The organism is Streptomyces sp. NPDC001507, assembly GCF_042894765.1.
Classification (GTDB): Bacteria; Actinomycetota; Actinomycetes; order Streptomycetales; family Streptomycetaceae; genus Streptomyces.
This window is the reverse complement of sequence record NZ_JBIAVV010000009.1, coordinates 334,542-392,212: the sequence shown is the minus strand read 5'-3', so window position 1 is coordinate 392,212 and position 57,671 is coordinate 334,542. Positions and strand designations below refer to the sequence as shown.

At 71.5% G+C, this 57,671-nt stretch carries 43 protein-coding genes and 2 pseudogenes (2 of these 45 cut by a window edge); 16 read left to right on the top strand and 29 right to left on the bottom strand.

Annotated elements, in window-relative coordinates; translation table 11 throughout:
- The 3 genes from ACFY0K_RS29295 to ACFY0K_RS29285 form a co-directional block, all read right to left on the bottom strand.
- Nucleotides 1-2,330: the 5' end (the start) of an RHS repeat-associated core domain-containing protein gene (locus tag ACFY0K_RS29295; RefSeq protein WP_390642321.1), read on the bottom strand. The gene continues 4,495 nt to the left of window position 1, outside the view; the window shows 2,330 of its 6,825 coding nt (coding positions 1-2,330); its start codon is at nucleotides 2,328-2,330; the stop codon falls past the left edge of the window.
- Between the two features lie 163 nt (nucleotides 2,331-2,493).
- Nucleotides 2,494-6,114 carry a LamG-like jellyroll fold domain-containing protein gene (locus tag ACFY0K_RS29290; protein ID WP_390642320.1) on the bottom strand — a complete coding sequence of 1,207 codons (3,621 nt, stop codon included), beginning with the start codon at nucleotides 6,112-6,114 and terminating at the stop codon, nucleotides 2,494-2,496.
- Nucleotides 6,115-6,146: 32 nt separating this feature from the next.
- Entirely contained in the window at nucleotides 6,147-7,664 is a 1,518-nt protein-coding gene (locus tag ACFY0K_RS29285) for a VCBS repeat-containing protein (RefSeq protein ID WP_390642319.1), read from the bottom strand.
- Between the two features lie 550 nt (nucleotides 7,665-8,214).
- On the opposite strand from ACFY0K_RS29285, the gene ACFY0K_RS29280 reads away from it, so the two are divergent.
- Nucleotides 8,215-10,110, top strand: a complete 1,896-nt coding sequence (locus ACFY0K_RS29280; protein ID WP_390642318.1) for a glycosyltransferase family 2 protein — start codon at nucleotides 8,215-8,217, stop codon at nucleotides 10,108-10,110.
- Between the two features lie 10 nt (nucleotides 10,111-10,120).
- Here the strand turns inward: ACFY0K_RS29280 and ACFY0K_RS29275 are convergent, their stop codons facing one another.
- From ACFY0K_RS29275 to ACFY0K_RS29260, 4 genes are all read right to left on the bottom strand, one after another.
- Nucleotides 10,121-11,737 carry a serine/threonine-protein kinase gene (locus ACFY0K_RS29275; protein WP_390642317.1) on the bottom strand — a complete coding sequence of 539 codons (1,617 nt, stop codon included), beginning with the start codon at nucleotides 11,735-11,737 and terminating at the stop codon, nucleotides 10,121-10,123.
- A 103-nt stretch (nucleotides 11,738-11,840) separates the two neighbouring features.
- The gene (locus ACFY0K_RS29270; RefSeq protein WP_390642418.1) at nucleotides 11,841-13,607 is read right to left on the bottom strand and encodes a serine/threonine-protein kinase; all 1,767 of its coding nucleotides are present in this window, start codon (nucleotides 13,605-13,607) and stop codon (nucleotides 11,841-11,843) included.
- Between the two features lie 222 nt (nucleotides 13,608-13,829).
- Nucleotides 13,830-16,655 (bottom strand): protein kinase, encoded by a 2,826-nt coding sequence (locus ACFY0K_RS29265; protein WP_390642316.1) that lies wholly within the window; start codon nucleotides 16,653-16,655, stop codon nucleotides 13,830-13,832.
- A gap of 137 nt (nucleotides 16,656-16,792) precedes the next feature.
- Entirely contained in the window at nucleotides 16,793-18,880 is a 2,088-nt protein-coding gene (locus ACFY0K_RS29260) for a serine/threonine-protein kinase (RefSeq protein WP_390642417.1), read from the bottom strand.
- A 169-nt stretch (nucleotides 18,881-19,049) separates the two neighbouring features.
- On the opposite strand from ACFY0K_RS29260, the gene ACFY0K_RS29255 reads away from it, so the two are divergent.
- Nucleotides 19,050-20,093, top strand: a complete 1,044-nt coding sequence (locus ACFY0K_RS29255) for a serine hydrolase domain-containing protein (RefSeq protein WP_390642315.1) — start codon at nucleotides 19,050-19,052, stop codon at nucleotides 20,091-20,093.
- Between the two features lie 287 nt (nucleotides 20,094-20,380).
- On the opposite strand, the gene ACFY0K_RS29250 is transcribed toward ACFY0K_RS29255, so the two are convergent.
- Entirely contained in the window at nucleotides 20,381-22,087 is a 1,707-nt protein-coding gene (locus ACFY0K_RS29250; protein ID WP_390642314.1) for a glycerol-3-phosphate dehydrogenase/oxidase, read from the bottom strand.
- Between the two features lie 654 nt (nucleotides 22,088-22,741).
- Here ACFY0K_RS29250 and ACFY0K_RS29245 point away from each other — a divergent pair.
- Entirely contained in the window at nucleotides 22,742-23,965 is a 1,224-nt protein-coding gene (locus ACFY0K_RS29245) for a nucleotide sugar dehydrogenase (protein ID WP_351957643.1), read from the top strand.
- Between the two features lie 332 nt (nucleotides 23,966-24,297).
- On the opposite strand, the gene ACFY0K_RS29240 is transcribed toward ACFY0K_RS29245, so the two are convergent.
- The 4 genes from ACFY0K_RS29240 to ACFY0K_RS29225 all read right to left on the bottom strand — a co-directional run bounded on the left by ACFY0K_RS29240 (nucleotide 24,298) and on the right by ACFY0K_RS29225 (nucleotide 28,696).
- Complete coding sequence (locus ACFY0K_RS29240; RefSeq protein ID WP_351714067.1) at nucleotides 24,298-25,422, bottom strand: GuaB3 family IMP dehydrogenase-related protein; 1,125 nt, start codon at nucleotides 25,420-25,422, stop codon at nucleotides 24,298-24,300.
- 116 nt (nucleotides 25,423-25,538) lie between these two features.
- Nucleotides 25,539-27,041: an IMP dehydrogenase gene (guaB, locus tag ACFY0K_RS29235; protein WP_390642313.1), complete on the bottom strand. Its 1,503-nt coding sequence runs from the start codon at nucleotides 27,039-27,041 to the stop codon at nucleotides 25,539-25,541.
- A gap of 178 nt (nucleotides 27,042-27,219) precedes the next feature.
- Nucleotides 27,220-27,807, bottom strand: a complete 588-nt coding sequence (locus ACFY0K_RS29230) for a sigma-70 family RNA polymerase sigma factor (RefSeq protein WP_089099378.1) — start codon at nucleotides 27,805-27,807, stop codon at nucleotides 27,220-27,222.
- A 277-nt stretch (nucleotides 27,808-28,084) separates the two neighbouring features.
- Nucleotides 28,085-28,696, bottom strand: a complete 612-nt coding sequence (locus ACFY0K_RS29225; RefSeq protein WP_003948568.1) for a response regulator transcription factor — start codon at nucleotides 28,694-28,696, stop codon at nucleotides 28,085-28,087.
- A 381-nt stretch (nucleotides 28,697-29,077) separates the two neighbouring features.
- Here ACFY0K_RS29225 and ACFY0K_RS29220 point away from each other — a divergent pair, with 381 nt between their 5' ends.
- Nucleotides 29,078-29,407 (top strand): WhiB family transcriptional regulator, encoded by a 330-nt coding sequence (locus tag ACFY0K_RS29220; RefSeq protein WP_123974752.1) that lies wholly within the window; start codon nucleotides 29,078-29,080, stop codon nucleotides 29,405-29,407.
- 81 nt (nucleotides 29,408-29,488) lie between these two features.
- On the opposite strand, the gene ACFY0K_RS29215 is transcribed toward ACFY0K_RS29220, so the two are convergent.
- The gene (locus ACFY0K_RS29215; protein WP_390642312.1) at nucleotides 29,489-30,388 is read right to left on the bottom strand and encodes a LysR family transcriptional regulator; all 900 of its coding nucleotides are present in this window, start codon (nucleotides 30,386-30,388) and stop codon (nucleotides 29,489-29,491) included.
- 79 nt (nucleotides 30,389-30,467) lie between these two features.
- Between ACFY0K_RS29215 and ACFY0K_RS29210 the strand changes: the two genes are divergently transcribed.
- The 3 genes from ACFY0K_RS29210 (at nucleotide 30,468) to ACFY0K_RS29200 (ending at nucleotide 32,810) form a co-directional block, all read left to right on the top strand.
- Complete coding sequence (locus ACFY0K_RS29210; protein WP_390642311.1) at nucleotides 30,468-31,136, top strand: MOSC domain-containing protein; 669 nt, start codon at nucleotides 30,468-30,470, stop codon at nucleotides 31,134-31,136.
- A gap of 97 nt (nucleotides 31,137-31,233) precedes the next feature.
- Nucleotides 31,234-32,007, top strand: coding sequence for an SDR family NAD(P)-dependent oxidoreductase (locus ACFY0K_RS29205; protein ID WP_390642310.1), 774 nt, complete (start codon nucleotides 31,234-31,236; stop codon nucleotides 32,005-32,007).
- A gap of 95 nt (nucleotides 32,008-32,102) precedes the next feature.
- Nucleotides 32,103-32,810, top strand: a complete 708-nt coding sequence (locus ACFY0K_RS29200; protein ID WP_351957638.1) for an ester cyclase — start codon at nucleotides 32,103-32,105, stop codon at nucleotides 32,808-32,810.
- A gap of 313 nt (nucleotides 32,811-33,123) precedes the next feature.
- Here the strand turns inward: ACFY0K_RS29200 and ACFY0K_RS29195 are convergent, their stop codons facing one another.
- A complete protein-coding gene (locus ACFY0K_RS29195; RefSeq protein WP_390642309.1) occupies nucleotides 33,124-34,146 on the bottom strand; it encodes a hypothetical protein in 1,023 nt (340 codons plus the stop codon).
- Nucleotides 34,147-34,486: 340 nt separating this feature from the next.
- On the opposite strand from ACFY0K_RS29195, the gene ACFY0K_RS29190 reads away from it, so the two are divergent.
- The 5 genes from ACFY0K_RS29190 to ACFY0K_RS29170 all read left to right on the top strand — a co-directional run bounded on the left by ACFY0K_RS29190 (nucleotide 34,487) and on the right by ACFY0K_RS29170 (nucleotide 40,206).
- Nucleotides 34,487-34,984 carry a DUF3293 domain-containing protein gene (locus ACFY0K_RS29190; RefSeq protein WP_390642308.1) on the top strand — a complete coding sequence of 166 codons (498 nt, stop codon included), beginning with the start codon at nucleotides 34,487-34,489 and terminating at the stop codon, nucleotides 34,982-34,984.
- A 1,258-nt stretch (nucleotides 34,985-36,242) separates the two neighbouring features.
- Nucleotides 36,243-36,692 (top strand): ATP-binding protein, encoded by a 450-nt coding sequence (locus tag ACFY0K_RS29185; protein ID WP_390642416.1) that lies wholly within the window; start codon nucleotides 36,243-36,245, stop codon nucleotides 36,690-36,692.
- 66 nt (nucleotides 36,693-36,758) lie between these two features.
- Nucleotides 36,759-37,169: a hypothetical protein gene (locus ACFY0K_RS29180; protein ID WP_390642307.1), complete on the top strand. Its 411-nt coding sequence runs from the start codon at nucleotides 36,759-36,761 to the stop codon at nucleotides 37,167-37,169.
- Between the two features lie 59 nt (nucleotides 37,170-37,228).
- Nucleotides 37,229-37,921, top strand: coding sequence for an ABC transporter ATP-binding protein (locus tag ACFY0K_RS29175; protein ID WP_382719022.1), 693 nt, complete (start codon nucleotides 37,229-37,231; stop codon nucleotides 37,919-37,921).
- Complete coding sequence (locus tag ACFY0K_RS29170) at nucleotides 37,918-40,206, top strand: ABC transporter permease (RefSeq protein WP_390642306.1); 2,289 nt, start codon at nucleotides 37,918-37,920, stop codon at nucleotides 40,204-40,206. Before ACFY0K_RS29175 ends, ACFY0K_RS29170 begins: the two co-directional genes overlap by 4 nt.
- Before the next feature lie 467 nt (nucleotides 40,207-40,673).
- Here ACFY0K_RS29170 and groL read toward each other — a convergent pair whose 3' ends face one another.
- From groL to ACFY0K_RS29150, 4 genes are all read right to left on the bottom strand, one after another.
- The gene (gene groL, locus ACFY0K_RS29165; RefSeq protein WP_352359572.1) at nucleotides 40,674-42,299 is read right to left on the bottom strand and encodes a chaperonin GroEL; all 1,626 of its coding nucleotides are present in this window, start codon (nucleotides 42,297-42,299) and stop codon (nucleotides 40,674-40,676) included.
- A 126-nt stretch (nucleotides 42,300-42,425) separates the two neighbouring features.
- Nucleotides 42,426-42,734: a co-chaperone GroES gene (gene groES / locus ACFY0K_RS29160; protein WP_004955293.1), complete on the bottom strand. Its 309-nt coding sequence runs from the start codon at nucleotides 42,732-42,734 to the stop codon at nucleotides 42,426-42,428.
- A gap of 331 nt (nucleotides 42,735-43,065) precedes the next feature.
- Nucleotides 43,066-43,869 carry a polysaccharide deacetylase family protein gene (locus tag ACFY0K_RS29155; RefSeq protein ID WP_390642305.1) on the bottom strand — a complete coding sequence of 268 codons (804 nt, stop codon included), beginning with the start codon at nucleotides 43,867-43,869 and terminating at the stop codon, nucleotides 43,066-43,068.
- Nucleotides 43,866-44,759 carry a polysaccharide deacetylase family protein gene (locus tag ACFY0K_RS29150; RefSeq protein WP_390642304.1) on the bottom strand — a complete coding sequence of 298 codons (894 nt, stop codon included), beginning with the start codon at nucleotides 44,757-44,759 and terminating at the stop codon, nucleotides 43,866-43,868. Before ACFY0K_RS29150 ends, ACFY0K_RS29155 begins: the two co-directional genes overlap by 4 nt.
- Nucleotides 44,760-44,849: 90 nt before the next feature.
- Between ACFY0K_RS29150 and ACFY0K_RS29145 the strand changes: the two genes are divergently transcribed.
- Entirely contained in the window at nucleotides 44,850-46,022 is a 1,173-nt protein-coding gene (locus ACFY0K_RS29145) for a methyltransferase domain-containing protein (protein ID WP_390642303.1), read from the top strand.
- Here the strand turns inward: ACFY0K_RS29145 and ACFY0K_RS29140 are convergent.
- From ACFY0K_RS29140 to ACFY0K_RS29120, 5 genes and pseudogenes are all read right to left on the bottom strand, one after another.
- Nucleotides 46,019-47,296 (bottom strand): RNA polymerase sigma factor, encoded by a 1,278-nt coding sequence (locus ACFY0K_RS29140; protein ID WP_390642302.1) that lies wholly within the window; start codon nucleotides 47,294-47,296, stop codon nucleotides 46,019-46,021. The genes ACFY0K_RS29145 and ACFY0K_RS29140 overlap by 4 nt on opposite strands.
- A 43-nt stretch (nucleotides 47,297-47,339) precedes the next feature.
- On the bottom strand, nucleotides 47,340-47,696 hold the full coding sequence (locus ACFY0K_RS29135) for a YciI family protein (protein WP_390642301.1): 357 nt from the start codon (nucleotides 47,694-47,696) through the stop codon (nucleotides 47,340-47,342).
- A gap of 141 nt (nucleotides 47,697-47,837) precedes the next feature.
- A complete protein-coding gene (locus ACFY0K_RS29130) occupies nucleotides 47,838-48,893 on the bottom strand; it encodes an LCP family protein (RefSeq protein WP_390642300.1) in 1,056 nt (351 codons plus the stop codon).
- A gap of 107 nt (nucleotides 48,894-49,000) precedes the next feature.
- Nucleotides 49,001-49,187: pseudogene (locus ACFY0K_RS29125) on the bottom strand (cellulose binding domain-containing protein); the annotation flags it as partial.
- A gap of 145 nt (nucleotides 49,188-49,332) precedes the next feature.
- A complete protein-coding gene (locus ACFY0K_RS29120) occupies nucleotides 49,333-50,364 on the bottom strand; it encodes a LacI family DNA-binding transcriptional regulator (RefSeq protein WP_390642299.1) in 1,032 nt (343 codons plus the stop codon).
- 140 nt (nucleotides 50,365-50,504) lie between these two features.
- Between ACFY0K_RS29120 and ACFY0K_RS29115 the strand changes: the two genes are divergently transcribed.
- Entirely contained in the window at nucleotides 50,505-52,808 is a 2,304-nt protein-coding gene (locus ACFY0K_RS29115; protein ID WP_390642298.1) for a glycoside hydrolase family 3 N-terminal domain-containing protein, read from the top strand.
- Between the two features lie 3 nt (nucleotides 52,809-52,811).
- Here ACFY0K_RS29115 and ACFY0K_RS29110 read toward each other — a convergent pair whose 3' ends face one another.
- Both ACFY0K_RS29110 and ACFY0K_RS29105 read right to left on the bottom strand, forming a co-directional pair.
- Nucleotides 52,812-53,063 carry a DUF397 domain-containing protein gene (locus tag ACFY0K_RS29110; protein ID WP_390642297.1) on the bottom strand — a complete coding sequence of 84 codons (252 nt, stop codon included), beginning with the start codon at nucleotides 53,061-53,063 and terminating at the stop codon, nucleotides 52,812-52,814.
- Nucleotides 53,060-53,624, bottom strand: a pseudogene (locus ACFY0K_RS29105) (Scr1 family TA system antitoxin-like transcriptional regulator). Before ACFY0K_RS29105 ends, ACFY0K_RS29110 begins: the two are co-directional and overlap by 4 nt.
- Before the next feature lie 174 nt (nucleotides 53,625-53,798).
- Between ACFY0K_RS29105 and ACFY0K_RS29100 the strand changes: the two are divergent.
- Nucleotides 53,799-54,485, top strand: coding sequence for a DUF998 domain-containing protein (locus ACFY0K_RS29100; protein WP_390642296.1), 687 nt, complete (start codon nucleotides 53,799-53,801; stop codon nucleotides 54,483-54,485).
- Nucleotides 54,482-55,153 (top strand): TetR/AcrR family transcriptional regulator, encoded by a 672-nt coding sequence (locus tag ACFY0K_RS29095; protein ID WP_390642295.1) that lies wholly within the window; start codon nucleotides 54,482-54,484, stop codon nucleotides 55,151-55,153. The genes ACFY0K_RS29100 and ACFY0K_RS29095 overlap by 4 nt, the downstream gene beginning before the upstream one ends.
- Before the next feature lie 104 nt (nucleotides 55,154-55,257).
- Here ACFY0K_RS29095 and ACFY0K_RS29090 read toward each other — a convergent pair whose 3' ends face one another.
- The 4 genes in view from ACFY0K_RS29090 to tsaB are tightly spaced (at most 17 nt apart) and all read right to left on the bottom strand, a layout consistent with a single transcriptional unit that may run on beyond the window.
- Nucleotides 55,258-55,518, bottom strand: a complete 261-nt coding sequence (locus ACFY0K_RS29090; RefSeq protein WP_388716516.1) for a hypothetical protein — start codon at nucleotides 55,516-55,518, stop codon at nucleotides 55,258-55,260.
- Nucleotides 55,515-56,609, bottom strand: coding sequence for a tRNA (adenosine(37)-N6)-threonylcarbamoyltransferase complex transferase subunit TsaD (tsaD, locus tag ACFY0K_RS29085; RefSeq protein ID WP_351957615.1), 1,095 nt, complete (start codon nucleotides 56,607-56,609; stop codon nucleotides 55,515-55,517). Before tsaD ends, ACFY0K_RS29090 begins: the two co-directional genes overlap by 4 nt.
- Entirely contained in the window at nucleotides 56,602-57,129 is a 528-nt protein-coding gene (rimI, locus tag ACFY0K_RS29080; protein ID WP_390642415.1) for a ribosomal protein S18-alanine N-acetyltransferase, read from the bottom strand. The genes tsaD and rimI overlap by 8 nt, the downstream gene beginning before the upstream one ends.
- Before the next feature lie 17 nt (nucleotides 57,130-57,146).
- Nucleotides 57,147-57,671, bottom strand: partial view of a tRNA (adenosine(37)-N6)-threonylcarbamoyltransferase complex dimerization subunit type 1 TsaB gene (gene tsaB / locus ACFY0K_RS29075; RefSeq protein ID WP_390642294.1) — the 3' portion only. Its footprint extends 132 nt past the window's final position; the window shows 525 of its 657 coding nt (coding positions 133-657); its start codon lies beyond the right edge, outside the window; it ends in the stop codon at nucleotides 57,147-57,149.

The window sequence follows — 57,671 nt, the reverse complement described above, 5'->3', positions numbered from 1 at the left end:
AAGAAGACGTGCTCGGTGCGTGTGTTGGCCGCGGAGTTGGTGCCGTCGGAGGTGACGACCCGGACCCTGCCGTAACCGCGCCAGTCGCTCCAGGTGCGGTCCTCGGTCTTGGTGATGCCGTCGGCCGGGGTCTTCCGCCAGCCCGCGTCACCGAGGTAGGTGTACGAGGTGACCTGGTCCGCGTTGCCGCCGGTGAGGTCGGTCTGCACGACGGAGGCGACCACGTACTTGTGGAACCAGTCCGTGATCGGGTCGGTGGCGCCCGGCGGACTCCACTTCACCGGGAAGCAGCGCTTGACGGAGGAGTCCTCCGCCGGGACGTTGCTCGTCGTGCACTGGTTGTCCGCGTAGTTGACGCTGAGCACGCCGCCCGACTCGTTCTGCACCCCGGAGAGGCGGAAGCGGTAGAAGGGCTGGATGTTGTCGCCGGTCTCGTCGACGCGGTTGGGCAGCTGGGTGCCGTACAGCTGGACGGACGGGACCGAGGCGTCGGAGCCGACCTTGCCGGTGTGGTCGATCTTGCTGAGCCACAGGGACCGCGAGCCGTCGCCGTTGTCGGTGAAGTCGTGGGTGAGGCTCCAGACGTCGACCGGGGTGTACGTCGAGTCACCGGTACGGATCTGAGTGGTGATCTTCGTGAGCTTCTTGCGGGTCCAGAAGGTCGGCGAGTTCTGGCCGGGGCATTTGCTGCCCGACGCGCAGTTCTGGTCCCAGGGGACGTCCGGCCAGTCGGCGGCCGTGGAGTCCTTGAGGGCGTCGGCGGAGCAGTCGGTCAGCGAGCCGACGCAGCGCTCCGCGGTGGTGAAGACGACCTGGGCGGCGGGCTTGCTGGAGTACGCCGAGCCGTCGCGCTGGCCGTAGTCGATGCGCTTGAGGTAGCCGCCGCGGATGTAGGCCTTGCCGTTCTCGGTGGTCTTCAGGCCCTGCGTGTAGTAGTTCGTCTCCGTGCCGTAGAAGTACGACATGGCGTTGCCGTGCGGGTCGACGACGTAGTCGAGGTTCCAGCGCCAGGCCTGCGTGCAGTAGGCGTCGGCGAACGTGGACTTGTAGCAGGGCTCGCCGGAGTCGTCGCCGTAGACCGGGACGGTCCAGGTGGAATTGGTCTCCTCGTTGCCGCTCGCGTAGCCGGTGAGGTGGTTCAGGCCGAAGTAGTACTGGGTGCCGTCGCCGGTCGTGATCTTCCAGTACTCGCCGTTGTCGTCGCCGTTGGTGGCGCCCGTCAGGTGCTCGACCTTGGAGTTGTCGTCGGAGCTGATCCGCCACGTGCCGGTCTTGTCGTCCTTGACCAGCCGGCCCGAGCTGCCGCCCGTCAGCGACAGGGTGGCGTTGTCGAACGCCCAGCACTCGTCGCCGTTGGTGTCGTCGTGGCCGTCGTCGGCGCAGGCCTTGTAGCTGCGCTCGATGTAACCGGGGTCGTAGGAGAAGCCCTGGCCGATCCACGAGCCCTGGTTGTTGGTGGCGGCCGTCTGGCCGTCGATGGACTGGGAGTTGTAGCTCAGTCCGACGGTCGGCTGCATGCCGCCGGGGACCGGCGGGACGCTCATCGGGTACGACCAGGTGAACGCGCCGGAGCTGGCGTCGACACCCCACTGCGAGGACTGCGAGAGGCTGGTGGCCTTGTAGTCGCCGCCGTCGCCGCCGCTGCTCGCGGTGGCCGCGACGACCGTGGCCGAGGACGCGGCGGAGTCCGCTTCGAGGAGCTGGCCGGAGGGTCCCGAGGTGTCGGCGGCCGCCTGCACGGTCGCGGTCAGGGTCTGCTTCGCCGGGTCGTTCGCCGTCTTCAGATAGGTCGGCGTCGAGCAGGACCTCTTCCCGGGCGTCGTCAGCACGCACGCGGGGTACGTGGCCAGCCGCAGCCGGGAGCCGTAGGAGCCGCCGAAGGCGTCGGCGAAGCCCGAGTAGTCCAGGGCGACCTGGGCCTCTCCCGCGGTCGCGGCGCCGTCGGAGCGGGCGACGGTGAACAGCACGCCGTCCACCCCGGCCGCCTCGGTGGCCCTGCGGTCGAGGACCCGGACGCGGACCGAGCCGGCGCCCCTGGCCCCGCCGGCCGCCTTCGCGGTCAGCGGCAGGCCGTCGGCCTTGACCGCCTTGCCGCCGAGGTCGACCTCGGCGCTGCCCGCCTTGGGCCAGTGGGCCTTGGAGGTCTTCCTGACCGCGGCCTTCTTGGCCTGGTCGGTCTTCTTGAAGGTCTTCGCGGTGGCGCTCCTGCCGCGCACCGGATGGTCGAGGTCGGTCTGCGTCTTGGGCCGGGTGACACCGCTGTCGGAGGCGGTGGCCGCCGGGGCGTACTGCGGGAGCAGCCCTATGGACAGCGCCAGTCCGAGGACCACGGCGGCCCTTCTGCGACCGCTTCGCCAGGCCGGTCGGGCCGACCGGAACCAGGGAGGCGAGGACATCAACTCTCCTTTGGAGTAGGGGATATACGGGAGCGGCAGACATGCCGAGAAGGGCGGGCGGCTCGCAGTCGAGCCGCCCGCCCACGCAAGGGGACGGTTATGCCGAGGTCTCCTCGATGCTGGAGCCGCCCGGCAGACCGGCGACCAGCGCCACCAGCGAGGCGTCCAGCGGACCCTGGTACATGCGCACCTCGTCCACGGCGCCGGAGAAGTACTCGCCCGCCGACGAACCGGTCAGCGCACGGCCGATCTGGAGGCTGGTCGTGCTGAAGTCCCAGGTGTTGTCCCAGGAGGCGTCGACCACGGCGACCCCGTTGACGTACAGGAGCACGTCACCGAAGACCGCGTTGTAGACGAGGGCGAGGTGGTCGCCGTCGCCCGCGGAGCTCGGGGCGTCGCCCTTGTCCAGTTCGGTGACGGTGACCGGCGAGGAGGTGTCCGCGTCGGTCACCACCAGCTGCCAGCGGGCGTCGGCCGCCGAGTACCTGACCTTGATCGCGGACCCGTTGGCGCCGGACAGCGACAGCACCGTCTCGTCCGTCGCCGGGCTCGCCGAGGCCAGCCGGGCCCGTGCCGTCAGGGTGAAGCTGTCCTGCGCGGTGAGCGGTCCGGCCGCCGCGCGGGTGGCGTAGCCGCGGACACCGTCGAGCGCCAGGTGCCCGTCGCCCCACAGCGGCGCGGCCGGCGCGGTGCAGTCCGGGTCGGCCTCGGGGTCGCAGGACTCGTCCGGCACGTAGATGGACGCGCCGCCGCCGAGGGTCAGGCCGGTGCCGCCGCCGTTCTCCGGGGAGACGCCGTTCGTTGCCTCGTCCAGCTGCCAGTAGGCCAGCTGGTGCGGCTGGACGCCGCCGAGCTCCTGGCCCTCGGTGGGCGGGATGACCCGGTCGTGCAGCTTGACGTCCGCGACACTGCCCTTGAGGTTGCTGGTGTATCCGTCCAGGTCGAGCCGGCGGCCGATCTGCACGGCGCCGGTCGCGGTCCACACGGTGTGCCGGGCCTGCACGTCGTCGGCGACGAGGACACCGTTGACGTACAGCATCAGCTTGCCGAGCTCGGCGTCGTACACGCCGATCAGGTGCGTCCAGCTGCCCGCGACCGCCGTGGCACCGGAGACCTTCCAGGTGCCCAGCGTCTCCATGTCGCTGACCGGGATGCGGAAGGTCCAGGAGGCGGTGTCCTTGTCGTAGCCCAGCTCGAAGCCGGCCTGGGCGGTGCCGTCCTGGCTGACGACGGTCATGTTCTGGGTGGGCAGCGTCGGCAGCATCACCCAGGCGCTCACCGAGAAGGACTTGCCGGTGTCGACGGAGGCGGTACCCGAGTCGAGGTAGGCGTTCTCGGTGCCGTCGAAGGAGGTGGCGGTGTCGGTGGAGCCGAGCGGGCCGGCCGCGCCGAAGGCCACTCCGGAACCGGGGGTCGCGGCGGGGGTGGTGCTGCTCCCGGCCGCCTTCGTGGAGCCCTTGGCGTCACCGAGGGTCCAGGCGGCGACCGGCGCGCGGCCGTCGCTGACCAGGAAGACGTGCACGGTCGGCGTCTTCTGTGCGTTGCCGGCGCCGTCGACCGCGGTCACGTGCAGGACGTAGGTGCCCTCGCTGGGCGGCATCCAGCGGATGGTCGCCGGTCCGCCGGTGGAGTCGGCGGCCACCGTCTTCTTCGTGCTGTCGGCCTGCGGGCCGGTGACGTAGTAGGTGTACTTGGTGACGTCGGTGGACGGCGAGTCCATGGTGAAGTCGCCGTAGTCGCCGACGCCCGTGTGCCAGGCCTCGTCGTCGGGGTACTGGGCCGAGGTGATCGCTGCCGACTTGGGCTTGCTGGTGTCGTAGATGAACTCGCAGCGGGTCTGGTCGCCGTCGGTCGACCAGGCGCCGTACGACTGCTGGTCGTAGCCGCGGACCGCCCAGGCGACCGTGGTGTTCGACGGGACGGTGAACCCGGCCTCGCCGTCGCCCGAGACATCGCTGCCGATGGTGTAGAAGAACGTGGCCACACCGGTCTGGTCGCTCCAGCTGGAGTCGACGGTGGTCTTCTTGGCCGTCGTGGCGTAGTGCGTGACCGTGTCCCCGCTGGAGTTGGTCCACCAGACCTTGAACTGGGCTTGGAGTGTCTCGGTGTTGGAGCCGATGTCACCGTGGTCGTAGTCGCGGATCACGGCGGAGACGCGTGGGGCCTCGGTCACGTAGTGCTCGGTGGCCGCGCCGTACTCGCAGGTGCCGCCCGGCTTCATCTGCAGGTCGTCCTGGACGGGCTCCAACGGCGGCCGGTTGTAGGTCACTTCGAGGTGCGCGTTGCCGCAGAAGCGCTTCCAGTACGAGGTGTCCGACTCGCTGGCCGCCTTGAGGCGGAACGTGGTGGTGTCCCAGCTCTTGTCGGCCGCGGTCTGGATGGTGCTCTTCACGTCGAAGCGGACGTTCTGGTTCTTCGAGGTGCACGTACCGGCGTTGGCCGTGGACGAGTCGGTGCCGAGGGTGGCCTTGGAGGCCGGCTGGTTGTCCCAGTCGGCCTTCGAGCTGATCGCGCTCGCGCCGGTGCTGTTGACCCGGGCGAGCTGCACCTGACGGGCGCTGGAGCTGTAGGTGAACACCTGCGTCACCGCGAACTCGGCGCTGACGATGTCCTTGCCCGCGAAGGTGCCCGTGGGGATCGCGAAGAACTGCCGCTTCACGTCCGTCGAGCTGCTGCACCGCACCGACACGTCGGAGGGGCACAGGCCGACGCCTTCGTCGTCGTCGAACTTCCAGAAGGAGGTGCCCGAGTAGTGCGAGGACACCATGGTCCAGCCCGTGTTGCCGGCGGTCTTGACGACCGGGTCGATGTAGACCGGGTAGACGGTGCCGGCGTCGGTGAGCAGGTCCGTGTCGGGGGTGAGCGTCATCGTGTCCGCGGAGACGTCGACGCCGACGTCGGCGACCCGGGCGCCCTCGGGGGGCGTCTGGGTGTTCTCGTCGGCGGCGGGCACGTCGTCCTTCGCCGCGTGGCTGGAGTCCCACATCACCGGCTGCGGCGCCTCGAAGACCGCGCCGCCCGAGCCGGTGTCGGTGGCGGTCAGCCCGCCGTCGCCGGTCTCCGTCAGCTTCACCGCGGAGGTGTCGAGCGGCAGGCGCAGCTTCGCCAGCTCCGGGTCGGCCGCCGCCTTCGCGTTCTTGACGACCAGCACGTGCGAGAAACCCTCGGCGCTGGCGGTGACCTTGAGGTCGACGCCGTCCAGGACGTTCGGGTACGTGGCGGTGGAGCCGTCGGTCTTCGGCTTCGGCAGCTTGTCGGGCCAGTCGAGGGAGAGCGAGCGGCCGTCCTTCTCGATGGTCGCGAAGGTGCTGTCCCCGCCGCCGGAGAAGGCCATGGCCGTCAGCGCCGCCTTCGGGGCGAGGGTGCCGTTCTTCCGCCTGACCAGCGTGGTGTCGATGTCCGTCCACTTGCCGTCGACGCGGGTGCGGACGGGCTGGACGTACTCGCTGACGGTGAACGTGCCGTCCGGGTTGGCGACGGTGGTGCTGCGTTCGTCGCGCAGGCTCTGGATCTCGACGGCCTTGCCGGACTTCCTCGCCCTGGTCTGGGCGGCGGCCGGGGAGAGCGACGTGCCGCTGTCGGCGGCGGTGTCCTTGGCGGCGGCCGACGTCTGCTCGGCGGCCGGGGCGGGGACGACGCTCAGACCGGTCGTCAGCAGGGCCGCCACGGCGGCGGCCGCGACGAGGGGGCGGCGTCCGGGTCTTCTGCGGATCTTCATGGTGCGGTGCTCTCTGCTCCCGTGCCGGCCGTTCACCCGATCACCCCGAACGTCGAGCCGGCGTCGGGCAGGCCGCCCGATCCGGGCACGTGGACGGTGGTCCCCGTGCTGGTGGTGCCGTCGATGTCGGACCACGGCAGGACGTACGCGACGCCCTTCGAGGTGGCCGGTTCCTTGCTGTAGGGCACGCCCACGTAGAGGTTGGTGCTGCCCGCTATGAGCCCGATGCCCGTGTAGTCACGGGCCGTCGCCGTGCCCGGCAGCCCCGAGCCCCGGGTGAGCTCCTTGTCGGCCGCGCCGATGGCCGGGTCGAGCGGCCTGAAGATGTGGACGGCTCCCGCGTCCTTGAGCGTCGCGGTGTCCTTGCCGGGCTCGCCGACGGCGAGGCGGACCGTGGCCGAGGTGGTCACCACGCTGGTGTCGGTGTTGGCGATCGCCACCCGCTGGCCCATGAAGTCACCGGCGACGGCATCGCCCTCGAGGTCCGCCGTACTGCCGTCCATCGCCGTGACCAGGGAGTAGGCACCGGACGGCTGGACACGTACGACCGCGACACCACCAGCGTCCGCCAGGGTTCCGACGTCCTCGCCCGGCATCCCGATGGCGAGCAGAACGTCGGAGTTGTACGTCTGGTCGCTCGGCCGGTAGCCGGTCATGGAAATCGAGGTGCCGAAGCGGTCGCCGGACTCCGCCACTCCGGGAATCCCGGTGCTGTCCTGGTCAAGGCCGAGGAGCGGTGTGGGCATCCCGTTCGCCAGCGTGTGGCTGAACACGGCGACGCCTCCCGCGAAGGCCTCGTCCCCGATGGCCTCGCCCGGAGAGCCCACGGCGAAGTAGCGGTTGGTCCCGGCCAGCGAGTAGCCGAAACGGTCCTCCTCCTCGGGAACTCCCGACACTCCCGGGGAGTCCTGACTGAGTGCGAGTCTGGTGCTGCCCTGGGCGTATTCGATGCAACCGGCGTGGGGGTATGTCGTACCGCTCACGGTGACCCCCTCACCCGGGACACCGATGACCAGGTACGGCGCGCCACTCGCCGTCGTGCCCGCCTTCAACGCGTAGCCGAACCAGTCGTAGGCCTCGGTCGCCGAGGTGGGGTTGAACCCTGCCTGCGAGTACCCCTCGATCCTGGAACCCGCCCCGACGCCGGTGGGCGTGCCGTGGATGATGTAGATCGCCCCGGCGTCCACAAGGTTCTTGCCGTCCTTGACGACGTCCTCGTACGGCGCGCCGACCACCAGGTCGCTGCAGCCGTCGCCGTCGGCGTCGTAGGCGGCGTAGGACGTGCCGAAGCCGTCGCCGGCCTCGGGCGTCGCGTCCATGCCGGTGATCGCCTGCGAGATCTCCGAGACGCCCTTGCCCCCGCCCAGGATCACCCGCACGAGACCGGCACGCTTGGCCCCGTTCACCGTGGCGCCCGGGTCTGCGATCACCGTGTCCTGCACCCCGTCGCCGTTGAAGTCGCTCGTCGTCCCCGCCGTGCATGTGGCGGCTGCCGCCTCCGGCGAGGTCAGCGTCACGCCCCCCGTCGCGGCCAGGAGAAGGCCGGCCAAAGCGACCAATTTCCCCGCCAGATGTGTACGCGTACGCACACTCCACCCCTCGTTGTCCCGTCGGGCGAGCCCAGGTAAGACCACCCTATGAATGACGTAAGAGGAGACTAAATACGAGTCGAATAAAGGCCGTCAAGACCATTCGAGAAACCGGGTGCACACAGCAACCACACAGAGTGTCACCATCTTTGCCTTTTACGCTGCAACGAACGAGAAGAGGACTTCGGGCGGTAAAACCGGACAAAAGATGCAGCATTCGCACACCAACTCACGGCAATCCCGTGGCACTTCACCGAATATTCACATGACGGCTCCGGAACAGTCGTGATACGTTCATGAGCAGAAGAGCCTTCATGTCCGCAAACGCCATGACCTCTTTTATCGCCATTCGGCGCCGTGATCCGACGGGGCAATTACACCCGTCGGTCTTCCCGATAATTCGGCAGAACAGCCGGTTCTCTCGTTTCGATTATCGAATCCCGCGCCCGCATCGGCCACCCGCTGTGCAAACGGTCCGTCAACGCCTGACCCGGCAGGTAAAATCCGGGGAATGTCGAGAATCAAGGTCAGCGTCATCGTTCCCGTCTACAACACCGGCAAGTACGTCGACGAGTGCGCACCGTCTTTGGTGGGGCAGAGCCTGCCGGCCGACGAGTACGAGGTGATCTACGTCGACGACGGGTCGACGGACGACACGCTGTCCCGGCTGGAGAAGATCGCCGCCGAGCACTCGAACGTCCAGGTGCACACCCGGCCCAACTCGGGCTGGCCCGGCGCTCCCCGCAACCTCGGCCTGCGGCACGCCAAGGGCGAATACGTCCAGTTCGTCGACCACGACGACAAGCTCGGGCCCGAAGCCCTGGAACGGCTCTACGAGCACGCGAAGCGGAACGACGCCGACGTGGTACTGGGCAAGATGTCCAGCACGATGGTGCGGCCCCGGCGCGTGTTCCGGCACACGGTGGACGCCTGCACCATCGAGAACGACGAGCTGATGCAGAGCATGTCTCCGCACAAGATGTTCCGGCGAGCCTTCGTCGAAGAACACGGTCTGCGGTTCCCAGAGGGTCCGTGGATCATGGAGGACCTGCTCTTCGTCAGCGCCGCCTACCTGAAAGCGGAACGCATCTCGATCCTCGCCGACTACCCCTGCTACTACTGGCTGAAGCGGGACGACGGCGGCAACAACACCCAGCACCGATTCAACCCCCGGCACGGGTTCTGGCCCAACGTGCGCACCATCGTCCGCCAGATCAAGGACGGCACCACGCCGTCCGACGACGTCGACGCCCTCCAGAACCGCCTGCTGCACCGCTACTACCACGTGGAGGTCCTCTCCCGCGCCCGCGAGCCCGAGATCCTGCGCGAGGATCCCGCCGAGCAGCGACCCCGCTTCGACGCTGCCCGGGAGGTGGCCCTGCAGGAGTTCCCGGCCGCCGTACGGGAGGGACTGCCCGCGGTGTCAGGCGTGCGGGCCGAACTCCTCGAACGCGGCGACTTCGACGGCGCGGTCGCGTTCGCCGAGCACGTCCGCGGGGTGCAGGCTCGCGGCGAACTCGGCCGACCCCGTTGGGAGGACGGCCGCCTGGTCGCCGACGTCGGGCTGAGCCTGGTACGAGGAGACGGCGAGCCCCTGGTCCTCGTCCAGCGGGACGGGAAGCACTGGCTCGACCCGGAGCTGCTGGGCGGGGTGCCGGGGACCGAGGACGGCTGGGAGGTCCGTGACCCGTTCCGGCTGGCCTACGCCGAACTGGTCGTCAAGGACCGCGACCGGGAGGACTGGTGGTACCCGGAAGGCGACCTGGACGTACGGCTGGAACCGCTCGGGGAAGGCCGGTCCCGGCTCGTCGCGTCCGGGCGGCTGACCCTGGATCCGGAGCGGCTGGCCGGCGGCCGGCCACTGGAGCGCGGGCCGCACGAGGTGTGGGCGTTCGTCCACCTGCTCGGCATCGACCGCATGGTCCGCATGACCGGCGCCGGCCCGGAGAACACCCCGGCCGCCGCCCCCGCGCTCACCGGCGGCCGGCTCGCCCTCCCTTACTGGACGGCGGGCCGGGCGCAGCTCACCCTCGACGTGGGCCCCCGCCTGCGCAAGCTCGGCCCCGACACCGCCGAGGCCGCCGCCGCGAACTCCGCGCACGGCAGGCACTCGCTCCCGTTGCCGTATGTTGCGGCGGCCGCGTCCACCACAGCCGCCCCCGTCAAGGTCACGGTGTCCACGCTGACGGTGAACGCCGAGTTGGCCCCCGACGCCGGTGGGGTGCATCTGCGCCTCCCGGCCCGTCTGCAACTGCCGTCCGGACGGCACCCGGTCACCCTCCCGAAGGCGCCGGCACCGGTCGCGTACGCGGTCGTCCGCAACGGCGCCCTGCTACGGCTGGAGGGCCCGGCCTACCGCCCCGGCACCGCCCGCCGTCTCGTGGACCTGGTCCGGCGCACCCGGTAGCGGCCCCTTCTCAGGTGGCCGTGAACGTGTCGACGGCGACGTCGAAGTACTCCCGCGCCTCCCGCACCTTCCCGACCGGCGCCGACACCCACACGTCGTACAGCAGGCCGTCCTCCTCCCAGCAGAGGTCGTACGTGTGCCGGGGGCCCTCCGTCGCGCTGAAGCCCTTCCAGGTGAACTCCCAGAAGGCGGCGGGGTGTCCGGAATGGGTGGTGTCGGTGACCCGGCCGTCGTGGTACCCGGGGTTCGTGCTCGGCCCGTCGGCCGCCGCGCGCCGCATCACCCCGCCCGGTCCGCCGGTCTGCGTCCCGGAGACCTTGATGCCGAGCCGGAAGGTCTGACCCGGCGACATGTAGAAGACACGCTCGCCCTGCGGGTCGCGGGTGAAGCCCTCCGGGACGGCGAGGGAGAAGCCGCCCGGGTCCCGTGCGAGCCGGTAGCCGGAGGGCGCGGTGCGGGAGTGGGTGGTGGGGGGCGGGGCGGTCGGGACGGTCGGGGGCGGGGACGGCGTGGTGGCCGTGGCCGAGCGGGGCGCCTGGTGCGAGGCGGAGACGGCCGTGGTGCCTCCGGGGCCCGGGGCGGTGCCGCCCCCGTCGCCGTGGAACAGCAGCGTGGCCGCCGACACGCCCGCCCCTGCCATCGCGGCGACCAGCAGCGCGGCGACCAGCACCCCGCGGGTGGAGGACCGGGGCGGCACGGCGGGTTCCGGAGGCGGCGGCCACGGAACGTCCCGCTGGGTCGGCGTGTACGACGCGGCGCCCGCGTTCCGCGGCGCGCCACCGGCGCCCGTCACAGTCCCCGTCTCCAGGAACCCGCGCAGCATCCGCTCGGCCTCCGCCGCACCCAGCCGGTGCTCGGGATCCCGCTCAAGGAGCCCCCGTACGACCGGCAGCAGCGGCTCGGCCTGGGCCGGTGGCCGGATCTCGTCGGAGACCACGGCGTGCAGGATCCCGCCGAGCGAGTCGCGCCGGAACGGCGACTCGCCGCTGAGTGCCGCGCACAGCAGCGCCCCCAGCGACCACAGGTCGGCCGCCGGTCCTGACCGGCCGCCCGACATCCGCTCGGGCGCGGTGTACTCGGGCGAGCCGACGAAGGAACCGGTCTCGGTGAGCGTGGTGGCGCCCGCGACCTGGGCGATGCCGAAGTCGGTGAGCACGACACGCCCGGTGGCGGCCTCCACGAGCACGTTCGCCGGCTTGATGTCCCGGTGCAGCACTCCGGCCCCGTGCGCCGTCCGCACCGCGCTCAGCAGCGCGATCCCGATCCGCGCGGCCTCGCCCACGTCCACCGGCCCGCTCCGCGAGATCCGGTCGGCGAGCGAACCGCCCTCGATCAACTCCATGACGATGTAGGGCCGTCCGCCGTCCTCGACGACGTCGTGCACGACGATGATGTGCGGGTGGTGCAACTGGGCGACGGCCTGCGCCTCGCGCAGCGTGCGTTCGCGGCGCAGCCGGGCGTCGTCGTCCGGGAGGGAGTCGTCGACGGTGAGCTCCTTGACGGCGACCTGCCGCCCCAGCAACTGGTCGGCCGCGCGCCACACGACACCCATCCCGCCCCGCCCGAGCCGCGCCTGCAGGCGATAACGCCCCGCGATCAGACGGACGGCGTCCCCGTCGGTCCCCATGGCCCCATGATGCCGCACCGGACCTGAACCTTCCGGACGGTGACAAGCCAAGCCACCTGACCGGAACGCGGCTTTCCGGGGCTTTCCGGGACGTGCGGCCCTGTCACCCGGCCGACCCGGGCTCCTGCCAGCTCTGCAGGATCCACTTGAACTGCTTGGCGGCCGTCGCCCAGTCCTTCGCCGGCGACGACACGTAGATCGCGTACTCGACACCCGCCCGTGAGTAGTACGTCTCCTCGATCGCCCGCCGCGGCCCGGCGGTGTTCGCCCCGTCCTTGGCCAGCGCCGTCCAGGTGTACTCCCACACCGACCCGTCCCGGTCCCGGTACAGGTTCTGCTTCATGGTCACGCGGTTGTAGTCGACCAGCTTGTGCAGCTGCTGCTCCAGGTCCTGCTGGTGCGCGAGTGCGCTGGAGAAGTCGGGCGAGCTGTCCATGGCGATGCGCACGAAGTGCTTGCCGCCGTCGGGCGTGTAGTCGACCTGCTTGAGGTCGGGGTCGACGTCGCCGCCGACGGCGTAGACCTTGCGCGTCCAGCCCTTGGGCAGGGAGAGGCTGAAGCCGAACGGGTCGTGCACGGCCTGCCAGTCGGCGGGCACCGCGCCGCCCGGAGCCGTGCTCGCGCCACCCGAGGAGGACGTGCCGGAGGTGGCCGGCGAGGCCACGCTGCCGCTGCCCTCGTCCTGCTGTCCGAAACCCCACTTCTGCAGGGCCACGGCCGCACCGCCGCCGAGCAGCGCGGCCAGGGCCACGACGAGCGCGAGGGTCCGCAGCCGGCGCCGTCCGGGCCGGGCGGCGCCGGGCGCGGAGGGCGGTCCGATGGTCGTCGGGGGGTTCGTGGCACCACCGGAGGGACGCTGCCCGTCGTAGGAGCCGCCGAGCGAACCGGCGTAGGAGTTCGGGTAGGAGTTGCTGCCGTACGAACCCTCGTACGGCGCGCCCTCCTGGAAGCTCTCGTGCCCTGCGCCGGAGTCCCGTCGGGTCGCCGCGCCGCTGCCGCCGCCGCTGCTGCGGATCTGCGACTGGGTCGGCACGTACGCCTGTGCCCCGCTCGGCCGCCGTCCCTCCGCCGCCTCGGCGAGCATCTGCTCGGCCTCCTCGGGGCTCGGCCGCTCGGCCGGTTCCTTGCGCAGCAGGGCCGTGATGACCGGCTCCAGCGCACCCGCGCCGTGCGGCCCGGCGGCCTCGTCCTCGACGACCGCCTGCATGGTGGTCAGCGGCGAGGTGCGGCGGAACGGCGAGCGCCCCTCCACCGCCGTGTACAGCGTCGCGCCCAGCGCCCACAGGTCGGAGGACGGCCCCGGATCGTGCCCGCGCACGCGCTCCGGCGCGAGGTAGTCGACGGATCCGACCACTTCCCCGGTACGGGTGATCGTCGTGTCGCCCTCGATCTGGGCGATGCCGAAGTCGGTGAGGAGGACCCGGCCGTCCCGTCCGATCAGGACGTTGCCCGGCTTGACGTCCCGGTGCAGCACCCCGGCGCTGTGCGCGGCGCGCAGCGCGCGCAGCACCCACAGCCCGATCCGGGCGGCCTCCCGCGGCTCGATGCGCCCCTGTTCCTTGACCGCGTCGGCCAGCGAGTGGCCCTCGACCAGCTCCATGACGATCCACGGGCGACCGTCGTGTTCGAGTACGTCGTGGACGGTGACGACGGCGGAGTGGTTGATGCGCGCCGCGGCCCGGGCCTCCGCCCTGGTGCGGGCCAGCAGGATGGCCTGGTCGCTCTCGGAGACGTAGAGCGCGGCCGTCAACTCCTTGATGGCGACAGCCCGGTGCAGCACTTCGTCATGGGCGCGCCACACCCGGCCCATGCCGCCGCTGCCGATGATGTCGGCCAGCCGGTAGCGGCCCGCGATGAGCAGGCCCTGCATCTGATTCACGTTGCCCCGCAATGCTCTTGTCAGGGTCAGACTAAGGACCGCTCCCCGGTCAGGGAACAAGAGGGGTCCCACGGAGACAGCACTGTGACGGTTCTCGCTTCCGCCGGCGGATGTGAACGAAATCCCCGCACCGGAACGGGAACCAACCGCCCCGGGGACACGTTGACTTCCGTCCGGCCCGCCCCCTGGTACGTCTGCGGCCGCCTCTGCGTCTCAGCCCGTGTACCTGTACGTCGCCGACGCCTGCTCGTACACCGTGGTGACCTCGTCCCGGTCGGCCTCCGGGCCGCGCACCTGCACGATGTGGTACCTCCCGTTGATCAGGAAGACCATGTTGCGCACGAACAGGTCGCCCTCCTGGCTGTCCGTCCAGGTGAACTGGCCCTCGGCCGACACCTGCTGACCGACCGTGATGGTCCGCAGCCCGCCCGCGGTGGCCCAGCTGGAGTTCCGGTAGGGCTGCAGCTCCGGCTCCTTGTCCCGCTGGTACGCCATCGGGTCGCTGCCGAAGGACGCCGCGCTGTCCCGGCCGGCCACGACGATCAGCTCGAACTTCCCGTGCGAGTAGATCACCTGGCCGCTGCCGTTCTTCGGGGAACGGCTCCAGCCCTTGGCGACGGCGATCCGGAAGCCGTTCGGGTCGTCGCGCAGGGTGAACCCGTCGGCGACCGTGGCGCCGCCGGTCGAACCGGCGGTGGTCTGCGTCTCGGTGGACGGGGTCGACGTGGGGGTCGGTGTCGGCGACGACGTTGGCGTCCGGTCGTGGCTCGGCGCGGGGCTCGCCTCGCCTGCCGTGCCCGTCCGGTCGCCGGCCGCCGGGCCGCCCTCGGCCCCCGTGTCCTTCTTCGGCAGGAACAGCATGGCGTACGCGACCGCCGCGGCCAGCAGGAGCAGGACCAGCAGAAGGAGGGTGCGGCCCAGTCGGCGCGGGGACCTGGCCTCGTCCCGGGCCCGCTTGTGCCGGCCGTGCGTCGCGGGGAGCCCTGCCTTGCGCCTGCGCACCAGTTCGCCGCGGCGCCGGACGATCGGCAGCCGCCGGGGGTCGGCGGGCGGGGCGGCGACGACATGGGCACCGGCGTCCGGCTCGGGCGCGGACCGCACCAGCGAGCGCAGCCAGCCGCGCAACTCCTCGAAGTCCAGCCGCTCGGTCGGGTCCTGACGCAGCAGCGACTCCACGACCGGCCTGAGCGGCCCGCACTCCTCCGCGAAGGCGGGCGGCTCCGAGCACACCAGCTGCACCAGCTCGGCCGTGGACTCCTCCGGGTACGGCGCGTGTCCCTGCACCGACCGGAACAGCAGCGCACCGAGCGCCCACAGGTCGGTGGCCGGGCCGATGGGGGCCGCCAGCTGCCAGTTCTCGTGCACGGGAACGGCCTGCTCCGGTGCCCAGCGCTCGGTCACCGGCCCCACGACGGTCATCCGCACCTGCCGCGCCCGCTCGGCGGCCAGCGCGGTGCCGGGGCCCCGTCGTCCGGGAACGGCGGCACCGGGCTCGCCCCAGCGGGCGGCGGCGGGTCCGGCACCCTGCGCGGGTACGACGGCGGGCGCCTGGCCCTGGCCGCCGGGAAGCCCGACACCGGTCAGGGGAGTGCCCGCGCCGGGTCCGGCCGTCGGGAGCGCGGTGCGTTCCTGGCCGGGGGCCACCGCCGGGGGCGTGCCGGGGCGGGGGCGGGGTGCGGCGCCGTGCCAGGGCGACGGCGCGCCGCGCACCCCGTACGGGTCCGCGATCCGGCCGGGTGGCATGGCACCGGCGGCCCGCTGCTCCCCGCCCGGCACCTGCGCCTGACCGTTCGCGTACGGCGGTTGCGCCACACCGTTGGCATACGGCTGCTGGGCCGCCCCGTTGGCGTGTCCCGGACCGTACGGCGGCTGCGGCGCGGGTGCCGCGGTGTCGCCCTCGGCCGGCGGCCGGGCACCGGGCAGCGCGGCCCGCCCGTTCTGCTGGGCCTCGTGGACCCGGGCGGCGGCCCTGGCTCCCGCCCGGTACGCGGCGATCGCCCCGGCCCGCGCCGCCCGGATGTCCGAGCCCGTCTCCAGTGCCCGCCGCTCCACGGCACCCGTACCGGCGCCGCCCGGACCGGTGCCGCCAGTGCCCTCGTCCGGACCGGCCCCCGGCAGCCCGCCGGCGGCCCGCGCCTGGATCGCGGCGCGCCGGGCGGCCTCGGGATCGGTCTCCGGCGCGCCGGGCGCCTGCTGCGCGCCGCCCGTACCACCGGACGCACCACCGATGCTCCCGATGCCCCCGACAGGGACGACACCCGAGCCGCCGGAACCGCCCGAAACGCCCGAACCGGGCGATCCGGGCGAGGCGTTCGGGCCTGACGGGCCGGACGGACCAGGCGGCCCGCCGGGCGTGGCGGAACCTTCCGCCACGCCGACCCACCGCCGCCCGTCGGCCGACGCGCCGCCCTCGCCCTCGGGCGCCGGCACCGGGTCGTACCCGCACAGCGCCTCCTCCGCCGCACCCGCCGCGAGGCCGGTCAGCATCACCCGGCCGTCGTCGCAGACGAGGACCGTGCGGGCGGTGATGTTGCGGTGCACCCAGCCGTGGGCGTGCAGTACCCGCAGCGCCATCAGCACGTCGGAGGCGACCTCGGCCGCCCGGTACGGGCTCAGCGGCTGCTCCGCCAGCACCGCCGCCAGCGACCGCGCGGCGACCGACTCGCTGACGATCCAGAGCGAACCGCCCTCGGCGAACACGTCGAATACCTGGTCGAGCCGGGGGTGGTCGGGGATCCGGGCGGCGGCCTGCGCGGCCTCGACGGCGCGCCGCACCACCGGGTCGCTGGGCCGGCGTGTCGCGGTGCGCGCCGTCGGCGGCCGCCGCGCGCCACGGTCACGCGCAGTGAAGCCCTCCGGCAACCCCTCGGCGTCCAGCACCTCCGCCTCGACGACCTCCGGCAACGGCACCTGGCGGACGAACACTTCCTGCCCGCTGTAGGTGTCGAAGGCCCGGGTCTCGGTGTGTTCGTACTCGTCGGAGGGGGGCAACGGCAGGCGGTAGCGGTCGGCGAGCACCCGACCCGCGTAGTCGTCCACGTTGCCTCCCCCGGCCGCCCGGCTGGTCAAATCCGTTCGTTTCGCGGCCCGTTCTGCATGCATACCTGGATGCGTACGGTCCGCAACCACTCACGATACGTGCCGGAGGCAAGTCTCATTGTGGGGATGCGAATTTGTCACCGGGGCTCGAAGGACGCCGTCAGCGTCTTCCAGGTGTCCTTGCGCAGCTCACTGCTCCAGTCGTCGGCCTTCGCGGTGTACATCAGCGCGTACCCCTGCTTGGAGCTGACGACGAACCCCCGGTCGACGGTGTGGTACTTGGTGCCGCCGTCGACGTAGGTGAACTCCCAGTCGGCCGTGTTCCAGCCCCGGTAGCTCACCTCGGCTATGCGGATCTTCTGGTACTGGGAGCGCACCATGTAACGCTCCTGGTTCTTCCAGTCCGCGACCGGGTCGTCCTTGGGCGTGCTCGTCCAGGCGATCAGCAGCTTCTGCCCGTCGGGCCCGGTGAACCGGTCCCCGGCGGAACTGCTGGTCTGGAACTTCCAGCCCTTGGGCAGCCCGATCGAGTACCCCTGGCCACCCTTGTACTTGGTCACCACCGGCGCGCTGCCACCGTCGCCGGCCGTGTCGCTGCCACTGGAGTTCGACGCCGAGGACGAGTCGTCGCCGGAGTCGTCCGAGCCGCCGCTCCCGGAGGCGCCGGTGGACGAGGCGTCCCCGTCCGTCCGGGTGCCGCCACTCGTGTCCTGCTTGGTGGAGTCGCCCCCGGAACCGGACTTCGCACCCGAACCGGAACCACTGCTCGCGCTCGCCCCCGCGGACGCCAACGCCTTGGAACCGCCGCTCTTGCCGCTGCCCTTGCTGTCCCCGTCGTCGCCGTTCAGCACGACGGCGAGCACGGTACCGAGCACCGCGAGCACCACCACCACGGCGATGATCACCAGGGTGCGCTTCGGCACCACGTCGGTGATCGGCGCCCTGGGCACGGGGCGGGGCGCCAGGTCCAGATCCGGCGGCGGCATGACGGGCCACCCCGAACTCGCCTTGCCGGCCTTCGGCTTGCTCCCCGCCGGGGCGGTGGCCGCGCCGGACCCGCCACCGGCGGCCGGACGCGCATCCCCGACCGGTCCCGAGGGCGAACCGGTCACGACCGGGGCCGCGGGTGCCGCGGGTGCCGCGGGTGCGCCCGCCTCGGCGCCCGCGCCGGCGTTCTTCGTCCGGGTGGCGGCAGCGGCGCTCGCCGCCCCCGCGGCCTTCCGCACCGACCGCAGCGCCCCGCGCAGCTTCTCCCCGGCCTCCTCGCCCCGCTTGGCCCCGGCGCCCTTCTCCTGCTGCGGCGCCTCGGGCTGCGGAGGCAGCGGTACGACCCGGGTGGCGTCCGCGGGCACCGCCTCCGGGGCGTTGATGACCGCGTTGAGCATCGCCCGCGCGCCCGCGTCGTCCAGGCGCTTGGCCGGATCCTTGGTGAGCAGCCCGTAGATGACGTCCTTCAGCGGTCCCGCGTTCTTGGGCTCCTCCAGCTGCTCGGTCATCACGGCCGTCAGGGTGGCGATCGCCGACCCCTTGTCGTACGGCGGTGCGCCCTCGACCGCCGCGTACAGCAGGCCGCCGAGCGACCACAGGTCGGCCGCCGGGCCGGGCTTGTGACCGCGGGCCCGCTCCGGGGAGATGTAGGAGGGGGCGCCGACGAGCATGCCGGTGGAGGTGATGGACGGGTCGCCCTCGACCTGGGCGATGCCGAAGTCGGTGAGCACGACCCGGCCGTCGCTCTCGGAGATCAGCACGTTGGACGGCTTCACGTCCCGGTGCAGGATGCCCTCGCGGTGTGCCGACCGCAGCACGTCCAGGATCGCCAGCCCGACCTCGGCCGCCCGCTTCGGCTCCAGCAGGCCGTCCTCCCGGATGACCTCGGCCAGCGACTTGCCCTCGACCAGCTCCATCACGATCCAGGGCCGGTCGTCCTCCTCGACCACGTCGAAGACCGTCACCGCGCTGTTGTTGCGGATGCGGGCGATCGCCTTGGCCTCGCGCAGGGTGCGCGTGATCAGGCGCCGCTTCTCCTCCTCGTCGATGTTCGACGGGAACCGCAGCTCCTTGACGGCCACCGTCCGGCCGAGGGTCTCGTCCTCGGCCCGCCACACCGTGCCCATGCCGCCGCGGCCGAGCACTCCTCCCAGCCGGTACCGCCCGGCGAGAAGACGCTCACTGTTGTCCTGACGAGTCTCCTGACGAGAAGTCCCCGCCCGCTCCGCCTCCGACATGCGTCCCCTCATGCAACCCGCCCTGACAGAGCCTCCATTGTCCCTCACCCGACAAGTGCCCAACGCCCAGGGGCCCCCTGATCGCGCATCGGGGCCGGCCGACCGGAACCCCCGGTGACGAGTGCGTCACACGGGCGGGATGATGGGCCGCGAGAAGGGAGGAACACGGATGCCGTCGCTTCGGACACTGATGGCCATACCGGTCTCCCTTGCCCTGCTGTTCGCCCCGCTGATGGCCGGTTCCGCCTCCTCCGCGGAGGCCACGGACCCCCTCCTGTCACAGTTCGTCATCAATGGCGGAGCACCGGCCGCCGCGCTCCTGGACCGCGACGGCGACGACGTCCGCTACGCGGGCGCCGGCCGGGGGATCGGGCGTGCCGACCACTTCCGCGCCGGCAGCATCACGAAGACGTTCATCGCCACCGTCGTCCTGCAACTGACCGCGGAACACCGGCTCTCCCTCTCCGACTCCGTGGAGCGGTATCTGCCAGGACTGCTGCGCGGACACGGCGTCGACGGACGGAGGATCACCCTCCGGGCCCTGCTCAGCCACACCGGCGGGCTCGCCGACTTCACCACGGTCACCCGGGGGGCCGTCCCCTTGGCCCCGCTTCAGGCCGTACGCGTCGCGCTCGCCCTCCCTTCGACCGGGCTGGGCCACTACGCGTACTCCAGCACCGACTACGTCGTCCTCGGCATGGTCATCCGTCAGGTCACCGGTCACTCCTACGCCTCCGAGGTCCGGCGGCGCATCATCACCCCCCTCCGTCTCACGGGCACGTCCTTCCCCGGTGCCCGCACCTCACTGCCCTCTCCGCACGGCCACGCCTACGCGACCGACGGCTCCGACGTCACCGAGCTCGACCCGCGCGTGGCCGGCGCGGCGGGTGAGCTGGTGACCACGCTCGACGACCTGGACCGCTTCTACGCGGCGCTGCTGGACGGCGAGCTGCTGCCCCCGCGCCGGCTGCGCGAGATGCTCGACACCCGTGCCGCACATGGCGCGTACGGCCTGGGGATCTTTCCTGTGAAGCTGCCGTGCGGGACCACGGTGTGGGGACACAACGGCCGGATCGCGGGCAGCTACGTGCGGAGCGCTGCCACGATCGGCGGCCGGCATGTCCTCACGTTCCGTGTGAACACGACGGCGATCGCAGACCCGGCCCTCGAACCCGCACTGCTCGCGGCCGAGTTCTGCCCTCGCAATGGGTAGAACGGCCGGGGTCCGAGGAGAGATCCCGACGCCGGGTCGCTCGATCGGGTGATGACGGACGGTCGCGTGGCACCGGTGGTCCGGCACCGCCGGAGACCGCCGTCGTGGCTCGGCGCCGACGCGGCGGAGGATTTCTCGGCGGTCGGCCGGCAAGAGACCGGGGACCGACCGCAGGGGAACAGCGGAAGCGAGCGGCAGGCATCGGACACCCGGGACAGCGCCACTCGCCCGGCACCACGCGGGCTGCCCCAGCACCACGCCCCGCGGGGAGTCACCCCGCCAAGAAACTACCGCGGCACGATTTCCGGTGCTCCCAGCCTTGCCGCGTCCGCTGTCTGGTCGTCCGGCTGGAGTTGGGACTCGCGTTCGGCCTCGACGCGCTTCTCGTAGTGCTCGACCTCGCGTTCGACCTGGTCCTTGTCCCAGCCGAGGACCGGGGCCATCAGTTCGGCGGCCTCGCGGGCGCTGCGGGTGCCGCGGTCGAAGGTCTCGATGGAGATGCGGGTGCGCCGGGTCAGGACGTCGTCGAGGTGGCGGGCGCCCTCGTGGGAGGCCGCGTAGACGACCTCGGCGCGCAGGTAGTCGTCGGCGGCCGACAGCGGCTCGGCCAGGCCGGGGTCGGCGGCGATGAGGTCGAGGACCTCCTCCGCCATCGAGCCGTAGCGGTTGAGGAGATGCTCGACGCGGGCCACGTGCAGGCCGGTGCGGGCGGCGATCCTGGCCCGGGCGTTCCACATCGCCCGGTAGCCCTCCGCACCGAGCAGCGGGATGTCCTCGGTGACGCACTCCGCGACCCGCATGTCGAGCCCGTGCACCGCCTCGTCGACGGCGTCCTTGGCCATCACCCGGTACGTCGTGTACTTGCCGCCCGCGACGACCACGAGCCCCGGCACCGGGTGCGCGACCGTGTGCTCGCGCGACAGCTTGCTGGTGGCGTCGGACTCGCCGGCCAGCAGCGGACGCAGACCGGCGTACACGCCCTGCACGTCGTCGCGCGACAGCGGCACCGCGAGCACCGAGTTGACGTGGTTGAGGAGGTAGTCGATGTCGGCGCTGGAAGCGGCCGGGTGGGCCTTGTCCAGGTCCCAGTCGGTGTCGGTCGTACCGATGATCCAGTGCCGGCCCCAGGGGATGACGAACAGGACCGACTTCTCGGTGCGCAGGATCAGGCCGGTCGTGGAGTGGATGCGGTCCTTGGGGACGACCAGGTGGATGCCCTTGGAGGCGCGGACGTGGAACTGGCCGCGCTCGCCGACCAATGCCTGTGTGTCGTCGGTCCACACCCCGGTCGCGTTGACGACCTGCTGGGCGCGGATCTCGTACTCCCCGCCGCTCTCCACGTCCTGCACCCGGGCCCCGACGACCCGCTCGCCCTCGCGCAGGAACCCGGTCACGCGCGCGCGGTTGGCCGCCTTCGCGCCGTACGACACCGCGGTGCGCACCAGGTTCGCCACATAGCGGGCGTCGTCCATCTGGGCGTCGTAGTACTGGATGGCACCGACCAGGGCGTCCTTGCGCAGCGCGGGCGCGACCCGCAGGGCGTGACGGCGGCTCAGGTGGCGGTGGGCCGGCAGGCCCCGGCCGTGACCGCGGGCCATCGACATCGCGTCGTAGAGCGCGACGCCCGAGCCGGCGTACAGGCGCTCCCAGCCCTGGTGCTGGAGCGGGTAGAGGAAAGGCACCGGCTTGACCAGGTGCGGAGCGAGGCGCTCCAGGAGCAGGCCGCGCTCCTTGAGGGCCTCGCGGACCAGGGCGAAGTCGAGCATCTCCAGGTAGCGCAGGCCGCCGTGGATCAGCTTGCTGGACCTGCTGGAGGTGCCGGAGGCCCAGTCGCGGGCCTCGACTATGCCGGTGTTCAGGCCCCGGGTGACCGCGTCCAGCGCGGTACCCGCGCCGACCACTCCGCCGCCCACCACGAGCACGTCCAGCTCGCGCTCGGCCATGGCCGCCAGGGACTCCGCTCGCTGCTCCGGCCCCAGTGTCGCTGTCCTCACCGCTGCCTCCCGCTCTGCCGCCATGCGGCCATCGCTCGCCATCGGTCCATCGCTCGCCGCCGGCCACCGCCGCCCGCGGGCCGCCGGCCACCGGCCGCCGGCCGCCATCAGCCACCGCCGCCAGCAGGCCGCCGGCCACCGGTCGCCATCGGCCGTCGATCACCGCGGGGGCATCGGGTGCCCGCGCCCATCGATCACCGTTGTCACCGGTACCCGTCTACCCGTCGGTCCTGGGTCGATGTCGGTCACTGATCGTCGTGTCGGTCACTGATCGTCGTGTCGGTCACTGGTCGTCGTGTCGGTCGCTGATCGTCGGTCACTGGTCGTCGACCGGGTCGTCGATGGGATCGTCGAATGGGTCGTGGACCGCGGCGTCCGCCGTCGGACGCGTCGTCGGTCATCGGTCGCGTCGGTCGCGTCGGCCGCGCCCCCGGCGGGCGTGGCCCCTGCCCAAATTCTGACCGGCCCGCCCGGCTTCAGCCACCACTCACCCCCAGCCTGTGGACAACGGTCACCGAACCCATGGAAGACACATGAACACAATCCCGCATAACGGTCATATTTACTCCTAGTCTGACCGTGCGCCTCGCTCATCCTGTCCACAGGGCTTGCGCACCTGTCCCGCTTCGGTTACTGGGAAGGACGGCCCACGCCATGCCCGCAGACCTCGCCGTCATCGGACTCGGTCCCTACGGCCTGCCCCTCGCCCAGGCCGCCGTGGCCTCCGGCGTCTCCACGATCGGCTACGCCACCGGCCCCGAGGCGGGTGGCCCCGACGCGGGCTCGCTGAGCCCCGCCGAGCTGCGCCGGATGCTCGCGAAGGGCTTCCGGGTGGCCGAGGACCCGGCACAGCTGGGACGGGTGCGCACCGCCGTGATCTGCGCGCCGACCCCGCGCGGCGCCGACGGCGGGCTCGACCTGGGTCAGCTGGAGGCCGCCGCCCGCACCCTGGCCGCGCGGCTGCGTCCGCACACGACGGTGATCCTGGAGTCCCCCGTCCATCCGGGGACGACGGAGGACTTCCTGCGGCCCCTGCTGGAGAAGGGCTCGGGCCTCCGCGCGGGCCGCGACTTCCACCTCGCCTATTCGCCCAGCCGGGTGAATCCCGGCAACCGGGACTTCACGCCGGCCAACACCCCGAAGGTCATCGGCGGCCTCACGCCCGCGTGCACGGAGTCGGCCGCCACGTTCTACGGCCGGCTCACCGACAAGGTGGTTCGCGCGCGTGGCCCGCGCGAGGCCGAGACCGTGCAGCTCCTGGAGACCAACTTCCGGCACGTCAACATCGCCCTCGTCAACGAGATGGCCGTCCTCTGCCACGACCTGGGCGTCGACCTGTGGGACGTCATCCGCTGCGCGGAGACCAAACCGTTCGGCTTCCAGGCCTTCCGCCCGGGCCCGGGGGTCGGCGGCCACGGCGTCGCCCAGGACCTGTCCGGCCGCGCGGGTCGCGGCCTGCGCATGGTGGAACTGGCCCAGCAGGTCAACAGCCGGATGCCGGGGTACGTCGTGCAGCGCGCCGCCGCCCTCCTCAACGAGCACGGCAAGTCGGCGCGCGGCGCGCGCGTGCTGCTGCTCGGGGTCACCTACAAGGCCGACCTCGCCGACCAGCAGAACAGTCCCGCCCAGGAGATCGCGATGCGCTTCATGGAGCTGGGCGCCTCGGTCAGCTACCACGACCCGCACATCGCGTCCTGGAGCGTCCTGGACCGCCCGGTGCCGCGCGCGGACTCCCTCTACGAGGCCGCCGCCGACGCCGACCTGACGATCCTGGTCCAGCAGCACCGCACGTACGACCTGCAGGGCCTGTCGGTGAAGGCCCAGTTGCTGCTGGACACGCGCGGGGCAACCCCGACGGGGGCGGCACACCGGCTCTGAGCGGGCCCGGCGCCCACGGCAGACGGCTCGCCGACCGGCGCGCGGGGGCGAAGGGCGGCGCATAGATGGACGCTCCGTCGGAAATCGGACGGAGGCCCGAGGGCCGGGCCCCGTGAGCCGGGCCCCGTCGGCCGGCCCCCGTCGGCCGGCCCCCGTCGGCGGGGCCCCCGTGGGCCGGGTCCGCAACGATCCCACCGCAACCGCACGCCCCTCCCCCTAACCGCACGCCCCTCCCCCTCGACACGCGCCGCCGCCGCGCACTCGGGCACGCGAAAGGGCCGGTTACCCGCCCGGGGTGACCGGCCCTCCGGCCGCCGTACGGCGGCAGGCGCCTACCGCTTGTGCTGCGAGTCCGCGACCGTGACCTCGACGCGCTGGAACTCCTTCAGCTCGCTGTAGCCGGTGGTGGCCATGGCGCGGCGCAGGGCGCCGAAGAGGTTCATCGAGCCGTCGGGGGTGTGGGACGGCCCGGTGAGGATCTCCTCCAGGGTGCCGACCGTGCCGAGGTCGACCTTCTTGCCGCGCGGGAGCTCCTCGTTGACGGCTTCCATGCCCCAGTGGTGGCCCTTGCCCGGACCGTCGGTCGCGCGGGCCAGCGGGGAGCCCATCATCACCGAGTCGGCGCCGCAGGCGATCGCCTTGGGGAGGTCGCCGGACCAGCCGACACCGCCGTCGGCGATGACGTGCACGTAGCGGCCGCCGGACTCGTCCATGTAGTCGCGGCGGGCGGCGGCCACGTCCGCGACCGCGGTGGCCATGGGGACCTGGATGCCGAGCACGTTGCGCGTGGTGTGGGCGGCGCCGCCGCCGAAGCCGACCAGGACACCGGCCGCGCCCGTGCGCATCAGGTGCAGGGCCGCCGTGTACGTGGCGCAGCCGCCGACGATCACGGGGACGTCCAGCTCGTAGATGAACTGCTTCAGGTTCAGCGGCTCGTGCGAGGACGAGACGTGCTCCGCGGAGACCGTCGTACCGCGGATGACGAAGATGTCGACGCCCGCGTCCACGACCGCCTTGGAGAACTGGGCGGTGCGCTGCGGGGAGAGCGCGGCCGCCGTGACCACGCCGGAGTCGCGCACCTCCTTGATGCGCGCGCCGATCAGCTCCTCCTTGATGGGGGCCGCGTAGATCTCCTGGAGGCGGCGGGTGGCGGTGTCGGCGTCCAGCCCGATGATCTCGTCGAGCAGCGGCTGCGGGTCCTCGTGCCGGGTCCAGAGACCTTCGAGGTTGAGCACGCCGAGGCCGCCGAGCTCGCCGATGCGGATCGCGGTGGCCGGCGAGACGACCGAGTCCATGGGGGCGGCCAGGAACGGCAGCTCGAAGCGGTAGGCGTCGATCTGCCAGGCGATCGAGACCTCCTTCGGGTCCCGCGTACGGCGGCTGGGGACGACGGCGATGTCGTCGAAGGCGTACGCCCGGCGGCCGCGCTTGCCGCGCCCGATCTCGATCTCAGTCACGTCTGTGGCCTTTCCCTCTGCGTTTCAGCGTCTTCCAGTATCGCCGACGGGTACGGCAAGGGCGGCCCCGGTGCGCCCGGGACCGCCCTGGAAAGACCCTGAAAAGGCTCCGGCGACTACTTGCGGCTGTAGTTCGGCGCCTCGACCGTCATCTGGATGTCGTGCGGGTGGCTCTCCTTGAGGCCCGCGGCGGTGATCCGCACGAAGCGGCCCTTGGACTCCATCTCGTCGACGGTGGCCGCGCCCACGTAACCCATGGTCTGGCGGAGCCCGCCGACGAGCTGGTGCAGCACGTTGGCCAGCGGGCCGCGGTAGGGCACCTGGCCCTCGACGCCCTCGGGGACGAGCTTGTCGTCGGAGGAGACCTCTGCCTGGAAGTAGCGGTCCTTCGAGTACGACCGGCCCTGGCCGCGCGACTGCATGGCGCCCAGCGAGCCCATGCCGCGGTACGACTTGAACTGCTTGCCGTTGATGAAGAGCAGCTCGCCCGGGGACTCCTCACAGCCCGCGAGGAGGGAGCCCAGCATCACCGTGTCGGCGCCGGCCGCCAGCGCCTTGCCGATGTCGCCGGAGTACTGCAGGCCGCCGTCGCCGATCAGCGGGATGCCGGCCGGGCGGGCGGCGAGGGACGCCTCGTAGATGGCGGTGACCTGCGGGACGCCGATGCCGGCGACCACGCGGGTGGTGCAGATCGAGCCGGGGCCCACGCCGACCTTGATGCCGTCGACACCGGCGTCGATCAGCGCCTGCGCGCCGTCGCGGGTGGCCACGTTGCCGCCGATCACGTCGACGTCGACGCTGGACTTGATCTTCGCCATCCAGCTGAGGGCGTTGCTGTTGTGACCGTGCGAGGTGTCGACGACCAGGAAGTCCACGCCGGCCTCGGCGAGCGCCTGGGCCCGCTCGAGCGCCTCGGGGCTCGCGCCGACGGCGGCACCGACGAGCAGGCGGCCCTCGGAGTCCTTGGCCGCGTTGGGGTACTTCTCGGCCTTGACGAAGTCCTTGACCGTGATCAGGCCCTTGAGGACGCCCTGGTCGTCGACGAGCGGCAGCTTCTCGATCTTGTGCTTGCGCAGCAGCTGCATGGCCTCGCTGCCGGAGATGCCGACCTTGCCGGTGACCAGCGGCATCGGCGTCATGACCTCGTGGACGCGGCGGGAGCGGTCGCTCTCGAAGGCCATGTCGCGGTTGGTGACGATGCCCAGCAGCTTCCGGTCGGGGTCCGTGACCGGGACACCGCTGATCCGGAACTTCGCGCAGAGCGCGTCGGCCTCGGCGAGGGTCGCGTCCGGGTGCACCGTGATCGGGTCGGTGACCATGCCGGACTCGGACCGCTTCACCAGGTCGACCTGGTTGACCTGGTCCTCGACGGAGAGGTTGCGGTGCAGCACGCCGACACCGCCGAGCCGGGCCATCGCGATCGCCATGCGGGACTCGGTCACCTTGTCCATCGCCGCGGACAGCAACGGGATGTTGACCCGGACGTTGCGGGAGATGCGGGACGAGGTGTCGACCGCGTTCGGGAGGACCTCGGAGGCTCCCGGCAGCAGCAGCACGTCGTCGTAGGTCAGCCCGAGCGTGGCGAATTTGTCGGGCACTCCGTCGACGTTGGTGGTCATGACACCTTCCCCAAATGGCCTTGATCGGTGCGGATGTCCATGCTAACGGGAAGCACGGCTCCCGAATTCCACGGTACGACTCAGCTTCGGGCTTCGTATGTTCGTACGGGAACGGGCCTGCGCCTGTTCATCAGGAGGGGACGGGCCCGGTCGGACACGGGGGGCGGGACCCCGGCGCCTACTGCTCCGCCAGCGCCCGCAACCGGCTCAGGGCCCGGTGCTGGGCGACCCGCACCGCACCCGGTGACATTCCCAACATCTGGCCGGTCTCCTCCGCCGTGAGGCCCACGGCGATGCGCAGCAGCAGCAGCTCGCGCTGGTTCTCCGGGAGGTTGGCGAGGAGTTTCTTGGCCCACTCGGCGTCGCTGCTGAGCAGCGCGCGCTCCTCCGGGCCGAGGGAGTCGTCGGGGCGTTCCGGCATCTCGTCCGAGGGGACGGCCGTGGAGCCCGGGTGGCGCATCGCGGCGCGCTGCAGGTCGGCGACCTTGTGGGAGGCGATCGCGAAGACGAAGGCCTCGAAGGGGCGGCCGGTGTCGCGGTACCGGGGCAGGGCCAGCAGGACCGCCACGCAGACTTCCTGGGCGAGGTCCTCGACGAAGTGGCGGGCGTCGCCCGGGAGGCGGGACAGGCGGGTGCGGCAGTAGCGCAGCGCGAGGGGGTGGACATGGGCGAGCAGGTCGTGCGTGGCCTGCTCGTCCCCGTCTACGGCGCGATGGACGAGAGCACCGATCGTCCCCACGGCCGTGACCGCCTCGTCGTCGCGCATCGGTCCATGGTGCCCTGCGGCCGTCGGCGGCGTGGCATCGCGTCCGTCGTTGTGCACCGAAGCGTTATGAGCAGGTGCGCCGGAACTCATCTCCTGCGCCCTCCCCTTCCGCTCGAACGACTCGTCCCCGAGAGACTCCACACCTCAAGGATGCGGCATCCGCGCCGAAACGAGCAGCACGCCTTCGGCGCTCCGCCTTGTGGGCCCCGCCCACCATCGGGTAGGCGGGGGCGTCCGGTCGGTCCGCTTCTCCGCTGCGGCGCAGATCACCGCCGTACTAACGAACCAGACCCCAGCGGAAGCCGAGGGCCACCGCGTGGGCGCGGTCGGAGGCTCCGAGCTTCTTGAACAGACGCCGGGCGTGGGTCTTCACGGTGTCCTCGGAGAGGAACAGCTCGCGGCCGATCTCGGCGTTGGAGCGGCCGTGGCTCATGCCCTCCAGGACCTGGATCTCGCGCGCGGTGAGGGTGGGCGCGGCGCCCATCTCGGCCGAGCGGAGGCGGCGCGGGGCCAGCCGCCAGGTCGGGTCGGCGAGGGCCTGGGTCACGGTGGCCCGCAGCTCGGCACGCGAGGCGTCCTTGTGCAGGTAGCCGCGGGCGCCGGCGGCGACGGCCAGGGCCACGCCGTCCAGGTCCTCGGCGACCGTGAGCATGATGATGCGCGCGCCCGGGTCGGCGGACAGCAGCCGTCGCACGGTCTCGACGCCCCCCAGTCCGGGCATGCGCACGTCCATCAGGATCAGGTCGGATCGGTCGGCACCCCAGCGGCGGAGGACTTCCTCGCCGTTGGCCGCCGTCGTCACGCGCTCGACGCCGGGCACGGTCGCCACCGCGCGGCGCAGCGCCTCTCGGGCAAGCGGGGAGTCGTCGCAGACGAGGACGGATGTCATGACCGCCCTCCGCAGCTGATGCGCGTCACCTTGAGCCTCCAGGCTGGTACGGAATCGTCACCTGTGCGGTCGAACGTCTCGGACGCCTGCCCGAGAGCTTGTTGCTTCAACCGCCACCGCACTCTCAACGACGGTCACTCGAAAGAGTTACGGGGCTGCATGCCGTCTTCGGCACTCTACGTGAGGGCGCGGACACGGTGCAGACATGGACGTCAGACCCTCAACTTTTCATCACAACCAATGCCCCATTTAGACCTTTTTCTTCCCGTTTCACGGTGTCTGGGGCTAGATTGCCAATGAGTCATATTTTCATCTCTCTAGACCGGAGATGTACGGTCGTTGGCACCGTATCCGCCCAGAACGGCTACAAGGGGTCACGTAATGGCAGATTTCTCCCGCCTTCCCGGACCGAACGCGGACCTGTGGGACTGGCAGCTCCTGGCTGCCTGCCGTGGGGTCGACAGCTCGCTCTTCTTCCATCCCGAGGGCGAGCGCGGGGCGGCTCGGAGTGCCCGTGAGAACTCGGCCAAGGAGGTCTGCATGAGGTGCCCGGTCCGCGCGGAGTGCGCGGCGCACGCACTGGCGGTCCGTGAGCCGTACGGCGTGTGGGGCGGCCTGACCGAGGACGAGCGCGAAGAGCTCATGGGGCGGGCGCGCAACAGGCTGGTGTCGGCGTCGACGACCAGCGGCGGCTCCGCCTCCGACACATGAAAGAACGTTTCTGCAATCTGTTGACAACCCGTTGACGATCTGCCGACGTTCGGGCACGCGCACGTGCCCGGCGCCCTTCTGTCACGCCCGCCGGGCCGCCCGGCCCAGCTGATCGAGCGTCGCCGCCACCGCCGGCACCTGTGCCAGGTCGGGCAGCGTCAGGGCGACGATCTCCCGCCGTACCGCGGGTTCCAGGACCACCGCGCGCACGCCTCTCGGCCGTACCGACTCCACCGCAAGTCGCGGCAGCACGGCCACGCCCAGACCCGCGCCGACCAGGCCGACCACGGCCGGGTAGTCGTCGGTGGCGAAGTCGATGCGGGGCGTGAAGCCCGCGCTCTCGCAGGCCTGGACGAGCTGTCCCCGGCAGCGCGGGCAGCCCGCGATCCAGGGCTCCTCGGCGAGTTCCCCGAGGGCGACCGCCTCCGCGCCGGCCAGCCGGTGCCGCTCCGGCACCAGACCGACGAGCCGGTCGGTGAGCAGCGGCCGCACCACCAGGTCGTCCCACTCCTCGGCGTCCGCGGCGCCCTCGTAGCGGAAGGCCAGCGCGATGTCGCAGTCGCCCGCGCGCAGCAGCTCCACGGACTTCGGCGGCTCGGCCTCCTCCAGGGAGACCCGGGTGCCGGGGTGGGCGGCGCGCAGGGCGGCGAGGGCGGCCGGGACCAGGGTCGAGCTGCCGCTCGGGAAGGAGACCAGGCGGACCCGGCCCGTGCGCAGCCCGGCGATCGCGGCGACCTCCTCCTCGGCCGCGGTGAGGCCGGCGAGGATCCCGGAGGCGTGCCGGACCAGGGCCTCGCCGGCCTGGGTCAGGCGCATCTCGCGGCCGTTGCGAACCAGCAGCGGAGTGCCCACGGAGGTCTCCAGGGCCTTCATCTGCTGGCTGACGGCGGGCTGGGTGCAGCCCAGCTCGCGCCCCGCCGCCGAGAAGGACCCGGTGGTGGCGACGGCCCGCAGGACGCGGAGATGACGTGCTTCGATCACCCCTTGAGCATAAGGCGGGCTTGGGCAAGGAGCCCGAAAACGCGTCGACGCTTTGAGGTTGCTCCCGTACCGTCGGAGCATGGATCTTCTCTCGGTGAACCTCGGCCGTCCGACGCCGTCGCCGCACACGGACCAGGTGGACGGCGTGACCGGTATCGACAAGCGGCCGGTGGCCGGGCCGGTGCGGGTGGCGGCGCCCGGGCCGAAGGGGACCGCGGGCAGCGGTCTCGCCGGGGACGCGGTCTGCGAGCTGCGCCATCACGGCGGCGACGACCAGGCGGTGTACGCGTATGCGCGCGAGGACCTCGACGAGTGGGCGAAGGAGCTCGGCCGCACGCTGCCGAACGGCTGTTTCGGTGAGAACCTCACGACAAACGGGCTGAACGTGTCGGGGGCGCTGATCGGCGAGCGCTGGCGGATCGGTCCCGAGGTCGTACTGGAGGTCACCTCCGGTCGCATCCCGTGCCGTACTTTCCAGGGCCATCTGGGCGAGCGGGGATGGGTGAAGAGATTCACGCGGATGGGCGCCACCGGTGCCTACCTCCGGGTGATCGAACCGGGTGAGATCCGGGCCGGCGACCCCATCGAGATCATCCACCTGCCGGAGCACGGGGTGACGGCCGCGATGGAGTTCCGCGCGACCACCACCGAGCGGGAGCTGCTGCCCCGGCTGCTCGCGGCGGGCGCGGCCCTGCACCCGGAGGCGCTCGCGCAGGCCCGGAAGTACGTGGCGGCGCAGAGCGGCTGAACGGCCGTCACGCGCGGGCCGTTCACCGGTGCTTCACCCTCAGGGAGAGGCGGTGCGCACAGCGGACGCCGTCAGTCCGGGTAACTACCCTTGGGCCATGACAACGGCTCTGATTACGGGATCGACCGCGGGGATCGGTGCCGCGTTCGCGCGGCGGCTGGCGGCTGACGGGCACAACCTCGTCCTGGTGGCGCGGGACACCAAGCGGCTGCGCGAGCAGGCGACCGAGCTGCACGACCGGCACGGCATCGAGGCGGAGGTGCTCACCGCCGACCTCGCCGAGGACGCCGGCATCGAGTCGGTCGCCGCCCGGCTCGGGGACCGCCGTCACCCGGTCGACCTGCTGGTCAACAACGCCGGCTTCGGCAACAAGGGCCGCTACCTGGACGTCTCGATGGCCGACGAGCTGCGCATGCTCAAGGTGCACTGCGAGGCGGTGCTGCGGCTGACCTCGGCGGCGGCCGAGGCGATGCGCGAGCGCGGCCGCGGCGGAGTGGTCAACGTGGCGTCGGTGGCGGCGTTCGTGCCGCGTGGGACGTACGGCGCCTCCAAGGCATGGGTCGTGCAGTTCACCCAGGGTGCGGCGCGCGACCTCGCGGGCAGCGGGGTGCGGCTGATGGCGCTGGCGCCGGGGTTCGTCCGCACGGAGTTCCATCAGCGGGCCGGGATGGGCACGGACAACATCCCGGGCTGGATGTGGCTGGACGCCGACAAACTGGTCGCGGCGGCGCTGGCCGACCTCGCGCGCGGGAAGACGCTGTCGGTCCCGGACCCCCGCTACAAGGTGCTGACGGGGCTGGCGAAGGTGGCGCCGCGCGGCCTGGTGGGCGGCATCAGCGCGAAGACGGGCCGCAAGTACGGGCCGCAGTAGGGAGCCCCGCGGAACATTCCGGGACACACCGGGACGGGGCCGGTGAGACGATGGTGTCGTTCGGTCGCGCCCGCAGGGGGGCCGGAGGCGGTGTCATGACGTTCGTGCAGCTCATCGAGTGCAGGACCAGGCGGTTCGACGAGATGGACCGGCTGATGGACAGGTGGGTCGAGCAGACCAAGGGGAAGCGGACGGCGACGCACACGCTGGTCGGCAAGGACCGCACCGACGCGGAGCACGTCGTGGAGATCGTGGAGTTCCCGTCGTACGAGGAGGCGATGCGGAACTCGCGGCTCCCGGAGACCGACAAGGTCTTCCACGAGCTGCTGGCGCTGTGCGAGGGGACGCCGACGTTCACCGATCTGGACGTGGTGCGCGACGAGGGGCTGTTCGCCGGTACCGCGCGGCGGTTCTTCGAGACGATCGCCGCGCCCGGCCCGCTGGTTCCGCTGGACGGCCTGCTCGCCGAGGACTACCACGACCACGATCCGGTCGAGGGACAGGACACCATCGGCATGGACGCGATGCGGCGCAAGCTGGAGATGTGGCGCGGGGCCTTCGACTTCACGTTCCTCGTCGAGGACCAGATCGCGCAGGGCGACCGGGTGTGCACCCGGTGGCTGTGGACGGGCGTGCAGAAGGCGGCGTTCATGGGTGTGGCCAACACCGGCCGGCAGGCCACCATGGCCGGGACCACCATCCACCGCTTCGGTGCCGACGGGAAGATGGCCGAGGGCTGGCTGCAGTACGACCGGATGGGACTGCTGGCGCAGCTGGGCGCGCTGGACGCGCTGGAGAACTAGGCCGACCATCGAAGTACCCGCGAGGGGCGAAGCCCCCGTTCCCGGCGGACGACCGGGGACGGGGGCTTCTTCTGTCGCTGGTCTCCGAGCAGGAGCAAGAGCAACCGTCGTGTTCCTTCCCTCGGCCGGCGCTCCCGCGAACGCTGTCAGAGGGTCCGACCAGGATTTCGGATCTGCCGCCAGGGAAGGCGTTGGGCGCTTCACGCAGGTGCTTCTTCCCCTTACTGCTCTTCTGCTGCCGGTGGAGGATCCGCGCGCCACGCCCACTCTGGACGGGCGCACGGTGAGCACGAGCGGGGGATGTGGCGCGAGGTCAGTCGTCCAACTGGACGTGGCAGCGTGACCAGGCGACCGTCCACTCGCCGTCCACCTCGTAACCGGCCTCGCCCAACTGCTCGGTGGCCCGGGTCAGCACGTCCCGCAACCCGTCCAGGGTGCCGGAGTCCGGGGAGTCACCCGGGGGTCCGGACACGGGCGCGTAGTGCGTGACGTGCTGCTCCCCGCGGCGCGTGCCGACGATCTGAAGCGTGGGGGCGCCGTCGTCGTTGACGATCGAGGCGCACCAGCTGATCGCGTCCGGCTCTCCCTCCGGGTCGTCGTCGGAGAGGCCGAAGTCCTCATCTTCCCCCGCGGGGTCGGTGACGTCGCTCTCGCAGGAGAACCAGTCCACATGCCACGGGCCGGCCGTGTCCCATCGTTCCGTGTCCAGCTTCCTCTGGGCGACTTCGGTGAGGAGGGTGAGTGCACGGATCGAGTACGCGCGGAAGTCCGTCGGGAGTTCGCCGCTCAGATCGAAGGAGGGGTCCTCCGCCATCATTCTGTAGGCGTTCACGAGTTCGACGGCCAACTGGTCGTCGCCTTCCCCGTCCTCGTCGTCCTGTTGGTACTGACCGTTGTCGACCTTGGCGTAGCGCTCCTGGTCCGGCTCGCAGTGCCAGCAGAGGGGCATGCCGCTGCACATGCCGGCACTTTCGTCAGCCTCGTCCGTCTCGTGCTCGCGCTCCGTGGGCACCTCGGCCGGCTCTTCCTCCGGAGGGGGAGCAGGCCGAGACGGGTTGAGGCAGACCGCCTCCAGTCGTGCTCGTCCGACGCGGCTGCTGTTCAGCCATTCCGGCACCTCGTCGCCGACGCCGACGGGACGTGCCTGCAGAGGCCGAGCCGCGTTGCGGTAGAAGGCGATGTCGCAGGAGTCGGCGAGCCATTGGTCGAAGATCTCCTCGGTCCCCGGCCTGCCGAGGCCGCTCGACTCGGCCGTACGGAAGAGTTCCCGTGCGGCACCGAGGCCGATGACTGGAAGGCCCGCGCGGCCTGGCTCAGTGTCGGAGGGTACGGGCATGTAGAGCAGTCTCCGGAGGTCTGAGGACCCCGGTAGCGCACTGCCGCACCCCGGTGATCTGCACTTTCCCACGCGCCTCGCGCGGGCCGACCGTCGCCCGGGGCACCTCGCGCCCAGGTGTGATGCCCTCGAGCAAGCCCGGGTTCGGCGCTGGATCACACGGCCGAGCGAGAAGCTAACACCCGTACCAATCTTCCGCAAGATCTTCACAAGTCCTTGCCTGAAGGCCGCGATCATGAGACCTTGCGGCCTGACCGACCCTGCCGAACGTGGCGGGGGCGCGGTAAGCCCGATCTCCCTGCGCGATCTGTAAGGGGGTCTTCGTTTCAAGGAGGCCCCTGTGCACGCCATCGGCACTGCCGTAACACCCCGCAACTGGAATCTGTACCGGTCCGCGGTCGTCGAGATCCGGTTCCAGGACCGGATCCTTCGTGTCGAGCCGCGTTCTCCGGGCACAGCCGAGGGTTCCTTCCCGGAAATGGCCGGTGGCGGCACGGTCCATGTGATCACCGCGTGGAACCCCCGAGGTCGTACCGCGTCCCCCGACGCCAACGCCCGTGCCCACCGCCTGTTGCTCGCCGAGATCCACCGCCGCGGTCTCACCTGGTGGGCCGCCGAGGGCGGAGACGCGGTGGGCACGCACCGGGAGGAGAGCGTCGCCGTCGCCGGCCTGAGCGATACGGGCGCGCGTGACCTGGGCCGCCGGTTCGGGCAGGACGCGGTCTTCGCCTGGACTCCCGGCGCATGGCGTGTCCTGGCGTGCGGCTCCGACGCCGCCGCGGTGAGTGGGTGGGCGGCGTCCGCGAGAGGCTGCGCCACGGGTGCGGGCAGGGCTTGAGGAAGGGGAGAGGGGATTCGATGGGCATGTACCCGATGCGTACGCCGGATCACTGTCCGCACTGCGGCAGGCGTCTCGCCGGTCCACCGGCCGAGCGGGTCAGGGCCGACGGCTTTCCGGCCGAGCTGACGTACGCGACCGATCCGGTGTGCGGTGCGCGCTGGCACGTGTGGGACAGGACGTCGCCGCTGCGCCGCCTGGCTCGCCCGTATGTGGAGGGCTCGGGATGAGGTCTCGCTGAGCTGCTGGGGCTGCGGCCGCATTCCTATGGGGGCGAGCGGCCGGCGTCGAGGTCGGCGAGTGTGCGGTGATGGTCGTCCGGCGTCTACCAGTGTTTCCGGGCCGGCGGGATGGGACGGCGAGCCTTGGGGGGCGCCGGGAAATCGGTGCATCCGCGGTGATCGCGGGGCCGTGAGCAGGATGAGAGGTGCGGTTGTGACGGTGACGGCTGAGGAGACGCAGGGGGCGGGGGGCCTCGCTCGATCGCACACGGCTGCTGAAGGATCTCCAGGCGCAGGCGCGGCTCCCTGAGGACGATCTCCGGGAGCGGACCGACGTCGAGCCGCTGTTCCGGGACGCGCTGCGGGTCGAGTGCGACAAGGCTGTCGCGGCGGAACGTACGGCTGCCATGTACGAGACGTAGCGTGACGAGCGGGTCGTCCAGATCGTCGCCGCCTGGGTGCTGGCGTGTGTGTTCGTCCGGTTCAGTGAGGACAACGGGCTGATTCCGGAGGCGGGGCTCTCCGGCCCGGGGGATCGGCTGGCGGAGGCACAGGACCGGCACGACCCGTACTTCCGCGACAACCAGTCGCAGAACGACCGGCACAAGCTCGTCCCGGCCGGCCAACCCATCAAGCGCGTGCGGTACTTCACGGCGAGAGTCAAACCAAGACCGGACGACCCGGGCGGACCGTCCCGCCAGGACGCCTATCTACGCGCCCTCGGCACGCTTCCCCAAGTGTCCGCCCACTACGGGAGGTTCCAGCGGACCACACCGCGCATGCGGCCGGCTCAGCCACCGCCCGGCAGCCCGCACACGGTCGCCCACACAGTGCCGGCCTGCCCCTGCAGAAACCTTCTGTAAGGCCATCATCGCCGGTCACAGCCATCCCAGAGTCCGGATCTTCGCGCCATGACCGCCTTCACCCTCCGCTTCGCCGCCACCCCGCGCGGCGCCCGCCTTGCCCGCCGTCTCGCCTCGCACCAGATGGACGTCTGAGGCCGGCCCTACGGCAGTCCGGCTCACGACACCGTCGAGCTGATCGTCGCCGAGCCGGCCGTGAACGCCATCACGCATGGCCGGGTCCCGGGCCGGGACGCCGAGCTGCGGCTCAGCCTGGAGGCCGGGCAGGTGCGGGTGGAGGTGAGTGACATACGCGGTGACCGGCTTCCCGTGGCGCGCGACGCGGGCGGCTGCGAGGAGCGCGGCCGGGGGCTCGTCCTCCTCGCCTCACCCAAGGAATGGGGCACCACCCCGCACCCCTGTGCTCCCGGCAAGGCCGTCTGGGCGGTCGTGACAAGTTGTGCGGCGGCATCAAGTTCCGGTCCGCTCGACACTGACGGTTCGTCACCATCCCTCAGAAAAAGCTCAGTCGATGACCAAGCGCAAGTCGAGCAGAGGTCACACGAAGGCAAAGTCCATCATCCGGAAACACCGCCGAAAGTGGACAGAATTGAATTGACCATGCCATTCACCTCCCCTTCATGACTGCTAGGTTCACGACGGCTCCGGACCTGACCATCCGACGCCATGCATGAACAACGGGAGGAAAACATGCGCAAGTTGGCAGTCGGCGCGATAGCCGCAGACCTGTTCGCCGTCAGCGCGGGAACGGCGGCCGCCGTCTCGTGGCACACCATTCCGACGCTGTCCACCGGCGGCGGTTCGTTCACCGGTGGCCAGTACGCCTTCTGGCCCTCGAACCAGAACCACGGCGCCTTCGAGTGGGCGGGCAACCTGAACGACACCGACAACGGTGACGGTCACAACGTCTGCATGCAGGTCCGCGTCGAGGGCTACGACTGGAGCCGCTACAACGGCAAGCAGAAGCAGAGCGTACCGCTCGACCAGCTGAACTGGGACGGCGCCGCTCTGCACACCGACGACGCCTACATCCGCGTCTGCCGTGACAAGGGCTCGTTCAACCCTGACAACTGCTCATCGACGAAGCACTACCAGAGGTAGTCAGCGCTTCGGCAGGATCGCGGGCCCAGGGGCACAAACCCCTGGGCCCGCACGCTTCTTTGGGGGAAGCCATCAGCACGTCAGACATCATCTCGGCCATCGGAGTCGACCTCTCCTACGGCAACCAGCAGGCCGTCCGCGACGCCCACCTCTCGGTCGCCCCGGGTGAGGTCGTGGCCATCACAGGGCAGAGCGGCTCCGGAAAGTCCTCGCTGCTCTACTGCCTCGCCGGCGTCCTGCCGACCACACGCGGTCAGGTGCGCTTCGAAGGGCGCTCACTCGGTGACCTCTCCGACGACGAGATCAGCGCCCTGCGCCGGGAACGATTCGGATTCGTCTTCCAGTACGGCGAACTGCTCCCGGAACTGACCATCGAGGAGAACACCGCGCTGCCACTGCGCCTAGCCGGACAGCGCAAGCGCCCAGCCCTCACCAGAGCGGGCGAAGTGCTGGAACGGCTCGGCCTCGGCGAGCTGCGTGAACGCCGGCCGTCGCAGGTCTCAGGTGGGCAGAGTCAGCGCGTCGCGGTGGCGCGCGCCCTGGTCCACCGGCCCGCGGTCGTGTTCGCGGACGAGCCGACGGGCTCCCTGGACAGCGCCAACGCCTCCGCCGTGCTCAAGGAGTTCCTCGGACTGGCCCGCTCACAGGGCACCGCCGTCATTCTGGTGACGCATGATCACGGGGTGGCCGCACAGGCCGACACCCGTTACACGATGGCGGACGGGGTGCTCACGCCGCGAGGTGCGGCGTGACGGAATTCCTGCTCGGTCTGCGACTCCTCTTCGGCGCGGGGCGAGGCAACCGCACACGCTTCTTCCTGATGGCGGTCGGCGGCTCCATCGGTGTCTGCTGCCTGGCCCTCGTCCTCACCATTCCGGCGATCCTCCACGCCCACGACGGCCGTGCCGCGGCACGACAGCCCGTCACCGCCTCCAAAGGACCGGCGGACGGCACGCTCGTCGTCCAGCGCTCCGACGCGTACGGGTCCAGACCGTTCACCCGCGTGTTCATCGCACGGGGAACCGAGGGAACACGGTCGGCCCCGCCCGGGCTGACCCGGCTCCCCGGCCCTGGCGAGGTCTTCGTCTCACCGCGCCTCCATGACCTCCTGCGTGCGGCGCCCGCCGTCAAAGGGCTGCTGCCGGGACGTGAGAAGGGCACCATCGCGGGGGCCGGGCTCGCGCACCCGGACGAGCTGTACGCGTACATCGGCACCACGCGCGCCCGTATCGCCCACGAGGGCCGGACCCTGAAGGGGTTCGGGTACGACTACGCCCCGTCCCCCGCTGTGGAACCGTCCACGCTGACGGACGTGCGGTTCGCTCTGGCCACCCTGGTTCTGCTGCCCCTGGGGATCTTCCTCACCGTCTGTGCGCGTCTGTCCGCCGCCAGCCGCATGCGGCGCCTGGCGGCGCTGCGTCTGCTCGGCCTCAGCGTCAAGGGCACCCAGCGCGTGAACGCAGCGGAGACCGTGATGGCCGCAGTGCTCGGCGCGTTGCTCGGCCTGGGCGAGTACTGGGTTCTCAACCAGGTGATGTCCAGGACGGGGCTGCCCGCGCTGCGGTGGTATCCGGACGACGGTGCCCTGTCCGCGACCACCGTCGCCGTGTGCCTGATCGGCTGCCCGGCGCTGGCCTGGTTCGTCGGCCGAAAGAGCGCGCGGGAGGCCGCCACCAACCCGCTGGCGGTACGCCGCACCGCGCTCCCGCGACCGCCGTCCAAGTGGGGCGGTCTCCTCCTGATCGCCGGTATGGGCATCGTGTCCGGCTTCTGCGTCAGCGGTGTGCTCGGGCACCCCGCGTCGAGCGTGGGCGTGAACGGGCTGCTCGTGGTCGGCGGCGTCGTGCTGACCGGCGCCGGGCTCGTGCTCACGCTCCCGTTGATCTCGTACGTTCTCGCCCGCCGCGTGGCGGGGTCCACCGAGTCCCTCACCCTCAGCCTGGCGATGCGGCGCAACGAAGCCGAGCCCGGCAGCACGATGAGGGTCGTCACCGGTCTCGTACTCCTCGTCTACGCCGCCTCGCTCGCCCAGGGCGTACTCATCCAGATGGAACAGGCCACCCGGCCGGACGGCCCCCTGCAGGACTACTCCCTCTCCCTGTCCGCCCTCACCCCGGGTCAGCAGAGGGAACTCGGCGACGTGGCCGGTGTCCGCGCCCACGCCATCCTGATGAACTCCTGGGTCGACCTCGACAGCATGAGTCCCAAAGACGCACTCGCATCGTCGGCCACCGCCCTGATCGCCACCTGCGCGCAGCTGGACCACATGGTCGAGCGCTCCAAGGGCTGCGTGGACGGCAAGGTGATGCGGCTCGTCGACCCCAACTCCAGCCTCGGATCCGAACTGAAGCCGGGCGCGTCCTTCCGCTTCCGCCTCTCCGGGAGCAAGGCCGGGCACCTGGACATCGGCCTCCCCACCAGGCAGGTCGTCTACAGCGCGAGCTCCGTGTCCACCGTGGGCGGTGCCGTGCTCCTCGTCCCTCCGTCCGCGCTGCCCGCACACGCACGGCCCCGTGACGCCGAGTTCGTGCTCACCAGCAGTTCGGAACCGGGCCAGGTCCGCAAGGTCCTCGACGACATCGGGGCGATCGCCCCGATCGCCGAGGTCGAGCTGGTCGGACTGAACGTCCAGGGACTCGAACAGATATCGGTCGTCGAAACCCTGCTGGGCCTCGGCATGATCATGGGGCTGGTCATCGGCGTGGCCGCGTTCCTGGTGTCCGTGACCGACCGCGCGGTCGAACGCCGTGCGCAGGTCACCGCCGTCACCCTGATCGGCGCCCGGGCACGGACCATGCGGGCCGTGCAGTGCCTCCAGGTGGTGCTGCCGCTCGGTCTCGGTCTCGCCCTGGCGGTCGTCACCGGGAAGCTCGCCGAGTCCAGCTACCTGATCACAGGCGGTGGAGCGATCCGCTGGGATGTCGCCGGCATCCCCCTGCTGTCCGTGGCGGTGGCGGGAGTGGTGGCGGCCGCGGCGGCGGGCTCACTGCCACTGGCCGGCCGCCGGATCGATCCGGAGCTGATCCGCCGCGACTGACCGGTCGGTTCGCTATGGCGAAAACGGCTGCCCGAAGCCCGGACCTCGGCTTCGGGCAGCCTCGGAGCCGAGCGAGGAGTCCGGCCGACGCGGACCGGCGAGCCGCTCACCGCCCATCCGGATCCGCCGTCCCCTCTGCCCCCCCCCGCGCGCGACCTCGCGGCGACACCGTGTTGCTGAGAGACGTCCTCGACATCAAGGAGGACGTCTACACCGACGACGTCAAGGTCGAGCTCTCCCACGGGTACAAGGGGGGCTCCACGGGCGGGTCGAGGAGTACGTGGTCACCCCGCAGCTCCAGGAGCAGTTCGACAAGGCGCTGAAGCTGGTGCGGGGCGCCGGGCGACCATTACCTGGCGCCTGTGCCGGCCATGGCTGATCACAGGAAACGACCCCCCGCGAGGGGCGAAGCCCCCGTTCCCGGCGGACGACCGGGGACGGGGGCTTCGTGCGACGCCGGGGCGGTGCTAGTGCGAGTGGCCGTGCGAGTGGCCCGCGGCGGCGGCCTCTTCCTCTTCCTTCTTCTCGACGACCAGGGTCTCGGTCGTCAGCAGCAGGGAGGCGATGGAGGCGGCGTTCTCCAGGGCGGAGCGGGTGACCTTGACCGGGTCGATGACGCCGGCCTTGACCAGGTCGCCGTACTCGCCGGTGGCGGCGTTGTAGCCGTTGCCCTTCTCCAGCTCGGCGACCTTGGAGACGATGACGTAGCCCTCCAGGCCGGCGTTCTCGGCGATCCAGCGCAGCGGCTCGACGGCGGCCTTGCGGACCACGGAGACACCGGTGGCCTCGTCGCCGGTCTTGCCGAGGTTGTCGTCGAGGACCTTCACGGCGTGGACGAGCGCGGAGCCACCACCGGAGACGATGCCCTCCTCGACCGCGGCGCGGGTCGCGGAGATGGCGTCCTCCAGACGGTGCTTCTTCTCCTTCAGCTCCACCTCGGTGGCGGCGCCGACCTTGATCACGCACACGCCGCCGGCCAGCTTCGCGAGGCGCTCCTGGAGCTTCTCGCGGTCCCAGTCGGAGTCGGTGTTCTCGATCTCGGCCTTGATCTGGGCGACGCGGCCGGTGACCGCACCGGAGTCACCGGCGCCGTCGACGACCGTGGTGTCGTCCTTGGTGACGGTGACGCGGCGGGCGGAGCCCAGCACGTCCAGGCCGACCTGGTCGAGCTTGAGGCCGACCTCCTCGGAGACGACCGTGGCGCCGGTCAGGATCGCCAGGTCCTCCAGCATCGCCTTGCGGCGGTCGCCGAAGCCGGGGGCCTTGACCGCGACCGCGTTGAAGGTGCCACGGATCTTGTTGACGACCAGGGTCGACAGGGCCTCGCCGTCGACGTCCTCGGCGATGATCAGCAGCGGCTTCGAGGCGTTGGACTGGATGATCTTCTCGAGCAGCGGCAGCAGGTCCGCGATGGAGGAGATCTTGCCCTGGTTGATGAGGATGTAGGGGTCCTCCAGGACGGCCTCCATGCGCTCCTGGTCCGTCACGAAGTACGGCGACAGGTAGCCCTTGTCGAAGGCCATGCCCTCGGTGAAGTCCAGCTCCAGACCGAAGGTGTTGGACTCCTCGACGGTGATGACACCGTCCTTGCCGACCTTGTCCATCGCCTCGGCGATGAGCTCGCCGACCTGCTGGTCCTGGGCGGACAGCGCGGCGACGGCGGCGATGTCGGACTTCTCGTCGATCGGGCGGGCCGACGCGAGCAGGTCCTCGGAGACGGCGGCGACGGCGGCGTCGATGCCCTTCTTCAGGGCGGCCGGGGAGGCGCCGGCGGCGACGTTCTTCAGGCCCTCGCGGACGAGCGCCTGGGCCAGCACGGTGGCGGTGGTCGTACCGTCACCCGCGATGTCGTTGGTCTTGGTCGCCACCTCCTTCACCAGCTGCGCGCCGAGGTTCTCGTACGGGTCCTCGATCTCGACCTCGCGGGCGATCGTGACACCGTCGTTGGTGATGGTGGGGGCGCCGAACTTCTTGTCGATGACGACGTTGCGGCCCTTGGGGCCGATCGTCACCTTCACCGTGTCGGCAAGCTTGTTGACGCCGCGCTCAAGGGCGCGACGGGCGTCCTCGTCGAACTTCAGGATCTTCGCCATGGCAGCGGATGCCCTCTCGGAAATCTGGGGTGAACAACGCTGCGCCCCTGGCGCCCGGCTTCTCGGAGGATCGCGGGGGCCAGGGGCGCAGCTTCAAGCGGAGTGCTTGAGGTGTGAGTCGCAGGCTTACTTCTCGATGATCGCGAGCACGTCGCGAGCCGAGAGGACGAGGTACTCGTCGCCGTTGTACTTCACCTCGGTGCCGCCGTACTTGCTGTAGAGCACGACGTCGCCGACCTTGACGTCGAGCGGCAGGCGCTCGCCGTTCTCGAAACGGCCCGGGCCCACGGCGAGGACGGCGCCCTCCTGGGGCTTCTCCTTCGCGGTGTCCGGGATGACCAGGCCGGAGGCCGTGGTCTGCTCGGCGTCGAGCGGCTGGACCACGATGCGGTCCTCAAGCGGCTTGATGGCAACCTTGGAGCTGGCGGTCGTCACGATCCGACCTCCCCCTTCGGAGATCTCACGGGGTTAACTGTCTGAGGTGGCGACCAGGTCGATCCGTCGTCGCGGGTGCCGGACCTGCCCGTCGCGTTGTTGGCACTCTCATCTGCCGAGTGCCAGAGCCGAGACTATGACCGCGATTAGCACTCGGTCAAGCGGAGTGCCAATTGCCTGCGGCGCGGCGCCGAAAATCGGTGACCGGGGTTGTCGTGGCCGCCCCTGGGGGCTCCGCCCCCAGACCCCCCGTTCGGCCTCCGGCCTCGTCCTCAAACGCCGGACGGGCTGCATTTGTGGCTGAGCGCCGTCCTCGAACGAAGCTGTGGCGCTACAGGTAGTCCTCCAGACGGCCCACCGTCAGTCCGCTCGCCTGCACCCGGCGCAGCAGCCGGGCGGTGCGCTCCCTGAGGGGCGGGCCGAGGGCCTCGTCGGGGCCCACCAGGACGATGTCGCCGGGACGGAGCTGTCTGTCACCGGTCCGGTAGGTGATGCCGTCGGGGGTCGTCGCCGCCCGCCACAGCACCACCGCGACGACTCCGCAGTCCTCCGCGGCGCGCAGGGTGGTGGTGTCGTAGGTGCCGTAGGGCGGGCGGAAGAGGCGGGGCCGGACGCCGAAGCGGGACTTCAGCTTGTCCTGCTGGCCGCAGATCTCGGCGCGCTGGCCGGCGTAGGGCAGGCCGGGCATGGCCGGGTGGTCGAGGGTGTGGTTCTCGACGCTCGCGCCGACCGACTGGAGGCGGGCGAAGTGGCCGTAGCCGGGGCCGACCACGCTGTCCGTGAGGAACATGCTCACCGGCAGCCGCAGTTCGCGGACCATGTCGACGAAGCGGGGGTCCTTCTCGGCGCCGTCGTCGTAGGTCAGGAAGACCACCCGGTCGGAGGTGGGGAGGTGGTCGACGACCGGGGGGAGGCCGGTGCGCAGGGACAGCGGGTGCAGCGGCGGGCGCGGCGCCGGGGCGAGGGGCTCGGTCAGGCCCCACCGGCGGTACGGCGGCTCGCCGGACGGGCCGTGCGGGTGCACCCGGTCGGCGGCCTTGCGGCCGAGCCGTTCGATGGGGTCGACGGACGGCGCGCACGCGGACAGGAGGAGGGCGGCGGCCAGGACAGCGGCCGTCGCCCTCGGTCGGCTCACAGGTAGTCCTCCAGGCGCGCCACCGCGTAGCCGTCACGGGTGACCTTGTTCAGGAAGCGGCGCATGTCGTCGACCATGGTGCCGTCCCAGTCGTCGCGGCCCCGGAAGTGCGTGAGGACGATGTCACCGGGGTGCAGCGAGCGGTCCCACTCGCGGTACTCCCAGTGGTCGACGAACACCTCCTCGTCCCAGATCGGCGCGTACTTGATGCCGCAGGCCTTGGCGGCGCGCAGGGTGTCGCCGTTGTAGTTGCCGTAGGGCGGCCGGAAGACCGTCGGCGCCTTGCCGAACTGCCGCTTCATGATGTCCTGCATGCCGCAGATCTCGTGCTTCTGCTCGTCGTAGGTCAGACCGGGCAGGTAGGGGTGGGTGAGGGTGTGGTTGTTGAGGGTGTGGCCCTCGGCCTGCATCCGGCGGAAGTAGCCGTAGTCGTCCTTGACCAGGTAGTTGCTGAGGAACGCGGTGTAGGGGATGTGCAGTTCGCCCATCATCCGCAGGAAGTCCGGGTCCTTCTCGGCGCCGTCGTCGATGGTGAGGAAGACGACCTTCTTCCTGGTCGGGATCGTGGTGAAGACCGGGGGCAGGTCGTCCTCGACCTGGCCGTCCACCTCGAAACCGTCGCGAGCTGTGATCGTCGGCTTGCGTTTCGGCGGGGCCGGGGGCCGCAAGGGGACCGCGTCAAGACCCCAGCGCCGGGCGGCGGCGACCAGGGCGGCGTGGTCGTCGGGGGCGGCGGCCGCCCGGTGGGCCTGCTGGCCCGCGGCGGGCCGGACCGCGGCCTCGTCCCCCGGCCCGGCGCAGCCGGAGACGACGGCGACGGCCGCTACGGCGGCGAGAGCGGCCATGGCCGAAACCACCCTATTTTTGTCATTTTGTACGACTGCTCGCATGGCCTCGGATCCTTCCAGCCCTCTCCCCGGAAGCCCGGCAGACACCTCGGCCGGAGGCGAACCATCCACCGACTGGCCGACAATGACCCGGTGAACGACCTCCTCTCCCCCCTCCTCACCCCCGAGGGCCACGCCCTGCTCGACGAGGTGCGCGGCACCGCGCCCGCCGACGAGCTGGCCGTGGCCACCCGGCTGCGCCGCGAACACCCCGCCGAGCTGGTCTCGGCGGCGCTGGCCCAGGCCCGGCTGCGGCAGCGGGCGGCGGCGAAGTTCGGGGCGGCGGACGCGGACCGCATGTTCTTCACGCCGAACGGGGTCGAGCAGTCGACGCGGGCGACTGTCGCCGCGTACCGGGCCGAGCGGCTGAAGGCACTCGGGGTGACCTCGGTGGCGGACCTGTGCTGCGGGATCGGGGGCGACGCGATCGCGCTCGCGCGGGCCGGCATCCGGGTCCTCGCCGTGGACCGGGACCCGGTGACGGCGGCCACCGCCCGCGCGAACGCCGAGGCGCTCGGCCTCGCGGACCTGATCGAGGTCCGGGAGGCGGACGTCCAGGAGGTGGACACGGCCGGCCACGACGCCGTCTTCGTCGACCCGGCCCGACGCGGCGGCCGCGGCCGCATCTTCGACCCGGAGGCCTACTCACCGCCCCTGTCCTGGGCGGTGGCGACCGCGTCGACGGCCCGGGTGGCCGCGCTGAAGATCGCCCCCGGCATCCCGCACGAGGCGGTCCCGGCGGCGGCCGAGGCGGAGTGGATCTCGGACGGGGGTGACGTGAAGGAGGCCGTCCTCTGGTTCGGCACCGGCGCCCCGGGGGCCGTCCGCGCCACCCTCCTCCCCGGCCCGCGCACCCTGCTCGGCCGCGGCCTGCCCGACCCCGCCGTCCGCCCGGTCGGCCGTTACCTCTACGAGCCGGACGGCGCCGTCATCCGCGCCCACCTGGTCGCCGAGGCGGCCGGGGAACTGGCCGGCGGCCTCATCGACCCCACGATCGCGTACGTCACGGCCGACACGCTCCGGGCCACCGACTACGCCACGGCGTACGAGATCACCGACGAACTCCCCTTCAACGTCAAGAAGCTGAAGGCCCTGCTGCGCGAGCGCGGGGTCGGGAACCTGACCGTGAAGAAGCGCGGGTCGGCGGTGGAGCCGGAGGAACTGCGCAGGAAGGTAAAACCGCAGGGCCCGAACGCGGCGACCGTGTTCCTGACCCGGGTGGCCGGGGCGCCCACCATGCTGCTCGGCCACCCTGCCCGGCCCTAGGACTGGGCCTCCGCCGCCCGCCGCAGCAGCAGCTCCCGTTCCCGCTCGTTGCGGGCAAGGCCCGCGGCCCGTTCGAACTCCGCGCGGGCCTCGGCCGTGCGCCCGAGGCGGGCCAGCAGGTCGCCGCGGACGCTCGGCAGCAGGTGGTAGCCGTTCAGGGCGGGTTCGGCGGTCAGCGGGTCCACGATCGCGAGGGCCGCTGCCGGGCCGTCCGCCATCGACACGGCCACCGCCCGGTTCAGCTCGACGACCGGGGACGGGGAGCGGGCCGCCAGCAGCCCGTACAGGGTGGCGATGGACCTCCAGTCGGTCTCCTCGTACGTGTAAGCGTGCGCGTGGCAGGCCGCGATGGCCGCCTGGAGGGCGTACGGCCCCGGCGCGCCGGCCGCCGTGGCGTCCGCGCGGGCCAGGGCCCTGATGCCGCGGGCGATGAGCATGCGGTTCCAGCGGCGGCGGTTCTGGTCCCTGAGCAGGACCGGTTCGCCGTCGGGCCCGGTGCGGGCGGCCGTACGGGAGGACTGGAACTCCAGGAGGGAGGTGAGGGCGTGCACCTCCGGTTCCTTCGGCATCAGGGCGGACAGGACGCGGGCCAGCCGCAACGCGTCCTCGCAGAGCGACGGGCGCAGCCAGTCGTCGCCCGCCGTGGCCGCGTAGCCCTCGTTGTAGATCAGGTAGATGACGTCCAGGACCGAGCCGAGCCGGGCCTCGCGGTCGGGCCCGTACGGCACCTCGAAGGCGACGTTCCTCGTCGCGAGGGTGCGTTTGGCGCGGACGATGCGCTGGGCGACCGTCGGCTCGGGGACCAGGAAGGCGCGGGCGATCTCGGCCGTGGTCAGGCCGCCGAGGAGGCGCAGGGTGAGGGCCGTGCGGGCCTCGGGCGAGAGCACCGGGTGGCAGGTGGTGAAGACGAGCCGGAGCAGGTCGTCGTCGATGTCCTCCGGGTCGGCGGGCTCCTCGGGCGGGGCCGTCGTCTCGGTGGCGCGGCCGATCTCGGCGAGCTTGCGGGCGTAGTTCTCCCGGCGCCGGACCAGGTCGACGGCGCGGTGGCGGGCGGTCGTCATGAGCCAGGCGCCCGGGTTGTCGGGCACGCCGTCCCGCGGCCACTGCTCCAGGGCGGCGACCAGCGCGTCCTGCGCCAGCTCCTCCGCGATGCCGACGTCCCGGACGATCCGGGCGACGCCTGCGATCACGCGGGGCGATTCGAGCCGGAAGACGGTCTCGATGGCGTGGCGGGGATCGGCCGCGGCGGGCTCGGCGGGGGGCTGTGTGCTCACAGCCCCCCATGCAACACCCGCCACCGGGCGTACGCCAGGAGGGTCAGCCCTCCGCGATCTCCCGGACCTCGCAGGTCACGGTCCAGAACTCCTCGTGCACCTTGAGGAACCGCTTGGTCCACTCCAGGGCCTCGGCCTTGTCCTTGCACTGCATGATCGCGTACCCGCCGACGACCTCCTTGGACTCGGTGAACGGTCCGTCGGTGACGGAGATCTTCCCGCCCTCCCAGTGCACGCGGGTGCCCTGGGCGGTCGGCGTGAGGCCCGCGGTGTCCAGCATCACGCCGGCCTTGGTGATCTCCTCGATCAGCTCGCCCATCCGCTGCATCAGCTCCTCGCTGGGGCCCTCGGCGGGGGCGGTGTTCTCGTCGATCTTCACGAGCGACAGGTAACGGGGCATGGTGGCTCCTGTTGGTCCGTGCGGTGCGGGGTCGCTCCCCGCATCTCACCCTTGCGTCGAACGGCCGGCCCCCGGATCGACACGCTCACCGGAATTCCCCGAAGTTTTTTTCCGGGAGGCCTTCCGGCCCCTGCGCAGGGCCTACCGCAGGGACTCCCACAGCTCGCTCGCCGCCGGCTCCTTCGCGATCACCCGGTTGTGGTCGGAGGGCGCGGTCACCACCGGCATCATCACCGTCTTCGTGTGGTCGGAGGTCAGTCCCTTCAGGCTCTGCCCGAGCCGCATCAGCTCGCTGAGCGAGTCCAGGCCGGTGTCGGTGGTGAGGCTGGAGGTGACAGCGTCGGCGACCTCGTAGAGCTTGCCCGGGTTGGTCAGCAGGCTGATGGAGGCGATCCGGTCGAGGAGGGCCTTCACCAGTTTCTGCTGGAGGCCTATCCGGCCCAGGTCGCTGCCGTCGCCTATGCCGTGCCGGGTACGGGCGAGTGCCAGGGCCTGGGTGCCGTCGAGGTGGTGGGTGCCCTTCTTCAGGTGCAGGTGGCTGTCGTCGTCGTCGATGTCCTGGTCGGTGGTGACGGTCACCCCGCCGAGCGCGTCGACCAGTTTCGCGAAGCCCGAGAAGTCGATCTCCAGGTAGTGGTCCATGCGGACGCCGGTGATCGACTCGACCGTCTTGACCGCGCACACCGCCCCGCCCACCGAGTAGGCGCTGTTGAACATCGCGTTGTAGGCGACGGACGTCGAGCCGCCGGAGGAGAGCGGGCAGGAGGGCCGGGTGACGAGGGTGTCGCGCGGGATGCTGACGATCGTGGCGGACGTGCGGCCGGCGTCGACGTGGACGACCATCGCGGTGTCGGAGCGGGCGCCCGAGCTGCTGCCGCCTCCGAGCTTCTTGTTCTCCTTGCCGCTGCGCGAGTCCGAGCCCAGCACCAGGATGTTGATCGAGCCGGTGGGCAGCGGGGAGGCGGACGCGGACGGCCCGGCCGTCGGTGTCGTCACCGCCTTCGCCGGGCGGTCGTCCCCGAGCGCGCTGTTGATGTCGACGCTCTTGATGTTGTCGTTGAGGTGCCAGTAGACCCACCCCGCGCCCGCGATGCCGAGCGTCATGACCCCCGCCAGGGTGAGGCCGACGATCTTCAGCGCTCTCGACCGCCGGCCCACCCGTCTGCCCGCGCCGCCTTGCTGCTCGTGTCCCGTCACAAGTCAGGAACGTAAGTCCGAATTATTAGGGGACTGTTAGCGCGAGCACCGCGAAGAGGTTTTCTTCGGAAAATCTCACCCTTCTCACCCATGGTTCAGCCCACGGTTCAGCCCAGGGTGACGGTGGACACCGGATTGCTGCCGCTCCAGGACGCGTTGAACCCGAAGGTGACCGAACTCCCGTCCGTCACCGTCCCGTCGTAGGAGGCGTTGGCGCAGGAGACGGCCGCGCCGGACTGGGTGCAGACGGCGTTCCAGGCCTGGGTGCTCCGGCCCGGCGCCGTACGCCCAGCTCACGTTGGTCACGCTGTAGGCGGCGGTGCAGGCACCGGTCGGCGGTAACCCTCCGAAAGTTTCGGTTGTGCAACCGATTGACTTCGGAGGAGTGTGGAGGCGCCCGCACCACCCGTCAATACGTCAACTTTTTGCCAGGCCCGCCTCACGCGGTCGCGGGCGGCGCCGTGCTCGACCGCACCACCAGGCTCGTCGCCAGTTCCACCCGGGTCGCGGTCGTCGCCTCCTCCACCCGCCCCATCTCAAGCACCAGCCGCGCCGCCGCCTCGGCCATCTCGGTCAGCGGCTGCCGTACGGTCGTCAGCGGCGGCCCCACCCAGCGGGCCAGCGGCAGGTCGTCGAACCCGACGACGCTCACGTCCTCCGGGATGCGCAGCCCCAGCTCACGCGCGGCCTCGTAGAGCCCGAGGGCCTGGAGGTCGTTGCCGGTGAAGATCGCGGTGGGCCGGTCGGGCATGCGCAGCAGCTCCAGGCCGAGCCGGTAGCCGGCGTCGTGGTGGAAGTCGCCGGCCTTGATCAGGGCCGCGTCCACCGGCAGCCCGGCGGTCTCCAGCGCGGCCCGGTAGCCGTCCACCCGGGCCCGGCTGCACATCATCCGGGACGGCCCGCTGATCGCCCCGATGCGCCGGTGCCCCAGCTCGACCAGGTGCCGGGTGGCGGCGAGCCCGCCCTGCCAGTTGGTGGCCCCGATGGACGGCACGTCCGGCCCCGGATCCCCCGCCGGGTCCATCACCACGAACGGGATGGACCGGCTCAGCAGCAGCGCCCGCTGCGACTCGTCGAGCCCCGACAGCACCAGCACCACTCCGTGCGGCCGCCGCGCCGCCACCTGGTCCGCCCAGGTCCGCCCCGGCGTGAGCCGCCCGGCGCTCTCACTCAGCACGACGCTCAGGCCGGCGTCCCGGGCCACGTTCTCCACCCCCCGGATGACCTCCATCGCCCAGGCGCTCTCCAGCTCGTGGAAGACCAGGTCGATCAGCGGCGACCGGGAGGCCTCGGCGCGGCGCCGCCGGTAGCCGTAGGCGCGCAGCAGCTCCTCGACCCGGGTGCGGGTGGCCGGAGCGACGTCGGCGCGCCCGTTGAGGACCTTCGAAACAGTCGGAGCGGACACGCCGGCCTCACGGGCGATTTCGGCGAGCGTCGCCGTCTGCGTTTCTGTGGGCTTCGAAGGCGTCATGCCCGCGATCGTATCCCCGCGCTCCCCCTTGACGAAGACCTTCGCACGCCATAGGTTCCCGGAACATTCGGTGTGTGGTACGAAACATTCGTAGCAGCGTTCGTAGCAGAGAACCCGCAGGAAGCAGAGACGGGAGTTTCATGACCACCGCTCCTTGGCGCGACCCCGCGCTGCCCGCCGCCGCCCGTGTCGACGACCTGCTCACCCGGATGACGCTGGAGGAGAAGACCGCCCAGCTGTACGGCGTGTGGGTGGGTGCCGCCACGGACGGCGACGGGGTCGCCCCGCTGCAACGCGAGATGACCGCCGACTACGACTGGGACGAGCTGATCACCCTCGGCCTCGGCCAGCTGACCCGTTCCTTCGGCACCGCCCCGGTGGACCCGGCGCTGGGCGCGCGAGCACTGGCCCGCGCCCAGCGCCGGATCACCGCGGCCGGCCGCTTCGGCATCCCGGCGATCGCCCACGAGGAGTGCCTGGCCGGCTTCACCGCCTGGCAGGCGACGGCCTACCCGGTCCCGCTCGCCTGGGGCGCGGCCTTCGACCCGCCGCTGGTCGAGGAACTGGGCCGGCGCATCGGCGAGGACCTCCGCTCGGTCGGCGTCCACCAGGGCCTGGCCCCGGTCCTGGACGTGGTCCGCGACCCGCGCTGGGGACGGGTCGAGGAGACGATCGGCGAGGACCCGTACCTGGTCGGCACCATCGGCTCCGCGTACGTCCGGGGCCTGGAGTCGGCCGGCGTGATCGCCACCCTCAAGCACTTCGCCGGGTACGCCTCCTCCGCGGGCGCCCGCAACCTGGCCCCGGTCCGCGCCGGAGTACGGGAGTACGCGGACGTCACCCTCCCCCCGTTCGAGATGGCGCTCCGGGAGGGCGGGGCCCGCTCGGTGATGGCCGCCTACAACGAGACGGACGGCGTCCCGGCCTCCGCCGACTCCCGCCTGCTGACCGAACTCCTGCGCACCGACTGGGACTTCACCGGCACGGTCGTCGCCGACTACTTCGGCATCGGCTTCCTCCAGACCCTGCACCGCGTGGCGGGCACGGAAGCGGAGGCCGCCCACCTCGCCCTCGCCGCCGGCATCGACGTCGAACTCCCGACCCTGAAGTGCTACGGGCGTCCGCTGGTGGCGGCGGTCCGGGAGGGCACCGTCCCGGAGACACTCGTCGACCGGGCGGCCCGCCGGGTCCTGCTCCAGAAGTGCGGGCTGGGGATGCTGGACGAGGACTGGACCCCGGAGATCGAGCAGGACGGCCCGGTCGAGCTCGACTCGACGGCGAACCGCGCGCTGGCCCGCCGCCTGGCCGAGGAGTCGGTGGTCCTCCTCGACAATCCGGACGGCGCGCTCCCCCTCGCCCCCGACACCCGCATCGCCGTGGTCGGCCCCCGAGCCGCCGACGCCCTCGCCATGCTCGGCTGCTACTCCTTCCCGTCCCACGTCCTGACCCACCACCCCGAGGCCGACCTGGGCATCGCCATCCCTACGGTCCTTGAGTCGTTGCGCGCCGAACTCCCGGACGCGAAGGTGACGTTCGCCGAGGGCTGCGACGTCTCCGACCCCGGCACCGCGGGCTTCGAGGAGGCGGTGGCCCGTGCCGCGGAGGCGGACGTGTGCGTGGCGGTACTGGGCGACCGGGCAGGCCTGTTCGGCCGTGGGACATCGGGCGAGGGCTGCGACGTCACGGACCTCGGCCTGCCCGGGGTTCAGGCCGACCTGCTGGACGCGCTGCTCACGACGGGCGTCCCGGTGGTCCTCGTCCTCCTCACCGGCCGCCCGTACGCACTGGGCCGCTGGCACGGCCGGCTCGGCGCGGTGGTGCAGGCGTTCTTCCCCGGCGAGGAGGGCGGTCCTGCGGTGGCTGGAGTGCTGTCGGGCCGCGTCAACCCGTCGGGCCGCCTCCCGGTCAGCGTCCCGCGCGTGCCGGGCGGCCAGCCCTGGACCTACCTCCAGCCCCCGCTGGGCCTCGCGGGCGAGGTCAGCAACCTGGACCCGACCCCGCAGTACGCCTTCGGGCACGGCCGCTCGTACACGGCGTTCGCGTGGGACCTCGTCTCACCGGACACGGCCGAGATCGGCACGGACGGCTCGTACGGCGTGACCGTGGCCGTCCGCAACACCGGCGACCGCGCGGGCACCGAGGTCGTCCAGCTCTACCTCCACGACCCGGTGGCCTCGGTGACCCGCCCGGACGTCCGTCTCATCGGCTACCGGCGCGTGGACCTGGCCCCTGGCGAGTCGCGGAGGGTGACCTTCCACTTCCACGCGGACCTCTCGGCGTTCACGGACCGGGAGGGGGCGCGGGTGGTGGAGCCGGGCGCCCTGGAACTGCGGGCGGCGGCGTCGAGCACGGAGGTACGGGCGGTGACCCGCCTCCAACTGACCGGCCCGGTGCGCCGGTTGGGCCCGGACCGGGTCCTGCGCTGCGAGACGGCGGTGGACTGACCGTCAGACCGCGTCCGCCGCGTGCGCCACGAAGGGAGCCCAGGCGACGGGGGTGAGGGCGAGGTGGGGGCGGGCGCGGTCTTTGGAGTCACGGATGTGGATGGTGGTGGGGGTGGCGGCTACTTCTGTGCAGCTATCGCCCTGGTCGGTACTGTGGGTGGATTTGCGCCAGGCCAGAGCGACTTCGACGCAGTTGTCGCCCTGGTCGCTGCTGTAGCTGGACTTGAACCACGCCAGTTCGGGGGTGCCGCTCATAGCTCTCCTCTGATGCGCTCCAGCAGGCTCACAGAGTCCCAGGGGCTGAGAGCCTGTGCGCGGAGTGTCGCATAACGACGGTGGAGGATGGCCGCCTCTTTCGGGTCAGCGATCAATTGTCCCGTCTGCTGCCCCTCCGAGTAGGCGAGACGCCTCCCGTCCGCCGTCTCCAGCAAGGCGAGCGGGCCGCCCAAGCCCGCATGCACCTCGCTTTCCATTGCCGAACACCACTCGCACGTACGGCTCGCACTGCAACAGCCCCGGAACCAAACGGCATTCATAGGTGGCCAGGCTCGCCGCCTCCTGCTCCAGCGCGGCCCACTTCCGGAACCACACCGCGAACCCCGGCTGCCGCGCCACCCTCCCGAACGCCTTCCGCAAGGCGCCCGTGTTCCCCAGCACCCCCTCCGCCGCGTCCATGAAACTCTGGTCCGCCAGCCTCCTCCCGAGCTCGATCGAAGCCACCGAGTGCTTGGACATGTGGACCCTCGCCCCGAACTCCTCCCGGCTCAGCCCCGCATGCTCCCGCAGCCCCTGCACGAACGCCCCGAAGGTCTTCATGCTGTCCGACGACTCGGGCTCACCGTTCACCTCAACGCCACCACTCACGCACTCAGCGTGACGGTCGTCGACGCCCGCGCGCAGCCGTATCGCGTAAGCGGATAAAAATATCCGGTTAGTGTTACCGTGGCTGCGCAGCCGTCGTCCGACGACATGAGGACATGAGGAGTGCCGATGTCGCGCAGCAAGTGGCTCCCGGTGGGAGCCGCCGTCCTGATCGTGAACGCGTTGCAGTGGGTGATCGCCGAGGGCGCCACCGCGGCGGCCTGGAACGATCCGCCCTACAGCTACGCCCGGAACTACATCAGCGACCTCGGCGTGCCCGACTGCGGTGCGAACTTCCAGGGGCGCGACATCTGCTCGCCGTCGCACACGCTGATGAACACGTCGTTCGCGCTCCAGGGAATCCTGTTCGCGGCCGGGGTGCTGCTGGTGGCGCTGCCGCTCGTCGAGGGACGGGCGCGGCGCGTCGTGACGTCGCTGGCGGTCGCGCACGCCGTCGGATTCGTGATGGTCGCCCTTTTCCACGGCTCCTCGGAGGGGGCGGACTACAGCCTGGTCCTCCATGTCGTGGGCGCCGGGATCGGCATCCTGTGCGCGAACACGCTGGCGATCACGGCGGGGGCGTCGCGGAGCCTGGGGCGGCGCCTCGGGCTGCCGAAGCCGTACCGCGTCTTCAGTGTCGCGGTCGGATCCCTCGGCCTGCTGAGCGAGCTCCTCACGGGCGTCTCCACGAGCGCGGCCGGTGCGTTCGAGCGGGGCGGGGTCTACTCCTGGCTGCTGTGGAGCGTCGTGACGGGTGGGCTGGTCCTGGCCAGGCAGTTCCGCTCGTCGGCCGTGGTGGAGAATGTCTTGGCGTGACCCCGGATACGACGCAACGCCCGCTCCGCGCGGACGCCGAACGGAACCGTCGGCTGATCATGGAGACGGCCGAGCGCATGTTCGCCGAGCGGGGAGCCGTCGCCACCCTCAACGAGATCGCGCACGAGGCGGGCGTCGGGGTCGGCACGGTCTACCGCCGCTTCCCGGACCTGCAGACGCTGGTGGACGCCCTGTTCACGGAGCGGTTCACCACGTTCCTGGAGGTCGCGGCGGCGGCCGCGGAGCAGCCGGATCCGGGGCGGGCGCTGCGCCACTACCTGCTGGAGGCGGCGCGACGGCGGGCGCAGGACAGGGCGCTGGAGGTCATCCTCGCCCACGCGGACGTCGCGGCCGAGCCGATCGCCCGGATGCGCGACGACCTGGGGCGCCATGTCGACGGCCTGGCGGAGCGGGCCGTGGCGGCCGGCGCCGTCCGCGAGGACTTCGCCTCCGCCGACGTGTACGCGTTCCTCCTCATGATCGGCACGGTCGCCGACCGCACCGAGGACGTCGCACCCGACGCCTGGCGCCGCTACGCGGAGCTGCTGCTGACCGGCTTCGGCCTGGCGCAGGACCCGGGCCCGAAGGATTCGGCGCCGCGCCCGCCTGTGATGACCGACGCCCAGGCACTCCAGATCTGGCCGAAGCGGACGGCCTCCGAGAGCTGAGCGCTCCGCCGGAAGTGCCGCGACGCGTCGCCGTTCGGCCCCGGCGCCGTCGTGGCCGGCCGCGCCGGCCTCCGCCCTGGGGTACCAGTGACCCTTCGGGGCGCTCAGTCCGCCGCCACCGACTCGAACCGCCACCGGTGCACCGGGCGGCTCACCAACTCCTCCGGCGGGGTGGCAAGTTCGGGCAGGCCCGGGTCGTCGTACGACGAATCCCACCAGGTGATCACCAGCACCCGGTCCTGCGGTGCCCGGAAGGTCTCGCGGCGCAACGGGGGCGCGGGGAGCACCTGTTGGCCCGCCCAGGCCAGCAACTCCGCGCCCCGGCCCGGTACCGCCCGCGCCTCCCACATCAACGCGACCGTCACGAGTAGAGGTTCTCCTTGCTGACCTCGTGCACGTGGTCGTGGTGGTGGCTGCCGGGGACGTGCGGGTCGGTCACCGGCAGGGAGCTGTCCGCCGAGAGGTCCCAGCCGGACGGGGTCCGGTTGCGGGCGACCATCTCCGCGCCGAGCGCGGCCACCATCGCGCCGTTGTCCGTGCACAGCTTCATCCGCGGCACCCGGAGCCGGATGCCGGCCGCCTCGCAGCGCTCCTGGGCGAGGGCGCGGAGGCGGGAGTTGGCGGCGACCCCGCCGCCGATCATCAGGTGGTCGACGCCCTCGTCGCGGCAGGCGCGGACGGCCTTGCGGGTCAGGACGTCGACGACCGCCTCCTGGAAGGAGGCGGACACGTCGCGGACCGGGACCTCCTCGCCCGCCGCCCGCTTGGCCTCGATCCAGCGGGCCACCGCCGTCTTGAGACCGGAGAAGGAGAAGTCGTACGCCGGGTCGCGGGGGCCGGTGAGGCCGCGCGGGAAGGCGATCGCCGCGGGGTCGCCCTCCTTCGCGTACCGGTCGATGACCGGGCCGCCCGGGAACCCCAGGTTCAGCACGCGCGCGATCTTGTCGAAGGCCTCGCCGGCCGCGTCGTCGATGGTCGCGCCGAGCGGCCGCACGTCGGAGGTGATGTCCGAGGACAGCAGGAGCGAGGAGTGGCCGCCGGAGACCAGCAGGGCCATCGTCGGCTCCGGGAGCGGACCGTGTTCCAGCTGGTCGACGCAGATGTGGGAGGCGAGGTGGTTCACGCCGTAGAGCGGCTTGCCGAGCGCGTACGCGTACGCCTTCGCCGCCGAGACGCCGACCAGCAGCGCCCCTGCCAGGCCGGGGCCCGCCGTGACCGCGACGCCGTCGAGGTCCTTCGCGCTCACCCCCGCGTCCTTCAGGGCCCGTTCGATGGTCGGGACCATCGCCTCAAGGTGCGCCCTGGACGCCACCTCGGGGACGACCCCGCCGAAGCGCGCGTGCTCGTCGACGGAGGAGGCGACGGCGTCGGCGAGCAGGGTGGTGCCCCGGACGATGCCGACGCCGGTCTCGTCGCAGGAGGTCTCGATCCCCAGCACCAGGGGTTCGTCAGCCATTGATCTCGGTTCCTTGTTCTGAGGTGGGCCCGGTGGCGGAGCCACTGCCGGGCTGCCCGGTCGTCAGGCGCATCACCAGGGCGTCCACGTTCCCCGGCTGGTAGTAGCCGCGTCTGAACCCGATGGGCTCGAAGCCGAACCGCTCGTAGAGCTTCTGGGCGCGGATGTTGTCGACCCGGCACTCCAGCATGACCTCGGCGCACTCGAAGGCGGTCGCGGCCCGCAGCAGTTCGGTGAGCAGCTCCGCGCCGAGCCCGGTGCCCCACTGGTCACGGCGTACGGCGATGGTCTGGATGTCGCCGACCGCGGCGGAGCCGCCGTCGTCGGACGTGGCGCCCTGGGCGGCGAGCCCCCCGTACCCGACGATCCGGTCGCCCTCCGTGGCCACCACGTACCGCCGGGTCGCCGCGGGTCCCCTGGCATGCGCCAGTTCGGACCAGAACATCCCCCGCGACCAGGCGTCCTCGGGGAACAGGTCCTTCTCCAGCTCCAGGACCGGGTCGATGTCCCACCAGCGCATCTCGCGCAGCTGTGCGGTCACTTCGGGGTGACCACCTTGTAGTTCTTGGGCACCTGGGCGTCCGGCCGGCGCAGGTACAGCGGCCGGGGCGCGGGCAGTTCCTCGCCGGCGGCCAGCTTCACGACGGCCAGCGACGCCAGGGCCGCGGCGGAGACGTGCTCGGGTTCGTGGACGACCGGGAAGGTGTCGGGGTACAGCAGCGCCCCGGCGCCGACGGCGGGCAACCCCGCGACCTGCTCGGCGATGTCGCCCGGCCGGTCCACGGCGGGCTCCGTGCGCCGGGTGCGCGAGTCCTCGTACACCGCCCAGTAGACCTCTTTGCGGCGGGCGTCGGTCGCGACGACGAACGGGCCCTTCTCGATGTCGGCCGCGTAGGCGAGCCCGTCGAGCGTGCACAGGCCGTGGACGGGCACGCCGAGCGCGAGCCCGAAGGTGTCCGCGGTCATCAGACCGACCCGCAGGCCGGTGTAGGGGCCGGGACCGATGCCGGTGACGATCTCGGTGACGGCTTCCAGCTTGACCCCGGCCTCGGCGAGGACTCG

Coding starts and splice junctions, on each gene's coding strand:
- ACFY0K_RS29230 (WP_089099378.1), bottom strand. CDS start 27,807: ATGCGCGACGACGAGGCGGTCACGGCCGTGGGGACGATCGGTGCTCTC.
- ACFY0K_RS29100 (WP_390642296.1), top strand. CDS start 53,799: ATGTCGCGCAGCAAGTGGCTCCCGGTGGGAGCCGCCGTCCTGATCGTG.
- ACFY0K_RS29120 (WP_390642299.1), bottom strand. CDS start 50,364: ATGACGCCTTCGAAGCCCACAGAAACGCAGACGGCGACGCTCGCCGAA.
- ACFY0K_RS29180 (WP_390642307.1), top strand. CDS start 36,759: ATGCGCAAGTTGGCAGTCGGCGCGATAGCCGCAGACCTGTTCGCCGTC.
- ACFY0K_RS29245 (WP_351957643.1), top strand. CDS start 22,742: ATGCCCGCAGACCTCGCCGTCATCGGACTCGGTCCCTACGGCCTGCCC.
- ACFY0K_RS29275 (WP_390642317.1), bottom strand. CDS start 11,737: ATGGGGACCGACGGGGACGCCGTCCGTCTGATCGCGGGGCGTTATCGC.
- groL (WP_352359572.1), bottom strand. CDS start 42,299: ATGGCGAAGATCCTGAAGTTCGACGAGGACGCCCGTCGCGCCCTTGAG.
- ACFY0K_RS29255 (WP_390642315.1), top strand. CDS start 19,050: ATGCCGTCGCTTCGGACACTGATGGCCATACCGGTCTCCCTTGCCCTG.
- ACFY0K_RS29225 (WP_003948568.1), bottom strand. CDS start 28,696: ATGACATCCGTCCTCGTCTGCGACGACTCCCCGCTTGCCCGAGAGGCG.
- ACFY0K_RS29110 (WP_390642297.1), bottom strand. CDS start 53,063: ATGAGCGGCACCCCCGAACTGGCGTGGTTCAAGTCCAGCTACAGCAGC.
- ACFY0K_RS29205 (WP_390642310.1), top strand. CDS start 31,234: ATGACAACGGCTCTGATTACGGGATCGACCGCGGGGATCGGTGCCGCG.
- ACFY0K_RS29280 (WP_390642318.1), top strand. CDS start 8,215: ATGTCGAGAATCAAGGTCAGCGTCATCGTTCCCGTCTACAACACCGGC.
- tsaD (WP_351957615.1), bottom strand. CDS start 56,609: ATGGCTGACGAACCCCTGGTGCTGGGGATCGAGACCTCCTGCGACGAG.
- ACFY0K_RS29200 (WP_351957638.1), top strand. CDS start 32,103: ATGACGTTCGTGCAGCTCATCGAGTGCAGGACCAGGCGGTTCGACGAG.
- ACFY0K_RS29270 (WP_390642418.1), bottom strand. CDS start 13,607: ATGCAGGGCCTGCTCATCGCGGGCCGCTACCGGCTGGCCGACATCATC.
- ACFY0K_RS29150 (WP_390642304.1), bottom strand. CDS start 44,759: ATGCGAGCAGTCGTACAAAATGACAAAAATAGGGTGGTTTCGGCCATG.
- ACFY0K_RS29115 (WP_390642298.1), top strand. CDS start 50,505: ATGACCACCGCTCCTTGGCGCGACCCCGCGCTGCCCGCCGCCGCCCGT.
- ACFY0K_RS29210 (WP_390642311.1), top strand. CDS start 30,468: ATGGATCTTCTCTCGGTGAACCTCGGCCGTCCGACGCCGTCGCCGCAC.
- ACFY0K_RS29290 (WP_390642320.1), bottom strand. CDS start 6,114: ATGAAGATCCGCAGAAGACCCGGACGCCGCCCCCTCGTCGCGGCCGCC.
- ACFY0K_RS29195 (WP_390642309.1), bottom strand. CDS start 34,146: ATGCCCGTACCCTCCGACACTGAGCCAGGCCGCGCGGGCCTTCCAGTC.
- ACFY0K_RS29220 (WP_123974752.1), top strand. CDS start 29,078: ATGGCAGATTTCTCCCGCCTTCCCGGACCGAACGCGGACCTGTGGGAC.
- ACFY0K_RS29260 (WP_390642417.1), bottom strand. CDS start 18,880: ATGTCGGAGGCGGAGCGGGCGGGGACTTCTCGTCAGGAGACTCGTCAG.
- guaB (WP_390642313.1), bottom strand. CDS start 27,041: ATGACCACCAACGTCGACGGAGTGCCCGACAAATTCGCCACGCTCGGG.
- ACFY0K_RS29135 (WP_390642301.1), bottom strand. CDS start 47,696: ATGCCCCGTTACCTGTCGCTCGTGAAGATCGACGAGAACACCGCCCCC.
- rimI (WP_390642415.1), bottom strand. CDS start 57,129: ATGCGCTGGTGGGACATCGACCCGGTCCTGGAGCTGGAGAAGGACCTG.